This window comes from Streptomyces sp. NPDC046303, assembly GCF_055588085.1.
On sequence record NZ_JBVJFA010000004.1, the window covers coordinates 268,437 to 318,005 of the forward strand.

Sequence of the window (49,569 nt, forward strand, 5' to 3'; positions counted from 1 at the left end):
CTTGATGGCGCCGGCCGAGGTGAGGTTGGCGTCCTGGGGCAGCATCGGCACGGCGTCCTTGTAGATCACCTTGCCGGTGGGGTCGGTCACCGAGATGACCGGTGCGTATCCGTGGCCGAGCAGGTAGACCTTGGAGCCGTCGATCTCGAGGGGCTTGTTGACCTCGATCTCGGCCTTCTTCGGCGTGCCGTGCGCGCCCTCGCTGTAGGTGACGTACGCCTTGAAGTCGCGCGGTGTGCCCTTCTGCGGGCCGCTCTCCTCGAACGTGGCGTCGAACTGGTCGAGGGTGAAGCTGAAGGGCGGCAGGTCGTCGGGGTGGAACATGCTGCCCGACTTGAAGTCGTCGTACTGGGTGAGCGTGTTCGAGAAGCCGCCGCCGCGCAGGACGAGCTTGCCGCCCTCGGACATGAAGAGCTTGCCCCAGGCGAAGGCCACGAGCATCACGATCAGCGCGATGTGGAAGATCAGGTTCCCGGCCTCGCGGAGGTAGCCCTTCTCCGCCGCGACGTGGCCCCGGCCGGCCTCCGTGCGGAAGCGGCGCGCGCCGAGCAGCATCTTCGCGTACGCGAGGACCTCCTCGGGGGACTTCTCGGTGCGCCAGGTGGTGTGCGCGGGGAGCCGGTCGAGCCGGCGGGGGGCGGCCGGCGGCCGGCCCCGGAGCTGGCCGACGAACTGCCAGGAGCGGGGCAGGATGCAGCCGATGAGCGAGACGAACAGCAGGATGTAGATCGCGGAGAACCAGAACGACGTGTAGACGTCGAAGAGCTGGAGCTTCTCGGCGACGGTCACCCAGGACGCGTGGGTCCGCTTCCACTCGGCGACCTTCATCAGGTCGACGGCGTTCTGCGGGATGAGCGAGCCGGGGATCGCGGCGAGGGACAGCAGGAAGAGCAGGATCAGCGCCACGCGCATGGAGGTGAGCTGGCGCCAGACCCAGCGGGCCCAGCCGATCACGCCGATGCCGACGGGACCGGCGTCCTCGACGGGGGCGGTGGAGAGCTGGGAGCCGGCCGCGGCCTCGGCGGGGTCCGCCGCGGCGGGGTCGTGCGACGCCTCGGTGGACGCGTTGTCTGTCGTACTCATGTCCGTGTAGTCCTCAGATCCCCACCGTGAAGCTTTGGGTCCAGCTCTGCATGTCGCTGACGATGCTGTCCCACAAACCTGTGACGAGCAGCAGACCGGTGAGGACCAGCATGCCTCCGCCTGTGCGCATCACCCACGCATAGTGCTTCTTCACCCAGCCGAATGCGCCGAGCGCCTTGCGGAAGGCGATCGCGGCGAGGACGAAGGGCAGCCCGAGGCCCACGCAGTAGGCGACGGTCAGCAGCGCGCCGCGGCCGGCGCTGGCCTGGTCGAGGGAGAGCGTGGTGACGGCCGCGAGGGTCGGGCCCATGCAGGGGGTCCAGCCGACGCCGAAGAGCACCCCGAGCAGCGGGGCGCCGACGAGGCCCGCCGCCGGCTTCTTGTGGAAGCGGAACTCGCGCATCGTCAGACCCGGGATCGCGCCCATGAAGAAGAGGCCGAGGACGATCACGAGGCCGCCGAGGACCCGGGAGATGATCTCGTTGTTCTCCCGGAGGGTCTCCCCGAAGTAGCCGAAGAGCGCGCCGGTGGAGACGAACACGGCGGTGAAGCCGGCGATGAACAGCAGCGCGCCCGCCAGCATCCGCCCGCGCCGGGCCTCGGCGAGGTCGGCGCCGCTGACGCCGGTCACGTAGGAGAGGTAGCCGGGGACCAGCGGGAGCACGCACGGCGAGAAGAAGGAGACCAGCCCGGCGAGGACCGAGATGGGCAGCGCGAGCAGCAGGGCCCCGCTCAGGACGGTGGTGTTCACGCCGGTCGCCTCGGCGGCGAGTACGTACTCGACCACGAGGTCACTGCTCCGCGAGGATCGGGTCGATCATCGAGCGCAAGTGCTCCTCGCCGACCGGGGCCAGGGTGCGGGCGGCGATCCTGCCCTCCTTGTCGATGATGATCGTGGAGGGGATCGCGTTGGGGTTGAGGGTGCCCTTGGGGAAGCGCAGCATCAGCTTCCCGGCGGGGTCGTACAGGCTCGGGTAGGTGATCCCGTACGTCTCCTCGAAGGCCTTCGCGTTCTGCGTGCTGGTGTCGCGCGTGTTGATGCCGACGAAGGCGACGTCCTTGCCGGCGTCGGCCAGCTCCTTGGAGACCTTCGCGAAGCTGGGGGCCTCGGCGCGGCACGGCGGGCACCAGGAGCCCCAGACGTTGAGGACGACGACCTTGCCCTTGAGCGTGGTGGTGTCGAGGGTCTTGCCGTCGACGGTCTCGCCGTCGAGCTTCGGGGCCTCGTCCCGCTCCCCCTTGGCCACCTTGGCGATGCCGCTCGGGCCCGTGACGTAGTTGCCGCCGGAGCCGGCGGACTTGCTGCCGCCGCCCGAATCGCCGCAGGACGTCAGGGTCATGACGCCCGCGACGGTCGCCGCAGTCAGCAGGAGGGCGCGGCCGCTGCTCGAGCGGCGACGGGGGGCGCGGCTAAGGCTCATGTGAAAAGTTTCGCATGGGCGGTATGCGGATCTACCGCACCCCCCGCACGGGTGTCAATGCCCTGGTCAGGCGATGGGTCGGCCCGGTCAGCACGGTCAGGCGGCGGTCAGGCGGCGGTCAGGCTGCCGCGAGGTACGCGGCCCAGCCCACGCCGGGTGACTGGCCGGGCCCGAGCGCACGGAGCTTGGCGAGCACCTTGGGGTCCTGGACGTCGAGCCAGTCGGTGAACTGCCGGAAGGATACGAGCCGTACATCCCTTTTGTCCGCCATACCCTTGAGGGCTTCCTCGACGGCGTCCATGTAGATGCCGCCGTTCCACTCCTCGAAGTGGTTGCCGATGAAGAGCGGCGCGCGGTTGGTCTCGTAGGCGCGGCGGAAGCCGCCGAGGTAGGTGGCGGTGGCCTGGGTGCGCCACGCCGGGTAGTGGGCGGGGACGCCCCTGGTGGTGTTCTTCGACTGATTGGCGAGGATGTTGTAGTCCATCGACAGCACCTCGAAGGAGTGCCCGGGGAAGGGCAGGGACTGCAGCGGCAGGTCCCAGACGCCCGCCTTCTTCACCGGCCAGACCTGGAGGCCGCCGGGCGAGCTGGAGTCGTAGCGCCAGCCGAGCCTGCGGGCGGTCGGCAGCAGGTTGTCCTGGCCGAGCAGGCAGGGGGTGCGGGCGCCGGCCAGTTCCTTGCGGTAGTCGAAGGGCAGGGGTTCGAGGTCGGTGAAGCCGGTGTTGGTGCGCCAGTTGGTGACGAAGGACACGGCCTGGTCGATCTCGCTCTGCCAGTCGTCGGCGGTCCACTTGGCGACCGAGCCGGAGCCGCCGCAGAAGTGGCCGTTGAAGTGGGTGCCTATCTCGTGCCCGTCGAGCCAGGCCTCGCGCACGTACCTGAGGGTGGCACGGACGTTCTCGTCCTTGAGGTAGCCGATGTCCGAGGCCCCCACGGGGTTGTTCGGCGGCTGGTAGAGGCCCTTCTTCGACTCGGGCAGGAGGTAGATGCCGGAGAGGAAGAAGGTCATGGCCGCGCCGTGGTCCCTGGCGAGCTTGAGGAAGCGCGGGAAGAGGCCGTTGCCGATCTCCCCCGCGCCGTCCCAGCTGAACACGACGAACTGCGGCGGGGTCTCGCCCGGCTGGAGGGGCACGGGCTTGTCGGGCTGGCGGGGCTGCGGGCCGGTGTCGGCGGTGGAGCCGTCGCCGATCGGCTTGGCGGGGGTCGGACCGGGGGTCCCGGGGCCCAGCGGGCCGGGTTTGCCCGGGCCGGATCCGCTGCCGCCGCACCCCGCGATGCCCGCGGCGGCGGCGCCCAGTCCGAGCCCGAGCACTCCCCTTCGGCTGAAGTCGCGCATGTCACCGTCCCGTCGTCAGACCCAAAGGCTTATGTTCCGTCATATAAACGGACAATTAGCCTGAGTGTGTGCGCTGACACGGTCATTCCCGCGCGTCTTGTATTTATTTAGGCAGAGCTGTAACAGATCGTCACAGAATGTGGATCAACGCGCTCGCGCGTCCACAGGCTGTGGATCCCCGGCCCGCGGATGCGGATCAGGCGCCGAAGGCCTTGGACTTCCCCTTCACCGGCTTCGCCCCCGCCAGCAGGTGCGCCGGCACCAGGTCCCGGGCCGGCTCGCTGTAGCCCACCGACACCAGCTGGTCCCCCTGGTACGTGAACGACGTCATGGAGGCGAGCGTGCACTGGCGGCGGCGCGGGTCGTGCCACAGCCGGCGCTTCTCCGCGAAGCTGCGCACGATCCAGATCGGCAGCTGATGGCTGACCGCCACCGCCTCGTGGCCGCGGGCCGCATCGCGGGCGGCCTCCAGCGCGCTCGTCATCCGGACCACCTGCTCGACGTACGGCTCGCCCCAGGAGGGCTTGAACGGGTTCGTCAGGTGCTTCCAGTTGCCGGGCCTGCGCAGCGCGCCGTCGCCGACGCCGAAGGTCTTGCCCTCGAAGACGTTCTCCGCCTCCAGCAGGCGCCGGTCCGTGGCCAGCTCCAGGCCGTGGCGCTTGGCGATCGGCGCCGCCGTCTCCTGCGCCCGCTCCAGCGGCGAGGACACCACGTAGGTGATGTCCCGGCCCTCCAGGTGCTCGGCGACCCGGTCGGCCATCTGCCGGCCCAGCTCGGACAGGTGGTAGCCGTCCCGGCGCCCGTACAGCACCCCGTCCGGGTTGTGCACCTCGCCGTGGCGCACCAGGTGGACGACGGTGATCTCGCTGCTGCTCATGCGGTGGCCTCCGCGGCGGCCCGGGCGGCGGCCGGCAGGGCGGCGGCGATCCGCTCGACCGCCCGCTCGTCGTGGGCGGTGGACACGAACCAGGACTCGAACGCGGACGGCGGCAGGTAGACGCCCTGCGCCAGCATCGAGTGGAAGAACCCGTTGAAGCGGAAGCTCTCCTGCTTCTTCGCGTCGTCGTAATTCCTGACCTCGTCCTCGGTGAAGAACACGGAGAACATGTTGGACGCCGTCTGCAGCCGGTGCGCCACGCCCTCCTTGCTCAGCGCGGCGCTGACCAGGCCCTGGATCTCGGCCGACACCGCGTCGACCTTGTCGTAGGCGGCCGCGTCCAGCAGGCGCAGCTGGGCCAGGCCCGCGGCGGTGGCGATCGGATTGCCGGAGAGCGTGCCGGCCTGGTAGACGGGTCCGGCCGGGGCCAGGTGGCCCATCACGTCCGCCCGGCCGCCGAAGGCCGCGGCCGGGAAGCCGCCGCCCATGACCTTGCCGAAGGTCATCAGGTCCGGCTTGACCCCGTCCACGCCGTACCAGCCGGCGCGGGAGGTCCGGAAGCCGGTCATGACCTCGTCGGAGATGTACAGGGCGCCGTTTTCGCGGCAGAGGTCGGCGAGCCCCTGGTTGAAGCCCTCGGCCGGGGTCACGACGCCCATGTTGCCGGGCGCGGCCTCGGTGATCACGCAGGCGATCTCGCCGGGGTGCGCGGCGAAGGCCGCACGGACCGCGTCGAGGTCGTTGTAGGGCAGCACGATCGTGTCGCCCGCCTGCGCGCCCGTCACGCCGGGGGTGTCCGGCAGCGCGAAGGTCGCGAGCCCGGAACCGGCGGCGGCCAGCAGCGCGTCCACGTGGCCGTGGTAGCAACCGGCGAACTTCACGACCTTGGCCCGGCCCGTGAAACCGCGCGCCAAGCGGATCGCGGACATGGTCGCCTCGGTCCCCGACGACACCAGCCGGACCTGCTCGACGGGTTCGATCCGGGCCACGATCTCCTCGGCGAGCGCGACCTCGCCCTCACCGGGCGTGCCGAAGGAGGTTCCTCGGGCGACGGCCGCCTGGACGGCCTCGATCACCTCGGGGTGGGAGTGGCCGAGGATCATCGGCCCCCACGAGCACACGAGGTCGACGTACTCGCGACCGTCGGCGTCGGTGAGGTACGGACCGGTGCCGGACACCATGAACCGGGGCGTACCGCCCACGGCGCGGAAGGCGCGCACCGGAGAGTTCACGCCGCCGGGGGTCACGAGGGAGGCGCGCTCGAAGAGCGTCTGCGAAACTGGGGCTTCATACGGGTACGGGTAGCTCACACCAGCCATGGTCTCAGAGGCCGCGACAGACTTGCGGACGGGCGTTTCACCGCGCCGCCGCGGGGGAGGTCACTGCCATGATGATCAGGCTGCGTGGCGGGGGCCGCGGGGCCGGGGCAAGCAAGACCAGTCGGGTGGAGATATGCAACGCGGTGGTGGACCGGGCGAGGGTACGGACGGCCTCGACCCCCAGCGCGCCCGCGAAGCCCGCGAATCCCGCCGCCGGGGCAAGCACCGCCGCCGCTCCACCGAGGCGGCCGACGCGGTCCAGGGTCCGACCCAGGCGCCGGACGGCCTCCCCAGAGGCCGCGGCATGGGGGTGACCTACAAGTACTTCGGCGCCCCCGACGGCGCGACGGCCGCCCGCGTCCCGGTCACCATGCGCCCCGAGGAGCTCGGCGGCGACGAGCTCGGCATGGGCGGCCTCTTCACCAAGATCAAGCCGGAGACGGTGGCCGCGATGGTCCTGACCGGCATCGAGGGCATACCCCTCCACCAGGTGCCGCCGCTGGAGCTGGTCGTCCTGCACCCCGACTACGCGGTGGTCAAGCTCCCCATGACGGTGGTCGACCCGCTGCGCGGCATCGGCGAGGAATCGGTGGGCGCGGCCGCGTTCATCTGGTCCACGGTCCCGGACCGCGGCGGCCCGCGCGACGCGTTCAACGTCTACCAGCTGCTCCACGAATGGCAGGACTTCTCCCACCGCCTCCACGAGGCCGGCCACCAGCCCTACTGCCTGGTCTGGCCCTGACCGAGCGGGTCAGCCCTGCGCGGCCGGACGGTAGAACTCCAGCGCGATGTTGTCCGGATCCCTGAAGTTGAGATGGAGCCCGGACGGGTCCTCCACGATCCCGGAGTGCGCGATGCCCTGCTCGTCCAGCCGGGACTCCCAGGCCTCCAGCGCGGCGCGGTCCGTGACGTGGAACGCGCAGTGGTCCAGTCCGACCCGTGCCGGGTCGAAGGCGTCCGCGCGGTTCGTCGCCGGGTGGGTGCGGAAGCCGAGGACGAAAGCCGGGCCGGCGACGGCCGTGAACGGGCCGATGTCGTCCTCCACATCGAGAACCGTCTGCGTATCCAGCAGCTGGTTGTAGAACTCGGCGCTGCGTTTCACGTCGCTCACCGACAGCGTGAGGTGCCCGATGCCCAGGGTTTCAGGCATGGACGCCACCTCCTCGGGGTGGTGCGTCGTCCCCCTTCCGATGCTACGCCGCACCCCTCGCCCCGGCAGTCGGCGTCGGGCAGCCTTGGCGCATGGAATCCGTCGTGCTGACTCCCTGGGGCCCCGGGGACTTCTGGCTGTTGGAACGCAAGAACGAACCCGCCATGACCCGCTACCTGGGCGGGCCCGAGCCGGCGGAGAAACTCGCCGCCCGGCAGCGGAGGTACGAGGCCCTGAGTGCGCGGGAGCCCGCCGCCGGGCGGATGTTCCGGGTGTCTTTGGAGGCCACCGGGGAGAGCGTCGGGAGCGTCGGCTTCTGGGAGCGGGAGTGGCGGGGCGAGCCGGTCTACGAGACCGGCTGGGGTGTCTTGCCCGAGTTCCAGGGGCGGGGACTGGCCGTGGCCGCGGTGAGGGAACTCCTGGCCCACGCCCGGATCCACGGCTCCCGCGACACCGTCCACGCCTTCCCCGGCACCGACCACGCGGCCTCCAACGCGGTCTGCCGCCGGGCGGGTTTCGCATGCCTGGGCGAGGTCGCCTTCGAGTACCCGCCCGGGGTCCCCCACCCCAGCTTCGACTGGTGCTACCGGCTGAGGGGGCCGGGCACCGTCACGGGGTCAGGATGATCCGGCCGCGCGTGCCCGGGGTCGCCAGGAGGGCGTGCGCCTTCGGGGCGTCCGCCAGCGGGAAGGCATCCGCGACCCGCAGGGCGAGGGCGCCCGCGTCGACCAGGGCGACCAGGCGGGCCAGGTGCTCCCCGTCCGCGGCGACCTCCTGCTCCTCGACCCGGATCCCGCGCTCCGCCGCCGGGGCGGCGCCCGGTATCAGGCCGACGTAGACCCCGCCGTCGCGGACGAAGCCCAGCGCGGCCTCCCCCAGCACGGCCGCGTCCAGGACCCCGTCCACCGGCCCGGCCGGAGCCTCGCCGCGGGGAACGAAGGCGGCCGCGCCCAGCGACCGTACGAGCTCCTCGTCCTGCGCACCCGCCAGCGCCGTCACCACGAGGCCGGCCCGCGCCGCGAGCTGGACCGCGAGGCCGCCGACCACCCCCGCCGCGCCGGTGACCAGCACGGTGGCTCCGGGGGCGAGGCCCAGCAGGTCCACCGCGCGTGCGGCGGTCAGCCCGCTCAGCGGGAGCACCGCCGCGGCCACGGCGTCCACGGTGGCCGGCGCGGCCGCCACGGCGGAGGCGTCGAGCACCGCGTACCGCGCGTGCGTGCCCAGCGGCTTCACCGGCCCGTAGTGCAGCCCCACGACCCGGTCACCGACGCCCCAGCCCGTGACACCGGCACCGACCTCGGCTATCTCCCCCGCCAGGTCCCAGCCGAGCCCGAGCCGCTGCCCGGCCCCGCCGAAGACCCCGGCGCGGACGGCGCCGTCCACCGGGTTCAGCCCGGCGGCCCGCACCCGGACCCGTATCTGCCCCTCCGCCGGGCGCGGCACCGCAACCTCGGCCAGCTCGACCCGCTCCGGGCCGCCGAACTCGTTCACCACTACCGCCGGCATCGTCTGCTCGCCGCTCATGTCGTCCGCTCCATCCGCTCGGTTCGCTTGGTTCGGTTCGTTCGCTTGGTTCGCTTCTTTCCTGCGAGCACTAACGTAAGGAGAGGTACTCTCTTTTCGTAAGTACGCACTTCGGGGTGCGTACCCGACCCGGAAGTGGGTATCCATGGCCACCCGCACCGCCGCCGCCCGCCGCGAAGAGGCCCGTTCCGCCTACGACGCCTTCCTCAGGGAGTGCCCCACCAGCCAGCTCCTGGCGCGCATCAGCGACAAGTGGGTCGGACTCATCGTCAGCGCCCTCGGCGAGGCCGAGGACCGCTCCATGCGCTACAGCGACCTCGGCCGCAAGATCCCCGGCGTCAGCCAGAAGATGCTCACCCAGACCCTTCGCTCCCTCGAACGCGACGGACTGGTCACCCGCACCGTCACGCCCACGGTCCCCGTCCGCGTCGACTACCGCCTGACCGACCTCGGCAGCAGCCTCGGCTGCCTCCTCTCCTCCGTGAAACTCTGGGCCGAACACCACTTCGACGAGGTCAACGCCCACCGCGAGAGCTACGACCAGGCCGCCGCGACCTCGTAATTCCGCCGCATCCACCACCCCGGCAGTGGCATGCTGACAGGGTGAACGGACCCGGCATTCAGCTCACCCTCGCCCCCGAACTGCGCCTGTTCGCCGCGCCCAGCCGGCGCGCCGAACGCGTACCGACCGCGACCGACGGCTCCTCCAGCCTCGGCCACGTCGTCGAATCGGCCGGCGTCCCGCTCACCGAAGTCGGCCGCATCCTCGTCGACGGCCGCGAGGTACCCGTCTCCTACGTGCCCCAAGACGGCCAGTCCGTCGAGGTGTTCGGCGTCGAACGCCCCCAACAGATCCCGGGCGCACCGCTGCGCTTCCTCCTCGACGTCCACCTCGGCACCCTCGCGCGCCGCCTGCGCCTGCTCGGCGTCGACGCCGCCTACGAGAACGAGGACATCGGCGACCCGGCCCTCGCCACCCGCTCCGCCGCCGAACAGCGCGTCCTGCTCTCCCGCGACCGCGGACTGCTGCGCCGCCGCGAGATCTTCGCCGGCGCGTACGTCTACAGCGACAACCCCGACGACCAACTCCGCGATGTCCTCGGCCGGTTCGCACCCGTCCTCGCGCCGTGGACCCGCTGCACCGCCTGCAACGGCCCGCTCCAGGAGGCCGACAAGGACAGCGTGGGCGACCGCCTGGAGCGCGGCACGCACCGCTCCTACGACGTCTTCGCCCAGTGCACCGACTGCGAGCGCGTCTACTGGCGCGGCGCCCACCACGCCCGCCTGGAGCGGATCGTCGACGAGGCGCTCCTCGAGTTCGGCACCGCCGACTCCGGCACCGTCTGAGAGCCGCGGGGCACCACGCCCCGGCGGCCCGCGGCTGGCAGACTGCCGAGGCATGACCGCCGCACCCGACGCAGAGGACACGGAGCACACCGAGGACACGATCGACGTCGTCGTGGTCGGCGCCGGACCCACCGGACTGCTCCTCGCCGGTGACCTGGCCGCCGCCGGACTGTCCGTCACCCTCGTGGAGCGCCGCCCCCGCACCGCCGCAAACCTCACCCGCGCCTTCGCCGTGCACGCCCGCACGCTCGAACTCCTCGACGCGCGCGGACTCGCCGACGCACTCCTCTCCACCGGCCAACGGATCGACCGCGTACGCCCCTTCGGAGGCATGGCTCTCTCCCTTCAACGGCTGGGCACCCGCACCCGCTACCCGTTCGTGCTCATCACCCCTCAATATGAGACAGAGAAACTGCTGGAGCGCCGCGCTCTGTCCACAGGCACGGACATCCGATATGACAGTGAGCTCATCGGACTGAGCCAGGACCGGGACACCGTCACCCTCGACCTGCGACGCACCACGGACGGCACCCGCACCACACTCCACGCCCGCCACGCCGTCGGCGCCGACGGCGTCCGCTCCACCGTCCGCGCCGCCCTCGGCCTGCCCTTCCCCGGCCGGGCCGCCGTCCGCTCCATGATCCTCGCCGACGTCCGGCTGACCGATCCGCCCCACGACCTCCTGGCCGTCAACGGCAAGGCGGGCGCCTTCGGCTTCCTCGTCCCCTTCGGCGACGGCTGGTACCGCGCCATCGGCTGGCACCGCGACGGCCGCGCCCAGGACACCGACCCCGTCGGCCTCGACGAGCTGCGCACCATCCTGCGCACCGCCCTCGGCACCGATCACGGCATGCACGACGCCCGCTGGATCTCCCGCTTCCACAGCGACGAACGCCAGGTCCCCCACTACCGATCCGGCCGCGTCTTCCTCGCCGGCGACGCCGCGCACGTCCACTCCCCCGCCGGCGGCCTCGGCATGAACACCGGCCTCCAGGACGCCGCCAACCTCTCCTGGAAACTCGCCGCCGTCCTCCACGGCCACGCACCCGACCCCGAGGCCCTCCTCGACGGCTACCACCGCGAACGCCACCCGGTCGGCCGCCTCGTCCTGCGCATCAGCGGCGCCCTGATCCGCTCCGCCACGGCCACCGGCCCCGTCCGCCGCACCGCCCGCGGCCTCGGCGCGGCCGTCCTCCCCCGCATCGGCCCCGCCCGGGACCGCGCCCTCGCCCTGGCCTCCGGCATCGGAATCTCCTACCCGCCACCGCCCGGCACCCGCCGCCCCGCCGGACGGCGCGCCCCCGACCTCGCCCTCGCGCCCGGCCCGCACGGGCAGCGGCTCTACGAGGCCCTGCGCGCCGGCGGCTTCGTCCTCGTCACCCCGCCCGGCCGGACCGCCCCGCCCGGAGCCCCGCTCGCCCACGTCCACTGGCGCACGGGCCGGCGCGGCGCCGCCCGTACCGCCTGCGTCCTCGTACGCCCCGACGGGTACGTCGCGTGGAGCGCGCCCGAGCCCACCGACGCCGAACTCGCGGCAGCCGTCGCGGCCTGGCTGCTGCCCACCGCCGGCCGCCCCCGTACGGCCGGTCCCGCTCAGAAGGCGTAGGCGTCCCCGGTGTCCAGCGCCAGCACCACGTGCTCGTCGTTGGTGTGGTTCCGGTCCGTCGCCCCGCCGTTCCACCACGTGTCGACCCGCACCACCACCTCCGGCGCCTGCCCCTTCAGGTCCAGCACCAGCCCGATGTGCCGCCCCCGCCCGTGCAGCGGCAGCGGCCCGGTCTCGCACACCACCTCGCGCGCCCCGACCCGCGCACAGCCCTCCGACAGCGACTGCCGGTCCGCGAGATCGGCCGACAGCCGCACCCGCAGCGTCGCGTTGGGCAGCGCCGACGGCCCCTCGTTCTGCGGCACCAGCCAGATCCGCAGCCGGCCCTGGGCCAGGGACACCCGCCCGTGGTACGCCAGATCGGCCTCCGACCGGGCCCACCCGGGATCCGCCCCGGCAGGCACCGCCCCGGCGGGCACCGCCCCGCCGAACGCCATCAGCCCGGCCAGCACCACACTCCGTACGGCAACACGGCGCATCGCCACCACCTCCACGCGCGGACGCTAGCCACCACCCACCCCGGCCGGTCGGACCATCACACGAATGAGGGCGGGCCGTCCCGCCATTCGCCCGCGCCCCCGCACCGCCCCACACCGCCCCGTACCGCCCCCATACCGCCCCCGTACGTCCCGCGGAGCCGTTGAGCTGGACCTATGCTGGCGGGTAATCGCCCGTACGAACGAACGAGGAGCCCCGCACATGAGCACGGCCACCAAAACCGCCGTCGTCACCGGAGCGAGCAGCGGCATCGGCGCCGCCACCGCCCGGCAGCTCGCCGCGGCCGGCTACCACGTCGTCCTCACCGCCCGCCGCAAGGACCGCATCGAAACCCTCGCCGCCGAGCTCACCGCGGCCGGCCACGAGGCCACCGCGCACGCCCTCGACGTCACCGACCGCCCCGCCGTCGACGCCTTCGCGGCCTCCCTGGAGCGCTACCCGTCGGTCGACGTACTGGTCAACAACGCGGGCGGCGCCATCGGCGCCGAGCCCGTCGCCACCGGCGACCCCGCCGACTGGCGCACGATGTACGAGGTCAACGTCATCGGCACGCTCAACGTCACCCAGGCCCTGCTGCCGGCGCTCACCGCCTCCGGCGACGGCACGGTGGTCGTCCTGTCCTCCACCGCCGGCCACTCCACGTACGAGGGCGGCGCCGGTTACGTCGCCGCGAAGAACGGCGCCCGCGTCCTCGCCGAGACCCTCCGCCTGGAGATCGTCGGCCAGCCCGTGCGCGTCATCGAGATCGCCCCGGGCATGGTCAAGACCGAGGAGTTCGCGACCACCCGCTTCCGCGGCGACACGGAAAAGGCCGCCAAGGTGTACGCGGGCGTCGCGGAGCCCCTGTCCGCCGACGACGTGGCCGACACCATCACCTGGGCGGTGACCCGTCCCAGCCACGTCAACATCGACCTCCTGGTGGTCCGCCCCCGCGCCCAGGCCTCGAACACGAAGGTCCACCGCGAGCTCTGACCCCTGCGGCACGAGCCCGGCGGGAGTCAGGCGTCCACGAGGTCCTTCGATCCGAGTCTGCCGAGCTTGCGCCGCGCGAACTGCAGGTTCCGGCCCACCCGTTCCCGCTCGCCCTCCGGCAGCTTGCCGCCCTCGAGGAGGCGCTGCGCGCACTGCGCCGACTCCTCGTACTCCCCCACCCAGTACGCGGCCACCGCCAGCTCGTCGAGCGCGCGCCACTCGTACCAGTCGAACTCCACGAACAGCACGTCGCTCGGGTACGGGATCCGCACCGCCTGCCGCGCGAACAGGTACGCGAGCGGCCAGCGCTGCCCGACCACGCGGCACAGCCGGGCCAGGTCGCCCAGTGCCTCCGTACGCGAGGGACGGCTCTCGTGCGCGCGCAGGAAGCGGTCCATCACCTCGGCCGGCGGCCGCCCCAGGTTCACCGCGAGCCGTGCGGCGTACAGCCTGGCGCAGAAGACCTCCTCGGCGAAGCCCCCCATGTCCGCCCGCCGGTCGTACGCCTCGAGGGACTTCTCCGGCTCCCCGGCGTCCCGCCAGCTCTGCGCGAGGTAGAAGACGTAACGGGCGTTGTCGGGCTCCTTCGCCAGACCCTGCTGGAGCAGCTCGGCATCGCGCAGGTACTTCGTCCGCTGGCCGTCCTCCCGCAGGCGGGCCCCGCCCCCCACCGAGAGGATGTGGGCGCCGGCCAGCGTCCCGAGGCTGTACGGCTGACCGCACTCGATGTACTCGTGCAGGATGCCGACGTAGCGCCACGGCAGCCGCGTGGAGACCAGCGCCGGACGCCAGTGGATGAGCGGCCCGTCGTGCAGCGCCACCCGGTAGGCGTCGTGGGTCAGCGGCTGCATGCGGAAGCCCGGCTCCACCTCCATCAGGTCGTCCGCGTCGATGAACAGCAGGTAGTCCGCGTCGCCGCGGGCCATCGCGAGGTCGATCGCCTCGCTGCGGCTCGCGTCGAACCCCTTGAAGGGGCTCTCGTGCAGGGCGCCCGGCAGGTCCCCGAGCACCTCGCGGATGACGTCCTGGGTGCCGTCCGTCGACCCCGTGTCCAGGATGACCCAGCTGTCGATCAGCGGGCGTACGGATTCCAGGCAGCGCCGGATGACCGGGGCCTCGTCCTTGACGATCATGTTCAGGCAGACCGTTGATGTCACAGCCCATCCCTCTCTGTGGTGTTGCGCTGCAGCAGCGTGACGGTGAGACCGCTGAGCCGTTCCGCCCCGTAGGTGGTGTACTGCGCACGCAGCGCCCGGGCCTGCTGCGCGGGCACCGCGTCCAGGGAATCCGGGCCGTTGCCCGGTACCACCACCCAGATCCGGCTCTCGCCCTTCAAGCACGCGGCGGGCCGCGCGCAATGGACGGGATACAGCTCGTCGTTCGCGGCCGCCGTCTTGGCGAGGAACACCTCCGGCAGCTTCAGATCGCGCCGCAGGTAGTAGCGGACCCCCTGGTCGAGCATCCACGGAGCACCCCGGACGTAGACCACGGCGTCCCCGGGCCGGTGGTACTTCTCGATCGTCCGGGCCGCGCCCGCGTAGTCCGCCGCGTGCGGGACGTCGTGCTGGAACGTGCCCCGCATCGTGCGCTGGTCGGGGAGCACCAGCAGCGCCAGTACGGCCAGGCCCGCGACGACCGGCCGCCACGACGGCCTGCTCACGCGAGCCAGCCCGGCACCCGCGAGCACCGCCCAGGCCGGCACGGTGAACAGCACGTACTGGAACCGGAAGTAGGAGACGGCCCCGTGAGACGCCGCCCACAGCACCAGTGGGGGCAGCACCGCCACGGCGAGGCACAGCACGAGGCCGTCGCGGCCGCCGCCGCCCTCGCCGCCGCCGCCGCGTCCCTCCCGCCACGCCAGCGCGGCCAGCGTGACCACCACTCCTGCACACAGCGCGGAGGCGAACACCTGGGGCCAGATCTCGGCGAGCCCCCACACCTCCGGCGCCGCCAGCCAGAACAACTGGCGCGACGCCTGCGACCTGCCCAGCACGACCACGGGCACCACACAGGCGGCACCGGCGGCGACCGCGAGGCCGAAGCCCCACAGGCCGCCGCGCTCACGGCGGACGAACCGGAAGACCAGCAGGGCCAGGTGCCCCAGCACCACGGTGAGCGCGACCAGGTGCAGCAGCCCCACGACCGCCACGCACAGGCCGTACGCCGCCCAGCGCCACCCGCTCCGAGGCCGGTCCAGCGCCCGGAGCAGCAGGTACGTCGCCAAGGTCGCGGCCAGGACCACCAGTGCGTAGCTCCGGGCCTCCTGCGCGAACCGGCTCACCGCGGGGATCAGGGCGAACAGCAGCCCGGCGCACAGCCCGGCGCGCCGGCCGAAGAGCCGGGCCCCGGTCAGCGCCACGCAGGCCGCCGCGCCGCTCATGGCCAGCGCCGAGGGCATGCGCAGGGCGAGGTGGGAGTCGCCGAAGACCGCCATCCACCCGTGCATCAGCAGGTAGTACGTGCCGTGCACCGCGTCGACGTGGTGCAGCAGGGCCAGGATCCGGTCCGTGTCGCGCGTGCCCACGTTCCAGGTGACCAGCTCGTCGGTGCCCAGCTGAGGTCCGGTGATCCCGGCCAGAGCGAGGGACAGGGTGGCCAGCACCGGCCACAGCCACCACCACAGCCACGGGCCGGACGGTGCTCCGAGAAGAAGTGGCCTCCTTTCCCCTCCGGGCCGGGCCTCCGCGTTCTGAGCAGCACGGGTGAGAGTCGTCACGGAACAGTCATATCGCCGCGGCGCCGCCACCCCCGGCTGGCCACGGACGGTGACGGCAGCATTCGCCTGATCGGCTCCGTACATAGCCCGATCTGATGATCGGACCCTGCGCCTCCCACCGTTTCGCGCCGAATGCCCGAAAGATGCCGGACGAGGCTCACCGCTTCAGGGTCAAATCCAACCGGTTCCACGAGGAGCAGAAACAGATGAGTCCTGACAAGAGGACACCGTCCCGTATGGGCCCGCTTCCCCGACAGGGCAAGCTGGTCGCCGGCGGGGCACTGGCATCGCTGGCGATCGTGATGCTCGGCTTCGCCAATCCCGCACTGGCAGTCGCCGAGAGACAGCTGCCGGCGAGCGTGGCGAGCGACCCCTGCCGCGACGACGAGGACTACGAGGACGGCGAGGACGTCCGGGGCGGCGGCCACGAAGACGAGTGCAAGGTCGGCCCGACGGGCCCGCCCGGTCCGCCCGGAGCGACCGGCGCCACGGGAGCCACCGGCGCCACGGGTGCGACCGGCGCCACCGGAGCCACCGGCCCCTGCGTCGACATCTCCACCTCGTGGGACGAGGCGGAAGTCAAGTACAAGGCGGTCCTGACCCCCGACGGCACCGCGTGGGCGGGCGTCTACGACTTCAACGCGGACAACCTCCCCGCCCCGGGCATCCAGCCGGCCTTCACCTGGTACAACCTCAGCACGCCGTCGACGACCTACCCGGCGAACCCCTGCGGCATCACGATCGCGGAGACCGCCAACGAAGTCATCGTCGAAGTGGTCACCACGGAGGGCCAGGTCTACGAGACCACCTGCGACGTGGACCGCGGCGAGCCGGACCTGCTGGACTGCCCCACCCCCCGGGTCTGGACCCCGGTCGTCCCGCAGGTACCGGGAACGACCCTCGTCGCCAACGGCGCCCCCAACAAGGGGCTTTCGAAGCTCACCATGCGCCCCTGACCCCGTCAGGGCCCCGCTGAAAGCCCCATGACGCGTGCCGTGCCCGGACCCCTCCGGGCACGGCACACGTGCGTACCGCCCCGCTGAGGCCGCTCCGGCCCGCTCCGGCCCGTACGGGTGAACTCGCGCGGATCACCGGCAGCCCCGGCTACGCTCCGAAAGCGTGGGTCACGAAAAGGAGGAAGGTATGGCCGTGATACAGCACGAGACCACGATCGCGGAGGCCGCCGATCGACTCTCCAGGGAGCTTCCAGGGCACCGAGTGGAGATTCTCCAGGGGAGGCTCACCGTGACACCACCTGCCGACGGGCGACACGCCCGGACCCTGACCCGGCTCACCGTGGCCTTCCACGAGGCGGGAGCCGAAAAGGCGGGCCTGGAATTCCTCCAGGGCATCGGCATCTGGCTGCCCACCGGCGAGGACGACTACGCCGTCCCGGACTTCTCGCTCGTCGAGGCGGACTTCCTGGACCACAAGGTGGCCAAGAACTGCTACCGCCCTGACGTCTTCCGCATGATCCTGGAGGTCACCTCCTCGAACTGGGCGGACGACCTCGGCACCAAGGTGGAGAGCTACGCCAGGGCCGACGTCCCCGTCTACGTCGTCGCCGACCGGCACCACGACGAAGTCGTGGTCCACACGGATCCGCGCGGCACGTCCTACCGCTCACGCCGAACCTTCAAGCGCGGCACATCGTTCAAGCTTCCCGATCACCTGGCGGTGTCCCTCGAGCTGTCCGTGGACATGCTGCTCGACTGAGGCCCGCACGCGGAGGAGCCCGGACCGTTCCCGGTCCGGGCTCCTCCACTCCCCCGGCACCTGCGCTCGGGCATCAGCCCTTGACGCAGATGACCTGCTTCAGCTTGGCCACGACCTGCACCAGGTCGGTCTGCTGGTCGATGACCTGCTCGATCGACTTGTACGCGCCCGGGATCTCGTCCACGACGCCCGAGTCCTTGCGGCACTCGACGCCCTTGGTCTGCTCCGCCAGGTCCCGCGCCGAGAACTTCTTCTTCGCCGCCGTCCGGCTCATCTTCCGGCCCGCCCCGTGCGAGGCCGAGTTGAAGGACTTCTCGTTGCCGAGGCCCTTCACGATGTACGAGCCCGTGCCCATGGAGCCCGGGATGATCCCGTAGTCACCGCTGCCGGCGCGGATCGCGCCCTTGCGGGTGACCAGCAGGTCCATGCCGTCGTACCGCTCTTCCGCCACGTAGTTGTGGTGGCAGCTGATCTCGCGTTCGAAGGAGACCTTCGCCTTGCGGAACTCCCTGCGGATGACCTCCTTGAACAGGCTCATCATCGCCGCGCGGTTGTACTTCGCGTACTCCTGAGCCCAGAAGAGGTCGTTCCGGTAGGCCTCCATCTCGGGGGTCGCCGCCAGGAACACCGCCAGGTCGCGGTCGACCAGGCCCTGGTTGTGTTCCAGGCCGCGCGCCACGTTGATGTGGAAGTCGGCGAGCTCGTTGCCGATGTTCCGGGAGCCGGAGTGCAGCATCAGCCAGACCGAACCCGACTCGTCGAGACAGAACTCGATGAAGTGGTTCCCGCCTCCGAGCGTTCCGATCTGCTTCGTGGCACGTTCCTGACGGAACTTGACCGCGTCGGTGATGTAGTCGAACCGCTTCCAGAGGTCCTCGTATCCGGCCTCCGAGAAGCCGTACAGGCGGGAGGGATCCACGGCCTCCTTGTGCAGCCCCGTGCCCACCGGAATCGCCTGCTCGATCCGCGACCGCAGCTTCGACAGGTCCCCCGGGAGGTCGTTCGCCGTCAGGGAGGTCTTGACCGCCGACATGCCGCAGCCGATGTCCACGCCGACCGCCGCCGGGCAGACGGCGTCCTTCATCGCGATCACCGAGCCGACCGTGGCGCCCTTGCCGTAGTGGACGTCCGGCATGACGGCCAGACCCTTGATCCACGGAAGCGTGGCCACGTTGCGCAGCTGCTGCATCGCGTGGTCCTCGACCGACGCCGGATCGGTCCACATCCGGATCGGGACGTTCGCCCCAGGTACCTCTACATACGACATACGGAATCAATCCCCCGAAAACGATGAAAAATGCTCAAAGCGCAAAAAGCCTCGCTCTTGATCCCAAATGCGACAGAGGACCGGCGCCGGCACCAGCGTGTGCGATAGACATTGTGTCCATCCGCGCCCGAGCCGCGGCAACGCATTTTCCTGACCGTCGGGGGCCCGCCGGTCGAAGGGAGCCATTGGACGTGCAGCGCAAGGCGGTACGGCGAGCCCTGCCGGGCATCGCGATGCTCACGGCACTCGTGGCCGGCGCGGCCGGTCTGACCGGGTGCACCGGCGGGAGCGGGACCGACAGCACCAGCGACGCGAAGGCCGGCGGCAGCCAGGCCGCGCCCGCCCAGCCCGGGAAGTACCGCATCCTGCCCGCCCCCTGCAAGGCCGGGGCCGACAGCAAGCGGCTCAAGGCCATGCTCCCGGTCGCGGAGTCGCTCACCCCCGAGCAGCGCGACCAGGTCTACGCGGGCGCCGCGGACGCCTCGTACGACGGTGACCGGCGCGTCGGCTGCCGCTGGAGCGCGCAGACGCCCGAGGAGACGAGGCTGCTGTCGGTGGGCTTCGAGCGTGTGGTCTCCTACGACCGGGCCGCCGCCAGCGACGACGACAAGGCGCGCCAGGTGTACGTGCGCCAGCTCACCGACGCCAAGCTGCCCTTCCCCGGACCGACCGCGAGCCCGACGCCGGCGCCCTCCGCCACGGCCGGCCCCTCCGCCCCGGCCGCACCGCTGCCCGGCGGCGCCGGCTCGCCCTCGCCCTCCGGCAGCCCGTCCACCCCGGTCGAGCTCGGCTCGCGCGTCCTGGACGGGCTGGGGAACGAGGCCTTCATCGAGGACAAGCTGACTCCCGCAGGCGCCGCCGCGGCGCAGTCGCGCACCGTGCGGATTGTGTTCCGCACCTCGAATGTGATCGTCACACTGGAGTACAGCGTGCAGCCCGCGGTGCCGGGCACCGTCCCCTCCAGCTCCGAAACCCAGGACAGGGCACGGCAGTTGGCGCAGGCTCTGGTGGAGCGCCTCAACGAGTGAGCGGGGTCCGCCGCGGCCCGGGGTGACGGCGCGCACAGCACGCCGCCACCCGATCGGGCTACCGTTGCGGGGGTCCCGCGTCCGACCGCGTGTCCGAAGAAGACCCACACGACGTAGTGAAGGAACCATGCACCGATCAGCCTCGCGCCTCACCCGCGTTCTCGCCTGCGCAGCCGTCCCGGTGATCCTCACCGTTGCCGGGTGCTCGTCCGATTCGGGCAAGGGCTCGGGCTCGGACGGCGGCAAGAAGTCCGAATCCTCCTCGTCCGGCAAGCCGAGCGCGAAGCCCTCCCCGACCCTGGAGAAGGCGGCGTACGCCACGCTTCCGGACCCGTGCAAGTCCGTTCAGACGGGGACGATCGACACGCTCGTCCCGGAGGCGAAGGACAAGAACGGCACGGCGGCCAAGTCCAACGACCTGGCGAGCCGCGCCAGCTGCTCCTGGAACGGTCTGGACGAGGACGGCCTGAAGGGCTCCCAGTACCGCTGGCTGTCGATCTCCTACTCCCGCTCCGACTCGCAGGCCGCCCTGGGCAGCGCCAACAAGCGGGCGGAGGAGCAGTACGGCAAGCAGGTCGAGGCCTCGAAGGCGTCCGAGGGTGCGCAGAACCTGAAGGCGGAGCCGGTGGGCGGGATCGGCGACCAGGCCACGTCGGTCGTGTACAGCGTGAAGAAGGACGTGGACTTCTTCAACACGACGGTCGTGGCCCGTGCGCAGAACGTGGTGGTCACGCTCGACTACAACGGTGCCGCGTACGAAGGTGCCGGTGCGCCGGACCACGCGAAGCTGCTCCAGGACGCCATCGTGGCGGTGCGGGAGGCCGTGGCCTCGATCGACGCCGCCAACAAGCAGCCGGAGCAGCCGCAGTCCCCGCAGCCCGCGCAGTAGGTGCGGGCCCGCCTGAGGCGTTGACGTCGGGTCACCCGTACGCTGTGCCTGCCGAAGCTTGGTAAAGGCTCGGTAAGTGTGCTCGACAAGGGGAGGGGATCGCGGGTGGCCGCGATGCAGCTGACTCGTACGCACCGGATACTCATCGGCGTCGTGGTCGCCGGAGCCGTCGTCATCGCGGGCATCGGCTTCGCGGGCTCGTACTCCGCGGTGCGTGCCCTCGCCCTGCAGAAAGGCTTCGGCAGCTTCTCGCTGGTGTTCCCCATCGGCATCGACGCGGGTATCTGCGTGCTGCTCGCGCTGGACCTGCTGCTGACCTGGATCCGGATCCCCTTCCCCCTGCTGCGCCAGACGGCGTGGCTGCTGACCGCGGCGACGATCGCCTTCAACGGGGCCGCGGCCTGGCCGGACCCGCTGGGTGTCGGCATGCACGCCGTGATCCCGATCCTGTTCGTGGTGACGGTGGAGGCGGCCCGGCACGCGGTGGGCCGGATCGCGGACATCACCGCGGACCGGCACATGGAGGGGGTGCGCCTCACCCGCTGGCTCCTCTCCCCGGTGCCCACGTTCAAGCTGTGGCGCCGGATGAAGCTGTGGGAGCTGCGCTCCTACGAGCAGGCGGTCGGCATGGAGCAGGACCGGCTGATCTACCAGGCGCGGCTGCAGGCGCGGTACGGGCGGGCGTGGCGGCGCAAGGCTCCGGTGGAGGCGCTGATGCCGCTGAAGCTGGCCCGGATCGGCGTGCCGCTGTCGCAGACGGCCCCGGAGGGGCTGGCGGCGGCGGGCATCGAGCCGGCGCTGCTGCCCCCGGCGGCGCAGGCTCCGGCCCCCGCCCTGGAGGCGGCCACCCCGGCAGCCACCCCGGCAGCCAACCCGGCAGCCAACCCGGACGCCTCCGCCGCGGCCGCCGAGCCCGCTCCCGGGCAGGAGGCCGTGGCCCAGGGCCAGGCCCAGGCGCCCGTCCCGGTCGTCGCCGCCGCGCACGCCCCGCCGCCGTTCGCGGTGGAGCCCACGGCCATGCCCGCGGCGCACAACAGTGCCTGGTTCGCGGCGCCGCTGGCTCCGCAGGCGGCGTACGAGGGCGGCTACAACCCCCAGTACGTCGAGGGCCTGGAGCCGACGCCGGTCATGCGCCCGACGGGCCCGGAGGAACCGCAGCCGCAGCCGCAGCCGCAGCTCCGGCCGGAGCAGCTGCCGATACCGGCTCCTCGCCACGACGACGCTCCGGAAGCCGCCGACACCCCGGACGAGGCCGAGTTCGCGGAGGTCGCGTACAAGGTGTTCCGTGCGCTGGTCGACGAGCAGAACGACTTCCCGACGGCCGAGGCGCTCGACATACACCTGTCGGACGGGTACGGCGTGACCCATCCGCGCAGCGGTTCGCTGCTGCGCCGGATGATCCCGGCGTTCAAGCAGCGCTACCAGAAGGACCTGGAGAACGAGCACATCGCGTAGGCGCTCGGCGCCACGCATGCGCAAGGGCCCGCTCCCTCGGGTGTCCCCGGGGAAGCGGGCCCTTCCGTATGCCGGTGCGGATCAGACGGCGAGCAGCTTGCGCACCCGGTCCGCGCCCACGGCGAGGAGCAGGGTGGGCAGGCGCGGGCCGGTCTCGCGGGTCACCAGGAGCCGGTACAGCAGCGCGAAGAACGTGCGCTGCGCGATCTTGAGCTCCGGCGTCGGCTTGGCGTCCGGCTCGAGGCCGGCCATCACCTTCGGCACGCCGTAGACGAGCGTGGTCAGCCCGTCCAGGGACCAGTGCGAGTCGAGTCCCTCGAGCAGCAGGCGCAGCGATTCGCGGCCCTCGTCGTCCAGGGACGACAGCAGCTCGGTGTCGGGCTCCTCGCGTACGAGGGTCCGCTGGTCGGCGGGGACCTGGGTGGTGATCCAGTTCTCCGCGCGGTCCAGGCGCGGCCGTACCTCGTCGAGGGAGGTGAGCGGCTTCTCCGGCTCCAGGTCGCTGAGGATGCGCAGCGTCTGCTCGTCGTGGCCGGCGGTGATGTCGACGACCGAGGCGAGCGTCCGGTACGGCATCGGGCGCGGGGTGCGGGGCAGCTCGTGGGAGGCGACCCGTACGGCGCGGCTGTGCGCGGCCGCGTCGGCGGGCAGCACGGAGCCGTCCGCGACCTTGGCCTCCAGCTTGTCCCACTCGTCGTAGAGCCGCTGGATCTCCTGGTCGAAGGCGATCTTGAAGGACTGGTTCGGGCGGCGGCGGGCGTACAGCCAGCGCAGCAGCTGCGGCTCCATGATCTTCAGCGCGTCGGCGGGGGTCGGGACCCCGCCCTTGCTGGAGGACATCTTCGCCATGCCGCTGATGCCGACGAACGCGTACATCGGGCCGATCGGCTGCTCGCCGCCGAAGATGTGCACGATCTGGCCGCCGACCTGGAAGGACGAGCCGGGCGAGGAGTGGTCGACGCCGGAGGGCTCGAAGACCACGCCCTCGAAGGCCCAGCGCATCGGCCAGTCGACCTTCCAGACGAGCTTGCCGCGGTTGAACTCGCTGAGCTTGACCGTCTCGGTGAACTCGTCCTCGGTGCAGACGTAGGTCATCTCGGTCGTCTCGTCGTCGTACGAGGTGACCTTGGTGAAGTCCTTGCCGCAGGCGCCGCAGTACGGCTTGTACGGGAAGTACCCGCCCTCGCCGGCGCTGCCGTCGTCCTCGGCGGCCGCGCCGGAGCCCTCGGCGGCCTCGAGCTCGGCCTCGTCGACCTGCTTCTGCTGGGGCTTCTTGCCGCCCGGCTTCTGCTTGGTGCGGTACTGGTCGAGCACGGCGTCGATGTCGCCGCGGTGCTTCATCGCGTGCAGCACCTGCTCGCGGTAGGCGCCCGACGTGTACTGCTCGGTCTGGCTGATCGGGTCGTACTCGACGCCCAGCTCGGCCAGCGCCTCGACCATGGCGGCCTTGAAGTGCTCGGCCCAGCTGCCGTACTCCGACCCGGCCGGGGCGGGGACGGCGGTCAGCGGGCGGCCGATGTACTGGCCGTACGTCTCCTCGTCCACGCCGGGGATGCCCTTGGGCACCTTGCGGTAGCGGTCGTAGTCGTCCCACGAGATGAGGTGGCGGACCTCGAAGCCGCGGCGGCGGATCTCATCGGCGACCAGGTGCGGGGTCATGACCTCGCGGAGGTTGCCCAGGTGGATCGGGCCGGAGGGGGAGAGTCCGGACGCGACGACGACAGGTTTGCCGGGTGCTCGGCGCTCCGCCTCGGCGATGACCTCGTCCGCGAAACGGGAGACCCAGTCGGTCTCGGTGCTGCTCTGAGCCACGACACGTCCTTCTATCTCGAATGCTGGCTTCAGCCATTCTCCCAGACGGAACAGGACGCTCCGAGGTTGCTCAGCGCTCGGGATTCGCCCGAGAAACGAAGGGCCCCTCCGTGGGATACTCGGCCCTTGTCGGAACAACCAACTGCAACCTCACAGGAACGGCAGCTCATGGCCTCGGTCCCTTCCCTCGCTTCTTCCGTCAATCAGCGCGTCGCGGACGCCCTTGCCTCCGCCCTGCCGGAGGCCGGTGCCGCCGACCCGCTGCTGCGACGAAGCGACCGGGCGGACTTCCAGGCCAACGGCATCCTGGCGCTCGCCAAGAAGGCGAAGGCCAACCCGCGCGAGCTGGCGACGACCGTGGTCGAGGGCATCCCGACCGGTGACCTGATCCAGGAGATCGAGGTCTCGGGCCCGGGCTTCCTCAACATCACCATCACCGACAAGGCGATCATCGAGACCCTCGCGGCGCGGGCGCTCGACGACCGGCTCGGCGTGCCGCTGGCGGAGAACCCGGGCACCACGGTGATCGACTACGCGCAGCCGAACGTGGCCAAGGAGATGCACGTCGGCCACCTGCGGTCCGCGGTGATCGGCGCGGCGATGGTGGAGATCCTGGAGTTCACGGGCGAGAAGGTGGTCCGGCGCCACCACATCGGCGACTGGGGCACCCAGTTCGGCATGCTCATCCAGTACCTGCTGGAGCACCCGCACGAGCTGGACCACAAGTCGGAGGAGGAGGTCTCCGGCGAGGAGGCCATGTCCAACCTCAACCGGCTGTACAAGGCCTCGCGCACGGTCTTCGACTCGGACGAGGAGTTCAAGACGCGCGCCCGGGCACGGGTCGTGGAGCTCCAGGCCGGCGAGCCGGAGACCCTGGCGATGTGGCAGCGGTTCGTGGACGAGTCGAAGATCTACTTCTACTCCGTCTTCAACAAGCTGGACATGGACATCCGGGACCCCGACGTGATCGGCGAGTCCGGCTACAACGACATGCTGGTCGAGACCTGCAAGCTGCTGGAGGAGTCGGGCGTCGCCGTCCGTTCCAACGGCGCGCTGTGCGTGTTCTTCGACGACGTCAAGGGCCCGGACGGCAACCCGACCCCGCTGATCGTCCAGAAGTCGGACGGCGGCTTCGGCTACGCGGCCACCGACCTCTCGGCGATCCGCAACCGCGTCGCCGAGCTGGACGCGACCACCCTGATCTACGTGGTCGACGCGCGGCAGTCCCTGCACTTCAAGATGGTCTTCGAGACCGCCCGCCGGGCGGGCTGGCTGAACGACGGCGTCAAGGCCGTCCAGCTGGCCTTCGGCACGGTCCTCGGCAAGGACGGCAAGCCGTTCAAGACCCGCGAGGGCGAGACGGTCCGGCTGGTGGACCTGCTGGACGAGGCCGTCGAACGGGCCACGGCCGTCGTCCGCGAGAAGGCCGAGAAGGTGGGCCTGACCGAGGAGGAGATCGTCGAGAACGGCCAGTACGTCGGCATCGGCGCGGTGAAGTACGCCGACCTCTCGACCTCCGCCTCGCGCGACTACAAGTTCGACCTGGACCAGATGGTCTCGCTGAACGGCGACACGTCCGTGTACCTCCAGTACGCGTACGCCCGGATCAAGTCCATCCTGCGCCGGGCGGGCGACCGCAAGCCGGTGGCCCACCCCGAGCTGGAGCTGGCCCCGGCCGAGCGCGCGCTGGGCCTGCACCTGGACCACTTCGGCGAGCTCATCGCGGAGGCGGCCGCGGAGTACGCCCCGCACAAGGTGGCCGCGTACCTCTACCAGCTGTCCTCGCTGTTCACGACCTTCTACGACCAGTGCCCGGTCGTGAAGCCCGAGCCGGAGCTCGTCGTGGGCGAGAACCGCCTGTTCCTGTGCGACCTGACGGCCCGCACGCTCACCAAGGGCATGTCGCTCCTCGGCATCCGCACCCCCGAGAAGCTCTGACGTTCCACCCGACTGCCCCCGGCGCACCCGCCCCGGGGGCAGTCGCGTTTCCCGGACCGGGCCCGCACAGGACGGCTAAGGTGGAGGACGTCCGATCCGAGGAGGAACCGGAAATGACGACCGCGTCGCCTGCGCCTGGCGGATCCGTGCCGCCGATGCCGGAGTACACGCCGAAGGCCTTGCGCGCCGCCATAGCCGCCCATGCCCCGGCTCTCCTGCCGGACTTCGACGCCGCCTGGCGACGGCAGATCGCCGACACGTACGACATCGCGCCCGTCCCCGCGTTCATGGCCCGCTGGTGGGGCGAATATGCCCTCGCACGCGACCCCGAGCTCGATCGACACGTCCGCGATCTGGAGGCTCGTGCAGCCGAAACCACGGACGACGAAGCGGCGCGCAAGCTCCTCAACGAGGCTTCTCGCATCCGCCACAGCCTGCGTGGCCTGGAGCCCGGCGAGTGAGCGAGGAGTTCACAGGGCCGCCGTGGGCCGTGGACTACACGCAGGACGCCGAGAAGTACCGACTCGGCCTTGCCGATGGTCCCCGGGATGCGCTCTGGGAAGCCCTTTTCGAGCTACGGACCGCACGCAACCCCTACCGCGTGGACCACGTGGAGCCCGCACGATCCACCGTCCCCCGAGGCCCGCACATCGCGTATTTCGACAGCAACCGCGGTTGGATCCTGTTCACGTTCCTTCCGCGGGTGGCCGAGCCGCAGATCGTCGTGGAGGAGATCTTCTGGCAGTAGAGGGGCGCTCATCGAACCGTGCGTCACCCGTACGGCCCGATTCGGGCCAAGTGCGCCGGGTAGGGGACGGCCCGTCCATCCCGCCATCCGCCATCGGAGGCCCCCGTGCCCGACATGAACGGCCCCTACAAGCCCGGCACCCCGTGCTGGATCGACCTGATGGTTCCCGACCAGCAGGCGGCCCTCGACTTCTACTGCGGCCTCTTCGGCTGGCAGGGCGAGATCGGCCCGCCGGAGCAGGGCGGGTACTCCGTCTGCACGCTCAAGGGCAAGCCGGTGGCCGGGATCATGAAGGCGATGAACCCGGACGGCAGCGTCCCCGACCCGATGCCGCCGACCGTGTGGACGACGTACCTGTCCACCGACAGCCTCGATGCCACCCTGAAGTCCCTCACCGACGCGCGCGGCCAGGTCCTCATGGGTCCGGTGGACGTCATGGACCTCGGCAGGATGGCCGTCGCCACCGACCCGACCGGGGCCGCGTTCGGGCTGTGGGAGCCGGGCAGCTTCGACGGCGCGGGCATCGTCAACGAGCACGGCGCGCTGATCTGGAACGAGCTCAGCACCGGCGACACCGATGCGGCCGCCGCGTTCTACTCCGCCATCCTGCCGGTCACCACCACCGAGGCCAAGACGGAAGGCAGCCTGGAGTACTGGGAGTTCCTGGTCGCCGGCCGCGCGGTGGCCGGGATGATGGGCCTCGGCAACCTGCCGCCCGGCACGCCCCCGAACTGGCTGCCGTACTTCCACGCCGACAGCGTGGACGGCATCGTGGCGGAGGCCACCGAGGCCGGGGCCCAGGTCCTCACGCCCGCGTTCGACATGGTGGCGGGGCGGATGGCCGTCCTGGCCGACCCGCAGGGCGCGCCGTTCGCGGTGATCACGGCAAAGGCCCCCGAGCAGCCCGTCTGACCGCTGCGCGGCTCAGCGGAACTCGCACCACACCACCTTGCCCGGCGCCCGGGGCAGCACGCCCCAGGCGTCGGCGAGGGCCGCCACGATCGTGAGCCCCCGCCCCGGCGGGCGCTCCGCCATCCGCGACAGCCCGGGCCCGCTGTCGTGCACCTCGACCCGGACGGTCGCGTCCTCGAAGACGAGCAGCCGCAGCCGGTAGCCGCGGCCGGGCGGAACCCCGTGCCGCAGGGCGTTCGTCGCCAGCTCGCTCACGCAGAGCAACATGTCGTCCCGACGGGATGTCACACCCCACACGGCAACGGTCTCAGCCGTGAACTGCCTGGCGGAGGCCACCGATTGGTGCGTGCGGGGGTAGAGGCGGTCCCGCATCAAGGCGGGTTGAGTATTTACGTTCACGGGACGATCGTCGCGTTACGTGACTAGCGTGAAGCAGTACATCAACCCGTACCCGCTATCAGTACGGGTTGGTACGGGTACTTTGCGGGCGCAGGTGGGGAGTTCACGTTCATGCCACCAAGGAAGCGGGCACGGCCCAACTCGACAGCGATGAGGATGGTCGGCGAGCAGGTAGCCGTCTGCCGCGTCGCCAAAGGACTGACCCAGAAGGAGCTCGGCAAGCGGGTGGGCCTCCAGGAGGAGAGCGTCGCCTCCATCGAGCAAGGCAGGCGGCCCCTGATGCCGGACGTGGCAGAGCTGATGGACCAGATCCTGGGCCTGCCCGGGGTGCTCACCGTTGCCGCGCACAAGATGCCTCAGATCGACGTGATCCCGGCCTGGGCGGAGCCGCTGATCAACCTGGAGCAGAAGGCCGCAGCCCTCTCCTCGTACGAAAACCAGGTCGTCCCGGGCCTGCTGCAGACGAAGGCCTACGCCGAGGCCGTCTTCCACAGCCGCGTGCCGCTGTACACCGACAGCGAAGTCGCGGACCAGACGGCCGCGCGCATCGACCGCCAGTCGACGCTGCGGCGCGAGAAACCGATGCTCGCCAGCTTCGTCATCTGGGAGCCCGTACTCACCTGCCCGCTCGGCGGCAGGGCGGTCCTCCACGAGCAGCTCCGCCACCTGTTGGCCTGCTCCGAACTGACGGGCGTGTCGATCCAAGTTCTGCCGTTGGACCGCGTCCGCCATCCGGCCTTGGATGGCCCGTTCGTCCTGCTGGAGACCCCGGATCACCAACACATCGCGTACCTCGAAACGCACCGCGGCAGCCTGGTCGTCTCCGACCTCGACGAGGTCAGCATCCTCTCGCAGAAGTATGCGATGCTGCGGACACAGGCCCTCAACCCCGAGGAAACGAGGGACCTGTTGAAACGGCTGCTAGGAGATCCATGAGCACCGAACTCACGTGGTTCAAGTCCAGCTACAGCGGCAGCGAGGGCGGCAACTGCCTGGAGGTCGCCACGTCCGCGACCCAGGTCCATATCCGTGACTCCAAGGTCACCGACGGCCCGGTCCTGACCCTGACACCCTCCGCCTGGGCCGACCTCACGGCGTGGACCGGCTCCGCGAGCTGATCAGGTCCGCCAGGCCGTCCAGCACGCGGTCCAGGCCGTAGCGGAACTGGAAATCCGGCTCGCCGGACCCGGCGAACGCGTCGGAGTCCAGCAGCCGCCTCACCGCCGGGTGCGTGTCCGGGCCGGTCATGAGCCTCAGCGTGCGCAGGTACTGGGCCATCGCCACGTCCGGTGAGACGCCGGACTTCATCATGGCGTCCATCATGTCGGCGGCCATGGTGGCCTCGTTCCGTACGAGCCCGCCGATCAGGATGATCGTCGAGAGCTTCTCGCCCTCCTGCAGGCCGGTGCCGGCCAGCGCGGCGAGCCCGCGTTCCATCCAGGCGAGCTGGTTCGGGCTGACCGGCGCCGCGGTGATCGGGATGCGCAGGATCCAGGTGTTGGCCATCAGGACGGCCCGCTGCGCGTACGCCCACTCCGACAGCAGCTCCCGCCAGCCCGCGCCCGTGCCCGCCCCCTCGCCCCCGGAGGGAACCGGCGGGAGGCCGACGCCCGCGTCCGCCATCAGGATGTACAGCTCTTCCTTCGCCGTGACGTACCGGTAGAGGGACATCGTCGAGACGCCCAGTTCCCTGGCCACCCGGACCATGGAGACCGCGTCCATCCCCTCCGCCGCGGCGAGCGCGACCGCCGTGTCCACGATCCGCGTGAGGGTGAGCGTGGGGCGCGGGCCCTTGCCGGGGCGTTCGCGCAGGCCCCAGGCCATTTCCAGGCTCGCCGGAAGACCGGTGTCACCCGCCGTGCCGTCCGCCGGTTCCTTCGCCATCGCCGCCCCCTCCCTCGTAAGCCGTTGACCCACATCCTAGTTCTGTGTATTACTTACACAGAAGCGCGTAACCCTTACACAGAAGGGAGCGTGGTCCCCGATGACCACCACGAACGACCTCGGTATCCACGCCACCGGCCTGACCAAGTCCTACGGGGACCTGCGCGTCCTCCAGGGCATCGACCTGGCCGTCCCCCGCGGCAGCGTCCTGGCACTGCTCGGCCCCAACGGCGCCGGCAAGACCACCGCCGTACGCCTCCTCGCCACCCTCACCGCCCCCGACTCCGGCACCGCCCGCGTGGCCGGGTACGACGTGACCGCCGAACGCGCGCGGGTCCGTGAACGCATCAGCCTCACCGGCCAGTTCGCGGCCGTCGACGACCTGCAGACCGGGGCCGAGATGCTCCGCATGATGGGCCGCCTGTCCGGGCTGTCCGCGCGCGACTCCCGTGCCCGCGCCGACGAGCTGCTGGACCGCTTCGGGCTCACCGAGGCCGCCGGACGCACGGCGAAGACGTACTCGGGCGGCATGCGCCGCCGCCTCGACCTCGCCGCGGGCCTCGTCTCCCGGCCCGAGGTGATGTTCCTGGACGAGCCGACGACCGGGCTCGACCCGCGCAGCCGCCAGGACCTGTGGGACCTCGTACGGGAGCTGCGCGGCGACGGCACGACCGTCCTGCTGACCACCCAGTACCTGGAGGAGGCCGACCGGCTCGCCGACCGCGTCGCCGTCCTGGCCGACGGGCGGATCGCCGCCGAAGGCACGCCCGCCGCGCTCAAGTCCCGCGTCGCGGGCCACCGCCTCGACCTGACCCTGACCACGCTCGACGCCTACGAGGCACTCGCCGGGCGGGCCGTCCACCACGCCCCGGACGAGCTCACCCTCGGCCTGCCCACCGACGGCAGCGCCGCCCACGTCCGGGCCCTGCTCGACGAACTCGACCCCGACCGCACGACCGTGGACCGCTTCGCCGTCCGCACCGCCACCCTCGACGACGTGTTCCTCACCCTGACGGGAGCCGCGACATGAGCACCTCCGCCCTCGCCCTCGCCGGCCGCAGCCTGCGCATCAGCCGCCGTCAGCCGGACGCGCTGATCACCGCCCTGATGCTCCCGGTCATGCTGATGCTGATCTTCGTCTACTTCTTCGGCGGGGCCATCGACACCGGGACGCAGTACGTGACGTACGTGGTCCCGGGAGCCATGCTGCTCTGCGCGGGCTTCGGAGCGGCGAGCACCGCCGTCAGCGTCGCCGACGACATGAAGAACGGCGTCATCGACCGGCTGCGCTCCCGGGACGTCGGCGGCATCGCGATCCTGGCCGGGCACGTGGCGGCCTCGGTCCTGCGCAACCTCGTGTCCACCACCCTGGTGCTGGCCGTCGCGCTCGCCATCGGATTCCGCCCGCAGGCCTCCGCGCCCGCCTTCCTGGCCGCGGCGGGACTGCTCGTCACGTACATCACGGCGATCTCCTGGCTGGCCGCGACGCTCGGGCTGCTCGCCAAGTCCCCTGAAGCGGCGGGCGGGTTCACCTTCCTGATGATGTTCCTGCCCTACCCGTCCAGCGCGTTCGTGCCCATCGACACCATGCCCGGCTGGCTGCACGGCTTCGCCGACCACCAGCCGCTGACCCCGGTGATCGAATCCCTGCGCGCCCTGCTCCTGGACCAGCCCGCGGGCAACGCCCCCTGGATCGCCCTGAGCTGGTGCGCGGCGATCGCGGCCGTGTCCCTGACCCTGGCGGCCGGCCTCTTCAACCGACGAACCCGCTGACGGTTCCGGACGGAACGCGCCGGCGGGTTCGCACGCCGCTCAGCCATTGATCGGATAGGAATGCCGGCCCGTGACCTCGTCGATCTCGGAGTGGGCCTTCTCCAGCATCTGCTGCGCGAGGTCCATGAGCGCGCGAGCGCCCGCGATCTCTTCCCCGACCCTCAGCTGCTCCGGGTCGGAGGGGTGGCGCATGGCGTAGCCGTGCGCCCTGAGCTCGGAGCCGTCCCCGAGTCTGACCAGGGCCGCCGCACTGGTGCGGTGGCCCTCCTCGCTGAATTCCAGCTCCACGTGCCACCCGACGAGCGTGGACATGGTGCATCACCTCCAAGGGCTCACCCTTCCCTCCAGGGTGCGCCCCCGGCGGACGGAGCGCGAGCGCTCAGCGGGCCTCGCGCAGCCAGCCCGCGACCTCCGTCGCCCAGTACGTCAGGATCGTGTCCGCGCCGGCCCGCTTGATGCCGAGCAGGGTCTCCAGGACGGCCCGCTCGCGCTCGATCCAGCCCTTCTCCGCGGCCGCCTCGATCATCGCGAACTCGCCGCTGATCTGGTACGCCGCCACCGGGACGTCCACCGCCTGCGCCACCCGGTACAGGATGTCCAGGTAGGGCCCGGCAGGCTTCACCATCACCATGTCGGCGCCCTCCTCCAGGTCCAGCGCCAGCTCGCGCAGGGACTCCCGCGCGTTCGCCGGGTCCTGCTGGTACGTCTTGCGGTCGCCCTGGAGCGAGGAGGCGACGGCCTCACGGAAGGGGCCGTAGAAGGCGGAGGTGTACTTCGCCGTGTACGCGAGGATCGACACGTCCTCGTGGCCGGTCTCGTCCAGCGCGTCGCGGATGACGCCGACCTGCCCGTCCATCATCCCGCTCGGGCCCACCACGTGGACGCCCGCGTCGGCCTGGACCTGCGCCATCTCGGCGTACCGCTCCAGCGTCGCGTCGTTGTCGACGCGGCCGTTCTCGTCGAGGACCCCGCAGTGCCCGTGGTCGGTGTACTCGTCCAGGCACAGGTCGGACATGATCACCAGGTCGTCGCCGACCTCCGCCTTCACATCGCGGATGGCGACCTGCAGGATTCCGTCCGGCTCGGTGCCGGCCGTGCCCAGCGCGTCCTTGTTCTCGTCCGCCGGTACCCCGAAGAGCATGATCCCCGCGACGCCCGCCTCGACCGCCTCCACGGCCGCCTTGCGCAGCGTGTCACGGGTGTGCTGGACCACGCCCGGCATCGCCGAGATGGGGAGGGGCTCGCTGATGCCCTCGCGCACGAACGCCGGGAGGATCAGGTCCGAGGGGTGCAGCCGGTTCTCCGCGACCATCCGCCGCATCGCCGGGGTGGTGCGCAGCCGCCGGGGCCGCGAGCCGGGGAAGGATCCGTACGTGCTCATTTTCCAGTCGCCTCTTCGAGCATCGACAGCAGTCCAGACAAGGGTAGGGCCCGGGCGCTCAGCGCCCGGGCCCCACTCCACTCACTTCAGGTCACGTCTCACGTCGTACGACGCCTGCGCGCCCCCGGGCGGCGTTCGCTCGGCCGGAACACCGTCTCGCCGGCCTCCTTGGCCGCCTCGCGGCGCGCCGCGCCGTACTCGGCCAGCGCCTCCGCCAGCTTGCCCACGCTCGGCTCCGGCGACAGCACGTCCACGCGCAGCCCGTGCTCCTCCGCCGTCTTGGCCGTCGCCGGCCCGATACAGGCGATGACGGTCACGTTGTGCGGCTTCCCGGCGATGCCCACCAGGTTCCGCACGGTGCTCGACGAGGTGAACAGCACGGCGTCGAAACCGCCGCCCTTGATCGCCTCGCGGGTGTCCGCCGGCGGCGGCGACGCGCGCACCGTCCGGTAGGCGGTGACGTCGTCGACCTCCCACCCGAGCTCGATCAGCCCGGCGACCAGCGTCTCGGTCGCGATGTCGGCCCGCGGCAGGAACACGCGGTCGATCGGGTCGAAGACCGGGTCGTACGGCGGCCAGTCCTCCAGCAGCCCGGCCGCGGACTGCTCCCCGCTCGGCACCAGGTCGGGCTTCACACCGAACTCCACCAGCGCGGCGGCGGTCTGCTCGCCCACCGCGGCGACCTTGATGCCCGCGAAGGCCCGCGCGTCGAGCCCGTACTCCTCGAACTTCTCGCGCACCGCCTTCACGGCATTGACCGAGGTGAAGGCGATCCACTCGTAGCGGCCCGTCACCAGGCCCTTCACGGCCCGCTCCATCTGCTGCGGGGTCCGCGGCGGCTCCACGGCGATGGTCGGCACCTCGTGCGGCACCGCGCCGTACGAACGCAGCTGGTCGGAGAGCGAGGCGGCCTGCTCCTTCGTGCGCGGTACGAGCACCCGCCAGCCGAACAGCGGCTTCGACTCGAACCAGGCCAGCTCCTCGCGCCGCGCGGCGGCGCTGTGCTCACCGACCACGGCTATGACCGGCCGGGCGCCCTCGGGCGAGGGGAGCACCTTGCCCTGCTTGAACACCTGGGCGATCGTGCCCAGCGTCGCGGACCAGGTCCGCTGGCGCGTGGTGGTGCCGGCGACGGTCACCGTCAGCGGGGTGTCGGGCTTGCGCCCGGCGCCCACCAGCTCGGCGGCCGCGCTCGACACGGTCTCCAGCGTCGCGGAGACCACGAGGATCCCGTCGCTCGCCCCCACCTCGCTCCAGCAGCGCGCCGACGCGTGCTTCGCGTCCACGAACCGCACGTCCGCGCCCTGCTTGTCGCTGAGCGGCACACCGGCGTACGCGGGCACGCCGACGGCGGTCGCGACACCCGGCACCACCTCGAAGGGGATGCCGGCGGTGGCGCAGACGAGCATCTCCTCGGCCGCGTTCCCGTCGAGACCGGGGTCGCCGGTGACGGCACGCACGACCCGCCTGCCGGACCGTGCGGCCTCCATGACAAGATTGGAGGCGTCGCGGATCACGGGCACCCCGGCGGCTGCTGACACTTCGTCAGCGACCGTCAGCTGTGGCGTGTCGACACCCGCGCGCGCATGCGTCCGTACGACGTCGAGCACCTCGGGCTCCGCGATCAGTACGTCCGCGGCGGCGAGTGCCTCGACGGCGCGCAGCGTCAGCAGACCCGGGTCGCCGGGGCCGGCACCGAGGAAGGTGACGTGTCCGTGGGCGGCGAGTGCCGGGAAAGCGGAGGTGGTCGGACTTGAGGGGTTCAAAGCGATCGCTCCCCCATCAGACCGGCCGCGCCCTTGGCCAGCATCTCGTCCGCGAGTTCGCGGCCGAGAGACATGGCCTCGTCGTACGACTGGGGCACGGGACCGGTGGTGGACAGCTGCACCAGCGTCGAGCCGTCGAGGGTTCCGACGACGCCGCGCAGGCGCATTTCATTGACAATCCGTCCGTCGGCCAGAAGATCGGCGAACGCGCCCACGGGTGCGCTGCAGCCGGCCTCGAGGGCGGCGAGCAGGGAACGCTCGGCGGTCACGGCGGCCCGGGTGTGCGGGTCGTCGAGTTCGCCGAGCGCGGCGATGAGGTCCGTGTCGGACGCGAGGCACTCCACGGCCAGGGCCCCCTGGCCGGGAGCGGGCAGCACGTGGTCGACCGACAGCAGGTCGGTGGCCTCGTCGCTGCGCCCGATCCGGTTCAGGCCGGCGGCGGCGAGCACGACGGCGTCGAGCTCCCCGTTCCGTACGAACCCGATGCGGGTGTCGACGTTCCCGCGGATCGGTACGGTCTCGATCCGCTTGCCGAGCGAGCGGGCGTAGTGGTTCAGCTGGGCCATCCGCCGCGGCGAACCGGTACCGATCCGGGCGCCGTCGGGCAGCTGCTCGAAGGTCAGGCCGTCCCGGGCGACGAGCGCGTCCCGCGCGTCCTCGCGGCGCGGCATGGCCGCGATCACGAGGTCGTCGGGCTGCCCCGTCGGCAGGTCCTTCAGCGAGTGCACGGCGAAGTCGACCTCGTGACGCAGCAGGGCGTCGCGCAGGGCCGTGACGAACACGCCCGTGCCGCCGATCTGCGCGAGGTGCTCGCGCGACACGTCGCCGTACGTCGTGATCTCCACGAGCTCGACGGGCCGGCCGGTGATCGCCCGTACCGCCTCGGCGACGTGGCCCGACTGGGACATGGCCAGCTTGCTCCGCCGCGTACCGAGCCGCAGCGGCTGGTCGGGACGTGTGTTCATGATGCCCGTCCTGGGTCGTCGTCGTTCATCGGTTCGGCCGCGTCTGCCCGGCTGACGGAAGCCACCGTCTGGGGGTCGAGGTCGAAGAGTTCGCGCAGCGCCTCGGCGTACCCGGCGCCGCCGGGCTCGCTCGCGAGCTGCTTCACGCGCACGGTCGGCGCGTGCAGGAGCTTGTCGACGACGCGGCGCACGGTCTGGGTGACCTCGGCCCGCTGCCGCTCGTCGAGATCGGGCACGCGCCCGTCGAGCCGCGCCACTTCCATGGCCACGACCTCGGCCGCCATGGCGCGCAGGGCGACGACGGTGGGCGTGATGTGCGCGGCCCGCTGGGCCGCGCCGAAGGCCGCCACTTCCCCGGCGACTATCGCCCGCACGGCGTCGACGTCGGCAGCCATCGGGGCGTCCGCGGACGCCTCGGCGAGGCTTTCGATGTCGACCAGCCGCACTCCGGGAATCCGGTGCACGGCGGCGTCGATGTCCCGGGGCATGGCCAGGTCCAGCAGCGCGAGCCGCGCGGTGGACCCGTCGGCGGGCGTACGGGTGCTGCGCCGGGGCTGCCGCTGCGCTGCGGCCTCGCCCTGGTCGGCCCAGGTCCCGTGCAGCTCGAGGGAGTTGGCGTCGACCCCGGTCAGCGCGGCCCGCCCGTCGGGCCCGACGGGACACCCGTCGGCCTCGGCCGGCGCGGCAATGGTCCGCGCGGCCCCGGCATCGGCGAGCCGGCCTCCGGCCTGCGCAGCAGCCACGAGCCTGGCGACCACCGCGGGGTCCAGCCCTGCGGCAGCAGCCGAACCTCCGGCAGAGGCCACATCCAGCCCCGCACCGGCAGCCACATCCCCGGCGGGAGCCGAATCCAGCCCCTCCGGCGTTTGAGGAGCGGGGTCCGGGGCAGCGCCCCGGGACACGGCGGCGAACACGTCATCGGCGGTCAGCACGAGCCCGGTCGCACCCGTGCACGAGACGACCACGTCGACTCGTGTCAGCTCATCCGCCACCGAAGCCATCGGCAGCGCGGAAGCCTTCACCCCGGTGCCCGAGGCAACCAGAATCTCCACCAGCCGCTCCGCCCGCTCGGCGGTCCGGTTCGCCACCACGACCTCGGCGACCCCGACCCGCGCCAGCGTCGCCGCGGCCAGCGAGGACATCGACCCGGCGCCGATGACCAGCGCCCGCTTCCCGGCAGCCCACTCCCCCACCGGCAGGTGCACCGCGAGCTGCTCCAGCCCGAAGGTGACCAGCGACTGCCCGGCCCGGTCGATCCCGGTCTCCGAGTGCGCCCGCTTGCCGACCCGCAGCGCCTGCTGGAAGAGGTCGTTGATCAGCCGCCCGGCGGTGTGCAGCTCCTGCCCCAGCGCTAGCGCGTCCTTGATCTGGCCGAGGATCTGCCCCTCGCCCACGACCATCGAGTCCAGTCCGCACGCCACCGAGAACAGGTGGTGCACCGCCCGGTCCTCGTAGTGCACGTACAGATACGGCGTGAGCTCCTCCAGAGCCACCCCGCTGTGCTGGGCCAGCAGCGTGGACAGCTCGGCGACACCGGCGTGGAACTTGTCCACGTCCGCGTACAGCTCGATCCGGTTGCACGTGGCGAGCACCGCCGCCTCCGTCGCCGGCTCGGCGGCGAGGGTGTCGTGCAGCAGCTTGACCTTGGCGTCCGCGGACAGCGAGGCACGCTCCAGCACGCTCACGGGCGCACTGCGGTGGCTCAGCCCTACGACGAGCAGACTCATGCCGGCATCACCGCCGGCACGTCACCTTCGGGTCCGCCCTTGCGCGCCTCGGCGGCGGCCCGCCCGGCCGGCGGCACCACGGCAGCGGCGGGGGCCGCGCCGCCCACGGAGGAGGTGGTCTCGGCGGCCGCGGCGGCGGCTTCCTCGCCGGCCTTGCGCTGCTCGTGGAACGCGAGGATCTGGAGCTCGATGGAGAGGTCGACCTTGCGCACGTCCACGCCGTCGGGCACGGAGAGCACGGTCGGGGCGAAGTTCAGGATCGAGGTGACACCGGCGGCGATCAGCCGCTCGCTGACCTGCTGCGCGGCACCCGCCGGCGTCGCGATGACGCCGATGGAGACCCCGTTCTCCTCGATGATCTTCTCCAGCTCATCGGTGTGCTGCACGGGGATCCCGGCCACCGGCTTGCCGGCCATCGCCGGGTCGGCGTCGATCAGCGCGGCGACGCGGAACCCGCGCGAGGCGAAACCGCCGTAGTTGGCGAGGGCCGCGCCGAGGTTGCCGATGCCGACGATGACGACCGGCCAGTCCTGGGTCAGCCCGAGTTCGCGGGAGATCTGGTAGACGAGGTACTCCACGTCGTAGCCGACGCCGCGGGTGCCGTAGGAGCCCAGGTAGGAGAAGTCCTTGCGCAGCTTGGCGGAGTTGACTCCGGCCGCGGCCGCGAGCTCCTCGGAGGACACCGTGGGCACCGATCGCTCGGAGAGCGCGGTGAGGGCGCGCAAGTACAGCGGAAGCCGGGCGACAGTGGCCTCGGGAATACCTCGGCTGCGGGTCGCCGGTCGGTGAGTTCGGCCAGTTGCCACGATGCTCCTGCGGGATGAGCGGGGCTGCAGGCGGCCAGTTGTCCCAGGACCGCCCCGTCGACAGCAGGCTATGCCTTTGTGAACGCGTGCACAAAGATTGTGTCCAATTTGTCCGACCAAAGTGACCGGGGTCACGCAACCTCGGTACGGGAGGGCGGAACGAACGGCACGCCGAACCCGTTCAAATCCAGAAGGGGGCAAAACCGTACACACTCCTCACAGATACGCCCCCAGACCCCACAAATCGCCCACGATGGTAACCGGGATGCGGGTCAGCCCTCCAACGCCCGCCGCAGCCGGTCCGGGTTCACCCTCCAGAAGGTGTGCTGTTCGCCATCCACCAGCACCACCGGAATCTGCTCCCAGTACAGCCGGTAGAGCTCCTCGTCCTGCGAGATGTCCTTCTTCTCCCACTGGGCGCCGGTCTCCGCGCAGACCTTCTCGATGACCTCCTGCGCGTCATCGCACAGATGGCACCCCGGCTTCCCGACGAGCGTCACCATCCGGTCGGCGGGACGCTTCTTTTCCTTGCGTCGCAACAAAGGGCTCATGGCCCCATTCTCCCGAAGTGTTAACGCCTCCGTTTCCCACCGGTTCGAGAACTCCCGAACACAGTGGCTATGCTCGCCGCATGGCCGCTCCCGGATGGCTCACCCCCCGTAGACGCTCCGCAAGCGCGCGGAGCGTGCTGGCAGGCGAGGCCTCGGCCGAGGCCGCCCGGAAGACCGCGCTGGCCGGAGCCCCGCACCCCGCCGAACCCGACCTCGACACCGACCTCGAAGCCCTCGTCGAGCACGGGGCGGAGGCGGAGTTCCCCGTCGCGGGCGACGACCTCGCCGCCGCCTTCTTCGACCTCGACAACACCGTGATGCAGGGCGCCGCGATCTTCCACTTCGGCCGCGGCCTCTACAAGCGCGAGTTCTTCCGCCGCCGCGAGCTGGCCCGCTTCGCCTGGCAGCAGGCCTGGTTCCGGCTCGCCGGCGTCGAGGACCCGACCCACATGCAGGACGCCCGCGACAGCGCCCTGTCCATCGTCAAGGGCCACAAGGTCTCCGAGCTGATGGCCATCGGCGAGGAGATCTACGACGAGTACATGGCCGAGCGGATCTGGCCGGGCACCCGCGCCCTGGCCCAGGCCCACCTCGACGCCGGACAGAAGGTGTGGCTCGTCACCGCCGCCCCCGTCGAGACGGCCACGATCATCGCCCGCAGGCTCGGCCTGACCGGCGCGCTGGGCACCGTCGCCGAGTCGGTCGACGGGATCTACACCGGCCGCCTGGTCGGCGAACCGCTGCACGGGCCCGCCAAGGCGGAGGCCGTCCGCGCCCTGGCCGCCGCCGAGGGCCTGGACCTCGAACGCTGCGCCGCGTACAGCGATTCGCACAACGACATCCCGATGCTGTCGCTGGTCGGGCATCCGTACGCGATCAATCCCGACACAAAACTGCGCAAGCATGCCCGTACCAACGACTGGCGGCTGCGCGACTATCGGACCGGCCGCAAGGCCGTGAAGGTCGGCGTCCCGGCGGCCGCCGGAGTCGGCGCGATCGCGGGCGGCGCGGCCGCCGCCATCGCCCTGCACCGCCGCCGCCGCTAGCAGCGCCGGGCCCGGCGACGGGCCGTCGCCAGCAGCGGAGCCCCCGCACGCCCGGCGGGCTGCGCCCGGCCGGTCCCCGCGGCCCGCACGCCCGCGGTCATTCCCCCAGCCCTACCCCCGGATGGGGCACGGCACTCCGGCCTGCCCGACTCGGTCGCGAGCCCCCATGGAAGCGTCCATTCCGCGCACCCAAGTGATCACCAAGCGATCACCAACTGCGACTGAATATGCCCTCGACACGCAACGGAAGTGTCGGAACCGGTGATTTGTGCAACTGGGTGTAGCGCTGCCTGTACGAAGCGTTATTCTCCTCAAACGCATGCCACCGGCCATCTGTCGCCACGACGGGTGAACGGTCCCGCACTGCACGTGATGGAAGCTCTGCCTCTGGGAGTCCCGTGTACCCACCTGTCGGGGTTGACGCCTCGGGCCTGGCTACGCTGCGCGCAACGGTCCTCGACCACCTGCGCGGCTTCGTCCCCACCGCGTACGCCGTCCCCGCCTTCGCCGCCGCGGTCCCTGCCGGGCTCGGCCCGGCCGGCCCTTGCTATGCCCTGACCGACGGCGGAGCGACGGTGGGCAGACGAGGTCGCACGGCCGGGGGCTCGAACGGCGCCGCCGGCACGAGCACCCAGGCCGCCCCCCGCCGCCCCACCGCGGACAGCGACCAGGCCCGCATGATGGACCTGGTCGAACGCGCCCAGGCCGGCGAGGCCGAGGCCTTCGGCCGCCTCTACGACCAGTACAGCGACACGGTCTACCGCTACATCTACTACCGCGTCGGCGGCAAGGCGACGGCGGAGGATCTCACCAGCGAGACCTTCCTGCGCGCGCTGCGCCGCATCTCCACCTTCACCTGGCAGGGCCGCGACTTCGGCGCCTGGCTCGTGACGATCGCCCGCAACCTGGTGGCCGACCACTTCAAGTCCAGCCGCTTCCGGCTGGAGGTCACCACCGGCGAGATGCTCGACGCCAACGAGGTCGAGCGCAGCCCCGAGGACTCCGTCCTGGAGTCCCTCTCCAACGCGGCCCTGCTGGAAGCCGTACGGAAACTCAATCCGCAGCAGCAGGAGTGCGTGACCCTGCGCTTCCTGCAAGGCCTCTCGGTCGCCGAGACGGCCCGGGTCATGGGGAAGAACGAAGGAGCGATCAAAACGCTCCAGTACCGGGCGGTCCGCACACTGGCCCGTCTCCTCCCGGACGACGCCCGCTGACCCCCTTCACAGATCAACACAAACTCACATACATCCGGTGACCCCTCGATGACGCTGTGGTCCGATCATCCTTCGTCCGTAACCCAAGTGCCGCGACGCTCGTTGTGCGGAATGCAGACCCCCTGTGGACACGCCCTGCCCGAAGCCGCTCACTCGAAAGTGTGGATGTGCTCAAGGAAGGCAACCTTCCGGACACGCTGGGGAGTCGATCGTCATGACGAGAGGAGGTGCCGCCAGTGATCGCGAACGTGACTCCGCACCGGCGGGCGAACGCCTTCGCCCAGGCCCTGGAGGATCGGACCCCGTCCGACCTTTCGGAACCGGACCCGGCGGCCGAGCAGTCCGAGGCACCTGCCGAACCTGCCGACCACGACCGGCTGTTGGCCCTGGCGAGCGTGCTCGGCGAACGAATGCCGCGCCCAGTGCTGGACCCAGACGTCAAAGTGGTGCAGCGAGCACAGCTCGTTGCCGCCATGGAGGCCATGGTGCTGGAGGAGAGGGCCGGGGGCGGAGCCGCCCCGGACCCTCTGGTGCCCGAACAGCGGACCGGCCGCGGCGCCCACCGGGCGACCTCGCTCCGGAAACTGCGGCCCCGCTCCCGCTGGTCCAAGGGCATCGCGGCAGGCGGTCTCACCGTAGGTGTGGCCGCGGGGGCCTTCAGCGGAGTGGCCGCTGCCAGTACCGACGCCCTGCCCGGTGACCACCTCTACCCCGTGAAGCGGGGCATGGAGGACCTGAAGCTGGGGATGGCCGACGACGATTCGGACCGGGGCGAGCTCTATCTCGACCAGGCCTCGAACCGCCTGTCGGAAGCCCGCAGGCTGATGGAGCGAGGCCGGGGCGGCAGCGTGCTGGACCACGAGGTCCTGGGCGAGATCCGCCGAGCGCTGGCGGGGGTGAAGCACGACGCGGGAGAGGGCCACCGGCTCCTGCAGGCCGCCTACGAACGGAACGGCGAACTGGGCCCGATCCAGGCGCTGTCCTCGTTCTCCCGCTCCCACCGCGACGCGTGGGGCAAGCTCCGGGAGAAGCTCCCCGCGCAGCTCACCGACGTGGGCGGCGAAGTGGAGTCGGTCTTCCAGGCCATAGACGAAGACGTGGCGCCGCTGCAGAGCCTGCTCCCCAAGCCACCCGAGCAGACCCGCGGCTCCAGCTCCTCGGTCACCCCGGCCAAGCCGGGCGCCCCGAGCGGCAAGCAGCAGTCCCCACCGGCCTCCGGCACCCCGTCGGGCAGCCCCGCGCCGTCCCCCTCGGGCACCAGCAGCCGGCCCCCGACCCCGGGCGGCCTCCTGGGCGGTACGGGCGACCTGCTGAACCCGCCCGCGGGCGAGTCGGCCCCGCCCTCCCCGGGCACCCCGGACCAGCCCAAGCCCGACATCACCCTCCCGCCGCTCCTCCCCGGCCTCCTCCCGGGCCTGGGCATCAACGCGGAGGACGCGGAGTAGGACGCGAAAAGCGCCGGCGAGGCTGCTCACAGCCCGCCGGCGCTTTTCGCTGCCCTCCCTCAGAAGGCCGCCTCGCTCAAAAGAAGACGGACCGCCGCTGCACCAGCAGCTTGTACAGCGTGTGCTGGATCTGCTCCCGCACCTGGTCCGTCAGGTTGAACATCAGCATCGGATCCTCCGCCGCCTCCGCCGCATAACCCCCGGTGGGAATCGGCTCGCCGAACTGGATCGTCCACTTCGTCGGCAACGGCACCGCCCCGAGCGGCCCCAGCCACGGGAACGTCGGCGTGATCGGGAAGTACGGAATCCCCAGCAGCCGCGCCAGCGTCTTCGCGTTGCCGACCATCGGGTAGATCTCCTCCGCCCCCACGATCGAACACGGCACGATCGGCGTCCCCGCACGCAGCGCCGTCGACACGAACCCGCCCCGCCCGAAGCGCTGCAGCTTGTACCGGTCTCCGAACGGCTTCCCTATCCCCTTGAAGCCCTCCGGCATCACCCCGACCAGCTCCCCGGCCTCCAGCAGCCGCTGCGCGTCCTCCGCGCACGCCAGGGTGTGACCGGCCTTCCGGGCCAGCTCGTTGACCACCGGCAGCATGAACACCAGATCCGCCGCCAGCAGCCGCAGGTGCCGCTGCGCGGGATGGCGGTCGTGCACGGCCACCTGGAGCATCAGCCCGTCCAGCGGCAGGGTCCCCGAGTGGTTCGCCACGATCAGCGCACCACCCTCCTTCGGGATGTTCTCGATGCCCTTGACCTCGACCCGGAAGTACTTGTCGAACAGCGGCCGCATCAGGGACATCAGGACCTGGTCCGTCAGCTCCTTGTCGTAGCCGAACTCGTCGACCTCGTACTCCCCGGTGACCCGCCGCCGCAGGAACGCCAGCCCGCCGGCGATCCTCCGCTCCCAGCCGCCCCCCGCGGGCGTCTGCTCCGGCGCCGCCGAAGGCTCCTCCACCCGCTCCGGGGCCGGCTCGACGGCCGGCTCGGGGGCGGCCACCACCCGGACCTTGCGCGGCACCCGTCGGCGCGGCCGGTCCTCGTCGAACGGGATGACCTTGGCGTCCGCCACTATCTCTGCGCTCCTTCAACCGCGTCCACGTCGGCCTCCAGGCCGTCCACCTTCAGCACGGCCGCCACCCGGTCCACGGCCCGCACCGCCCGCTCCGGCGGCAGCAGCCCGCCCCCACGGCTCCGGGCGAAGTCCGCGAAGGTCTCGGCGGTCGTGTACATCGGCTCGAAGCCGAGCACGTCGCGCATCTGCGAGGTCTCCACGACCCGGCCGTGCGTGAGGAGCCTTATCTGCTCCGGCGAGAAGTCGGTGATCCCGACCGCCCGCAGCGCCGACCCCACCCACGTCACGGCGGGCAGCAGGAGCGGCAGCGTGGGCCGCCCCAGCCGCCGCGAGCACTGCGACAGCAGCAGCACGCCGTCCCCCGCGATGTTGAACGTCCCACTGTTCAGCGTCCCCCGCCGCGGCTCCCTCGCCGCCAGGCGCAGCACGTCGAGCACGTCGTCCTCGTGGACGAACTGCAGCCGCGGGTCGTAGCCCAGCACCGTCGGCATCACGGGGATCGAGAAGTACTCGGCGAGCGCCGAATCCGCGAAGGGGCCCAGGATGTTCGCGAACCGCAGCACGCACACCGCGACGTCCGGCCGCCTGCGCGCGAAGCCCCGTACATAGCCCTCGACCTCGGCGGCGTCCTTGGCGAACCCGCCCGCCGGCAGCGACTTCGGCTGCGTGGTCTCGGTGAAGACGGCCGGATCCCGCGCCGTGCCCCCGTACACGCTGGTACTGGACTTCACGACGAGCCGCCGGATCGTCGGGGACTTCTGACAGGCTCCCAGGAGCTGCATCGTCCCGATGACGTTGGTTTCCTTGACGGTGCTGTGCGCCCCGCCGGTCCCCACGCTGCCTCCGGTGACCGCCAGATGGACCACCGTGTCCACGGCGTGCTCGGCCAGCACGCGGGCGATCGCCGACTGCCTGATGTCCGTACGGACGAACTCGGCCGATCCGAGCCGGTGCGGCGGAGTCACCGCGTCGACCGCGATCACCCGCTCGACATCCGGGTCGCGCTGGATGCGGCGCACGAAGCGGCCTCCCAGCTGCCGGGCAGCCCCGGTGACGAGTACGACCTTCCCCACGAGCTCAGCGCCTCCCTAGAAGAAGTCCCCCGGCTGCACCGCAGCCCCTCCACCAAAGTCTGGTGGAGGGGCTGCGGAGAACACGTACAGCTGCCGTTTACTTCTTGTTACGGCGCTGGACGCGGGTGCGCTTGAGCAGCTTGCGGTGCTTCTTCTTAGCCATCCGCTTGCGCCGCTTCTTGATAACAGAGCCCACGACTACCCTCGCTCACTTCTCTTTATTCGGTGCGGGGCGTCGGGGCCCACACGACCTACGTCGGCCTAGCCTACCGTCCCGAGCTCCGAGCTTGTAATCCGAGGGCATGCCGAGGTCAGTCTCAGGCCGACTCCACCCCCACATAGGACTCTCGGAGGTACTCGTGGACCGCGTTCTCGGGGACCCGGAAGGACCGGCCCACCCGGATTGCGGGCAGATGACCGTTGTGCACCAGCCGGTACACGGTCATCTTCGACACTCGCATCACCGAGGCAACCTCCGCCACGGTCAGGAACTGAACCTCACTGAGAGGCCTCTCGCCAGCAGCCATGACACACCTTGACCTTCCGCGCATGACGGGCACCGGCTTCCCCTCCGGTTACTCCTCGTCGTCGCACGCTCACTCCCCAGAGTAGGGGCGCGTGATACGAGTGGGGAAGAGGAGCTACGGCCACTCCTGCCGCCCCGTCAGACTCGCCCGATTGAGCACATAGCGCGTCAGCGGCCGGTAGTAGTCCGCACGCACCGCATCGTCGATCGGAACGGCCACCGAGACCCGCCCCTCGGCCTCCCCCACGAACAGCGCCGGATCGTCCGTATCCGCCAGCCCGATCGCCTCCACACCCAGCTGACCAGCACCGCAGACCCACCCGTGATCCCCCACCACCAACTCCGGCAACGGCCCGCCGGCCTCCGCCAGAGCCCCCAGCGCGAGCCGCACCGGCAGCGGCGAATGGGAGTGCGCGCCGGTCGCATTCCCCGGTGACCGCGCGCCGGGCTCCCGCACCAGTGCGACCCCCCGTACGTAATCGATGCGGTACGTGCGTACGCCTAACCGGGTCGCCATGTCGACACTCGTACCCTGCGCCGGGGTGAGGACGACACAGCCCGCCGCCGACATCGCCTCGGCCAATCCGGCGTAGAAACCCAGGAGCCGATGCGGATGCCCCGTCCCGAACAGCACCGGCGACCGCGCCCCGGCCGCCGCCCGCAGCCGCCCCGCGAAGGCCTCCAGCGCGGCCATCGTCCGCTCCGGATCGATCACGTCCGGCCCGCTGACGTGCGCCGGGTCCGCCGAGACCCCGCACTTGTCCGCCATCAGCCTCAGCAGGTCACCCTCGCCCCACGCCCACTCCGGATCCAGCCCGAGCAGCACCCGGGGATCGCGGGCCGCGAACAGCCGGTAGCTGCGCAGGCTCTCCTCCCGGGACGTCGCGACGGGCCCGGCCAACCGGGCGGCCAGCAGATGCGCACGCAGCGCGCCGGAGCTCAACACCCTCCGATGCTGCCCCACCGCACCTGGCGGTTCATCAATTCCGGAGAACCGCCGCACAGTTGGCGTAACGATGCATCATCAGGTCAGCAGGCCGCGCAGCGGGAACACCGCGCGCCGCGCGGCGAGGACGGCTTGATCCGTACGGTCCGCCGGATCGTAGCCCGCGTCCCATTCCCGCCACGCCACCTCACGCCCGTCCGTCATCCGGGCCGGCGCCAGCTGCCGCGTCCGCGCGTACACCGCTTCCCGCCACGAAGCCGGGACGGCCGTCGCCGGGTCGATCGGCCGGTGCGCGGCGATCGCCACCAGGTGCGTCCAGGACCGCGGTACGACGTCCACGACCGCGTACCCGCCGCCGCCGAGCGCCAGCCACCGCCCGTCCGCGTAGTCGTGCGCCAGCCGGTGACAGGCCTCCTGTACGGCCCGCTGGGCGTCCAGGGACACCGCCAGATGGGCCAGCGGGTCCTCGAAGTGCGTGTCGGCGCCGTGCTGGGTCACCAGCACCTGCGGCCGGAAGTCCGCCAGCAGCTCCGGCACCGTGGCGTGGAAGGCCCGCAGCCAGCCCTCGTCCCCGGTCCCCGCCGGCAGCGCGACGTTCACCGCCGAACCCTCGGCCGCCGCACCGCCCGTCTCCTCCGGCCAGCCCGTCTGCGGGAACAGCGTCCGCGGATGCTCGTGCAGGGAGATCGTCAGCACCCGCGGGTCGTCCCAGAACGCCGCCTGTACGCCGTCCCCGTGATGCACGTCCACATCCACGTACGCGACCCGCTCGGCCCCCAGCTCCAGCAGCCGGGCCACCGCCAGCGCCGCGTCGTTGTACACACAGAAACCGGCCGCCCCGCCCGGCATCGCGTGGTGCAGCCCGCCCGCGAAGTTCACGGCGTGCTCGGCCTCGCCCCGCCACAGCGCCTCCGCCCCCGCCACCGACTGCCCGGCGATCAGCGCGGACGCCTCGTGCATGCCGTGGAACGCCGGATCGTCCATGGTCCCCAGCCCGTACGAGCCGTCCGCGAGACCGGGATCGGCGGACACCTCCTGCACCGCGGCGACGTAGTCCTCCCGGTGCACGAGCCTCAGCGTCGAGTCCCCGGCCGCGCGGGCCGCCCGTACCTCCATGGCCCGGTCCAGCCCGAAGGCCCGCACCAGGCCCATGGTCAGCTCCAGACGCACCGGATCCATCGGATGGCTCGGCCCGAAGTCATACTTCGTCACCGCCTCGTCCCACATCAACAACCCGCGGCCGCTCATGCCCGACACCGTATCGGGCCTCCCGCGGTCCGAACGAGCGGGCGTAGAACAGTGTGACCAGCACGAGGACCATCGGCACGAGCATCGCGCCCCGGTAGCTCCACGCGTCCCCGATCCCGCCGACGAGCGGCGACCCGATCAGGAATCCCACGTAGTTGAAGATGTTCAGCCGGGCGATCGCCGTGTCCGAACGTCCCGGGAACAGCCGCCCGGCGGCCGCGAAGGTCTGCGGCACGATCACGCACAGCCCGATCCCCAGCAGCGTGAAACCGAGCATCCCCACCCACGCCCCGGGCGCCGCCGCCACGATGGCGAACCCGGCGGCGGCGACCACCGTCCCGCCCCGCACCACGGCCGCGGCCCCGAAGCGCCGCACCCCCAGGTCCCCGACGGCCCGCCCGATCAGGGTGGTGACCATGTACACGTTGTACGGGACGGTGGCCAGCTGCTCGGAGCTCCCCAGCACGTCCTGGAGGTACTTGGCACTCCAGTTCGCCACCGTCGAGTCCCCGATGTACGCGCACGCCATCACCAGGCACAGCGGCAGCAGCAGCTTGCCACCGCCGGCGCCCAGCCCCTTCTCCCCGGCCGCCTCGAAGGGCGCGTCGACGTAGCTGCGGCTGCCCCACAGGACCAGCGGCACCAGCACCGCCACAGCCGGCAGATAGCTCGGCAGCAGGTCCAGATGCCAATGCGCCCCGGCCCAGGCGGCCGAGGCCCCGGCGATCCCCCCAAGGCTGTACGCGGCGTGGAAACCGAGCATGATGCTGCGCCCGTACTCCCGCTGGAGGCTGACGCCGAGCATGTTCATCGAGGCGTCCAGCGCACCCACCGACAGCCCGAACACCCCCAGGGCCACCGCCACGTGCCACATCTCGCTGCCCGCTCCGACGCCGAGCAGCGCGAGCAGCACCACGGGCTGCGCCCACCTCAGCACCGCACTGGGCGCCACCCGCTTCACCAGGTGCTCGGTGGCGACGCTGGCGATCCCGGCGAGGACCGGCACGGCGGCGAGGAAGGCGGGCAGCAGCCCGTCGGATATCCCGTACCGGTCCTGGATGGCCGGGATCCGCGTCACGAGCAGCGCGAAGGCCACACCCTGCGCGAAGAAGCTCAACCCCAGGGCGCTGCGCCCGCGCCGCAGCCGCACGTCAACCGTCATGGCGGGTCAGCGTAGGCCCCGGGACTACCCGTGGGTAGAGAGATCACACGGGCAGTTGCAGGAGCCCCGGGAGCTGCTTCATGTCCCCGAAGTACGCGGTGGCCCCGGGGAGCCGGTCGGCGGGCAGCATCGCCGTGAACGCGAGCACGTCCATTCCCGCGGCCGCGGCGGCCTCGATGCCCGGCGGGCTGTCCTCGACGACGACGCACCGCGAGGGCTCCACGCCCATCGACCGGGCCGCGTGCAGGAACAGGTCGGGCGCCGGCTTGCCGTGGGGCACGTCCTCGGAGCTGAAGATCCACTCCTCCTCGAACCACCCGTCGAGTCCGGCCGCCCGGTGTCCGACGCGGATTCGCTCGTGGTTCCCGGAGGAGACCAGGCAGTACCCGATGCCGTGCGCGGTCAGCGCCCCGAGCACCTCCTCCACTCCGGGCACGGGCCGCAGCTCCCGCTCGAAGGCCGCCAGGGTCCGCGCGGACAGCGTCTCGTCGAACTCCTCCGGCAGCCGCTTCCCGGACCGCTCGAGGACGAGGTCGCGCACCTGGTGCACGGGGGCCCCCATGTAGTTGCGGAGCGAGTCCTCGTACGAGGTCGGGTACCCGATCTCGGTCAGGTACTCCGCGAGGACGCTGTTGGCGAGCGGCTCACTGTCCACCAGCACGCCGTCGTTGTTGAAGATGACGAGGTCGTAGCCCATCCCCCAACCCTACGAGCCGTCAGTTCAAGTTCACGGCAGCCTCGTGCTGGTGATCGGCTGAACATCGGAAGATCCTCAGCTCGCCGGCCCGGTCGGTGGAGGAGGCCGCCGGCGCATCCGCGCCCCGGCCTCGTCGTTCTGGTGGTGAACGCAGAAAAGCCCCGCACCGGGCCCGAAAGGGCTGGTGCGGGGCTTCCCGCAATGATTGTTCGGCGGCGTCCTACTCTCCCACAGGGTCCCCCCTGCAGTACCATCGGCGCTGAAAGGCTTA

At 71.3% G+C, this 49,569-nt stretch carries 52 protein-coding genes and 1 rRNA gene (1 of these 53 cut by a window edge); 22 read left to right on the forward strand and 31 right to left on the reverse strand.

Features of this window, described 5'->3' with window-relative positions; genetic code table 11:
* The 6 genes from resB to hemL form a co-directional block, all read right to left on the reverse strand.
* Window positions 1-1,083 carry the 5' portion of a cytochrome c biogenesis protein ResB gene (gene resB, locus ACZ6I1_RS06340; RefSeq protein ID WP_469283694.1) on the reverse strand. It extends 648 nt beyond the left edge of the window, so 1,083 of the gene's 1,731 nt are visible here — the first part of the coding sequence; the start codon lies at window positions 1,081-1,083; the stop codon falls past the left edge of the window.
* A 13-nt stretch (window positions 1,084-1,096) separates the two neighbouring features.
* A complete protein-coding gene (locus ACZ6I1_RS06345; RefSeq protein WP_469283696.1) occupies window positions 1,097-1,870 on the reverse strand; it encodes a cytochrome c biogenesis CcdA family protein in 774 nt (257 codons plus the stop codon).
* Between the two features lie 4 nt (window positions 1,871-1,874).
* Window positions 1,875-2,504, reverse strand: a complete 630-nt coding sequence (locus tag ACZ6I1_RS06350; RefSeq protein ID WP_469283699.1) for a TlpA family protein disulfide reductase — start codon at window positions 2,502-2,504, stop codon at window positions 1,875-1,877.
* A 118-nt stretch (window positions 2,505-2,622) separates the two neighbouring features.
* On the reverse strand, window positions 2,623-3,840 hold the full coding sequence (locus ACZ6I1_RS06355) for a polysaccharide deacetylase family protein (RefSeq protein WP_469283701.1): 1,218 nt from the start codon (window positions 3,838-3,840) through the stop codon (window positions 2,623-2,625).
* 196 nt (window positions 3,841-4,036) lie between these two features.
* Window positions 4,037-4,717, reverse strand: a complete 681-nt coding sequence (locus tag ACZ6I1_RS06360; protein ID WP_469283703.1) for a histidine phosphatase family protein — start codon at window positions 4,715-4,717, stop codon at window positions 4,037-4,039.
* Window positions 4,714-6,036: a glutamate-1-semialdehyde 2,1-aminomutase gene (hemL, locus tag ACZ6I1_RS06365; RefSeq protein WP_469283706.1), complete on the reverse strand. Its 1,323-nt coding sequence runs from the start codon at window positions 6,034-6,036 to the stop codon at window positions 4,714-4,716. The genes ACZ6I1_RS06360 and hemL overlap by 4 nt, the downstream gene beginning before the upstream one ends.
* A gap of 304 nt (window positions 6,037-6,340) precedes the next feature.
* On the opposite strand from hemL, the gene ACZ6I1_RS06370 reads away from it, so the two are divergent.
* Window positions 6,341-6,778 (forward strand): hypothetical protein, encoded by a 438-nt coding sequence (locus ACZ6I1_RS06370; RefSeq protein WP_469283846.1) that lies wholly within the window; start codon window positions 6,341-6,343, stop codon window positions 6,776-6,778.
* Between the two features lie 9 nt (window positions 6,779-6,787).
* On the opposite strand, the gene ACZ6I1_RS06375 is transcribed toward ACZ6I1_RS06370, so the two are convergent.
* Window positions 6,788-7,186, reverse strand: a complete 399-nt coding sequence (locus tag ACZ6I1_RS06375) for a VOC family protein (RefSeq protein WP_469283708.1) — start codon at window positions 7,184-7,186, stop codon at window positions 6,788-6,790.
* Between the two features lie 92 nt (window positions 7,187-7,278).
* On the opposite strand from ACZ6I1_RS06375, the gene ACZ6I1_RS06380 reads away from it, so the two are divergent.
* The gene (locus tag ACZ6I1_RS06380) at window positions 7,279-7,812 is read left to right on the forward strand and encodes a GNAT family N-acetyltransferase (protein ID WP_469283710.1); all 534 of its coding nucleotides are present in this window, start codon (window positions 7,279-7,281) and stop codon (window positions 7,810-7,812) included.
* Here ACZ6I1_RS06380 and ACZ6I1_RS06385 read toward each other — a convergent pair.
* A complete protein-coding gene (locus tag ACZ6I1_RS06385) occupies window positions 7,796-8,692 on the reverse strand; it encodes an NADP-dependent oxidoreductase (protein WP_469283848.1) in 897 nt (298 codons plus the stop codon). The genes ACZ6I1_RS06380 and ACZ6I1_RS06385 overlap by 17 nt on opposite strands.
* Before the next feature lie 163 nt (window positions 8,693-8,855).
* Here ACZ6I1_RS06385 and ACZ6I1_RS06390 point away from each other — a divergent pair, with 163 nt between their 5' ends.
* Genes ACZ6I1_RS06390 through ACZ6I1_RS06400 form a run of 3 tightly spaced genes read left to right on the forward strand, consistent with a single transcriptional unit; the run spans window position 8,856 to window position 11,663 of the window.
* Window positions 8,856-9,272: a winged helix-turn-helix transcriptional regulator gene (locus ACZ6I1_RS06390; protein ID WP_469283712.1), complete on the forward strand. Its 417-nt coding sequence runs from the start codon at window positions 8,856-8,858 to the stop codon at window positions 9,270-9,272.
* Between the two features lie 41 nt (window positions 9,273-9,313).
* Complete coding sequence (locus tag ACZ6I1_RS06395; RefSeq protein WP_469283714.1) at window positions 9,314-10,057, forward strand: Mut7-C RNAse domain-containing protein; 744 nt, start codon at window positions 9,314-9,316, stop codon at window positions 10,055-10,057.
* Between the two features lie 52 nt (window positions 10,058-10,109).
* The gene (locus tag ACZ6I1_RS06400) at window positions 10,110-11,663 is read left to right on the forward strand and encodes an FAD-dependent oxidoreductase (RefSeq protein ID WP_469283717.1); all 1,554 of its coding nucleotides are present in this window, start codon (window positions 10,110-10,112) and stop codon (window positions 11,661-11,663) included.
* Here ACZ6I1_RS06400 and ACZ6I1_RS06405 read toward each other — a convergent pair.
* A complete protein-coding gene (locus ACZ6I1_RS06405; protein ID WP_469283719.1) occupies window positions 11,651-12,142 on the reverse strand; it encodes a hypothetical protein in 492 nt (163 codons plus the stop codon). The two genes, ACZ6I1_RS06400 and ACZ6I1_RS06405, sit on opposite strands and share 13 nt — an antisense overlap.
* 220 nt (window positions 12,143-12,362) lie before the next feature.
* On the opposite strand from ACZ6I1_RS06405, the gene ACZ6I1_RS06410 reads away from it, so the two are divergent.
* Window positions 12,363-13,133, forward strand: coding sequence for an SDR family NAD(P)-dependent oxidoreductase (locus tag ACZ6I1_RS06410; protein ID WP_469283721.1), 771 nt, complete (start codon window positions 12,363-12,365; stop codon window positions 13,131-13,133).
* Between the two features lie 26 nt (window positions 13,134-13,159).
* On the opposite strand, the gene ACZ6I1_RS06415 is transcribed toward ACZ6I1_RS06410, so the two are convergent.
* The gene (locus ACZ6I1_RS06415; protein WP_469283723.1) at window positions 13,160-14,290 is read right to left on the reverse strand and encodes a tetratricopeptide repeat-containing glycosyltransferase; all 1,131 of its coding nucleotides are present in this window, start codon (window positions 14,288-14,290) and stop codon (window positions 13,160-13,162) included.
* A complete protein-coding gene (locus ACZ6I1_RS06420; RefSeq protein ID WP_469283725.1) occupies window positions 14,287-15,735 on the reverse strand; it encodes a glycosyltransferase family 39 protein in 1,449 nt (482 codons plus the stop codon). Before ACZ6I1_RS06420 ends, ACZ6I1_RS06415 begins: the two co-directional genes overlap by 4 nt.
* Window positions 15,736-16,055: 320 nt before the next feature.
* On the opposite strand from ACZ6I1_RS06420, the gene ACZ6I1_RS06425 reads away from it, so the two are divergent.
* Both ACZ6I1_RS06425 and ACZ6I1_RS06430 read left to right on the forward strand, forming a co-directional pair.
* Window positions 16,056-16,805, forward strand: coding sequence for a hypothetical protein (locus tag ACZ6I1_RS06425; protein WP_469283727.1), 750 nt, complete (start codon window positions 16,056-16,058; stop codon window positions 16,803-16,805).
* Between the two features lie 187 nt (window positions 16,806-16,992).
* Window positions 16,993-17,565, forward strand: coding sequence for a Uma2 family endonuclease (locus tag ACZ6I1_RS06430; RefSeq protein ID WP_469283729.1), 573 nt, complete (start codon window positions 16,993-16,995; stop codon window positions 17,563-17,565).
* 73 nt (window positions 17,566-17,638) lie between these two features.
* Here the strand turns inward: ACZ6I1_RS06430 and ACZ6I1_RS06435 are convergent, their stop codons facing one another.
* On the reverse strand, window positions 17,639-18,832 hold the full coding sequence (locus ACZ6I1_RS06435; RefSeq protein ID WP_469283731.1) for an RtcB family protein: 1,194 nt from the start codon (window positions 18,830-18,832) through the stop codon (window positions 17,639-17,641).
* A 191-nt stretch (window positions 18,833-19,023) separates the two neighbouring features.
* Between ACZ6I1_RS06435 and ACZ6I1_RS06440 the strand changes: the two genes are divergently transcribed.
* The 3 genes from ACZ6I1_RS06440 (at window position 19,024) to ACZ6I1_RS06450 (ending at window position 22,204) form a co-directional block, all read left to right on the forward strand.
* A complete protein-coding gene (locus ACZ6I1_RS06440) occupies window positions 19,024-19,860 on the forward strand; it encodes a DUF3558 domain-containing protein (protein WP_469283733.1) in 837 nt (278 codons plus the stop codon).
* A 127-nt stretch (window positions 19,861-19,987) separates the two neighbouring features.
* Window positions 19,988-20,749, forward strand: coding sequence for a DUF3558 family protein (locus ACZ6I1_RS06445; RefSeq protein ID WP_469283735.1), 762 nt, complete (start codon window positions 19,988-19,990; stop codon window positions 20,747-20,749).
* A gap of 114 nt (window positions 20,750-20,863) precedes the next feature.
* Window positions 20,864-22,204 (forward strand): DUF2637 domain-containing protein, encoded by a 1,341-nt coding sequence (locus ACZ6I1_RS06450; protein ID WP_469283738.1) that lies wholly within the window; start codon window positions 20,864-20,866, stop codon window positions 22,202-22,204.
* Between the two features lie 81 nt (window positions 22,205-22,285).
* Here the strand turns inward: ACZ6I1_RS06450 and lysS are convergent, their stop codons facing one another.
* A complete protein-coding gene (gene lysS / locus ACZ6I1_RS06455; RefSeq protein WP_469283741.1) occupies window positions 22,286-24,016 on the reverse strand; it encodes a lysine--tRNA ligase in 1,731 nt (576 codons plus the stop codon).
* A gap of 168 nt (window positions 24,017-24,184) precedes the next feature.
* On the opposite strand from lysS, the gene argS reads away from it, so the two are divergent.
* The 4 genes from argS (at window position 24,185) to ACZ6I1_RS06475 (ending at window position 27,614) form a co-directional block, all read left to right on the forward strand.
* A complete protein-coding gene (argS, locus tag ACZ6I1_RS06460) occupies window positions 24,185-25,954 on the forward strand; it encodes an arginine--tRNA ligase (RefSeq protein ID WP_469283743.1) in 1,770 nt (589 codons plus the stop codon).
* Window positions 25,955-26,067: 113 nt separating this feature from the next.
* Entirely contained in the window at window positions 26,068-26,415 is a 348-nt protein-coding gene (locus ACZ6I1_RS06465) for a DUF6247 family protein (protein ID WP_469283745.1), read from the forward strand.
* Complete coding sequence (locus ACZ6I1_RS06470) at window positions 26,412-26,702, forward strand: hypothetical protein (protein ID WP_469283747.1); 291 nt, start codon at window positions 26,412-26,414, stop codon at window positions 26,700-26,702. Before ACZ6I1_RS06465 ends, ACZ6I1_RS06470 begins: the two co-directional genes overlap by 4 nt.
* A gap of 114 nt (window positions 26,703-26,816) precedes the next feature.
* Window positions 26,817-27,614 (forward strand): VOC family protein, encoded by a 798-nt coding sequence (locus tag ACZ6I1_RS06475; RefSeq protein ID WP_469283850.1) that lies wholly within the window; start codon window positions 26,817-26,819, stop codon window positions 27,612-27,614.
* 12 nt (window positions 27,615-27,626) lie between these two features.
* On the opposite strand, the gene ACZ6I1_RS06480 is transcribed toward ACZ6I1_RS06475, so the two are convergent.
* Complete coding sequence (locus ACZ6I1_RS06480; RefSeq protein WP_469283852.1) at window positions 27,627-27,986, reverse strand: ATP-binding protein; 360 nt, start codon at window positions 27,984-27,986, stop codon at window positions 27,627-27,629.
* A 177-nt stretch (window positions 27,987-28,163) separates the two neighbouring features.
* Here ACZ6I1_RS06480 and ACZ6I1_RS06485 point away from each other — a divergent pair, with 177 nt between their 5' ends.
* Together ACZ6I1_RS06485 and ACZ6I1_RS06490 are read left to right on the forward strand one after the other, a co-directional pair.
* A complete protein-coding gene (locus tag ACZ6I1_RS06485; protein WP_469283749.1) occupies window positions 28,164-28,949 on the forward strand; it encodes a helix-turn-helix domain-containing protein in 786 nt (261 codons plus the stop codon).
* Window positions 28,946-29,131 carry a DUF397 domain-containing protein gene (locus ACZ6I1_RS06490; RefSeq protein WP_469283751.1) on the forward strand — a complete coding sequence of 62 codons (186 nt, stop codon included), beginning with the start codon at window positions 28,946-28,948 and terminating at the stop codon, window positions 29,129-29,131. The genes ACZ6I1_RS06485 and ACZ6I1_RS06490 overlap by 4 nt, the downstream gene beginning before the upstream one ends.
* Here the strand turns inward: ACZ6I1_RS06490 and ACZ6I1_RS06495 are convergent.
* Window positions 29,103-29,897, reverse strand: coding sequence for a TetR/AcrR family transcriptional regulator (locus ACZ6I1_RS06495; RefSeq protein ID WP_469283753.1), 795 nt, complete (start codon window positions 29,895-29,897; stop codon window positions 29,103-29,105). The two genes, ACZ6I1_RS06490 and ACZ6I1_RS06495, sit on opposite strands and share 29 nt — an antisense overlap.
* Window positions 29,898-29,997: 100 nt before the next feature.
* Here ACZ6I1_RS06495 and ACZ6I1_RS06500 point away from each other — a divergent pair, with 100 nt between their 5' ends.
* Window positions 29,998-30,927: an ATP-binding cassette domain-containing protein gene (locus ACZ6I1_RS06500; protein WP_469283755.1), complete on the forward strand. Its 930-nt coding sequence runs from the start codon at window positions 29,998-30,000 to the stop codon at window positions 30,925-30,927.
* Window positions 30,924-31,670: an ABC transporter permease gene (locus ACZ6I1_RS06505; RefSeq protein ID WP_469283757.1), complete on the forward strand. Its 747-nt coding sequence runs from the start codon at window positions 30,924-30,926 to the stop codon at window positions 31,668-31,670. The genes ACZ6I1_RS06500 and ACZ6I1_RS06505 overlap by 4 nt, the downstream gene beginning before the upstream one ends.
* A gap of 39 nt (window positions 31,671-31,709) precedes the next feature.
* Here the strand turns inward: ACZ6I1_RS06505 and ACZ6I1_RS06510 are convergent, their stop codons facing one another.
* From ACZ6I1_RS06510 to ACZ6I1_RS06540, 7 genes are all read right to left on the reverse strand, one after another.
* Window positions 31,710-31,982 (reverse strand): DUF1876 domain-containing protein, encoded by a 273-nt coding sequence (locus tag ACZ6I1_RS06510; protein ID WP_469283759.1) that lies wholly within the window; start codon window positions 31,980-31,982, stop codon window positions 31,710-31,712.
* A gap of 67 nt (window positions 31,983-32,049) precedes the next feature.
* Window positions 32,050-33,051, reverse strand: coding sequence for a porphobilinogen synthase (gene hemB / locus ACZ6I1_RS06515; RefSeq protein ID WP_469283761.1), 1,002 nt, complete (start codon window positions 33,049-33,051; stop codon window positions 32,050-32,052).
* Window positions 33,052-33,149: 98 nt separating this feature from the next.
* Window positions 33,150-34,817, reverse strand: a complete 1,668-nt coding sequence (locus ACZ6I1_RS06520) for a bifunctional uroporphyrinogen-III C-methyltransferase/uroporphyrinogen-III synthase (RefSeq protein ID WP_469283763.1) — start codon at window positions 34,815-34,817, stop codon at window positions 33,150-33,152.
* On the reverse strand, window positions 34,814-35,782 hold the full coding sequence (gene hemC / locus ACZ6I1_RS06525) for a hydroxymethylbilane synthase (protein WP_469283765.1): 969 nt from the start codon (window positions 35,780-35,782) through the stop codon (window positions 34,814-34,816). The genes ACZ6I1_RS06520 and hemC overlap by 4 nt, the downstream gene beginning before the upstream one ends.
* Entirely contained in the window at window positions 35,779-37,509 is a 1,731-nt protein-coding gene (locus ACZ6I1_RS06530) for a glutamyl-tRNA reductase (RefSeq protein WP_469283767.1), read from the reverse strand. The genes hemC and ACZ6I1_RS06530 overlap by 4 nt, the downstream gene beginning before the upstream one ends.
* Window positions 37,506-38,315 (reverse strand): redox-sensing transcriptional repressor Rex, encoded by an 810-nt coding sequence (locus ACZ6I1_RS06535; protein ID WP_469283769.1) that lies wholly within the window; start codon window positions 38,313-38,315, stop codon window positions 37,506-37,508. The genes ACZ6I1_RS06530 and ACZ6I1_RS06535 overlap by 4 nt, the downstream gene beginning before the upstream one ends.
* A 272-nt stretch (window positions 38,316-38,587) precedes the next feature.
* Window positions 38,588-38,866 (reverse strand): glutaredoxin family protein, encoded by a 279-nt coding sequence (locus ACZ6I1_RS06540; RefSeq protein WP_469283771.1) that lies wholly within the window; start codon window positions 38,864-38,866, stop codon window positions 38,588-38,590.
* Window positions 38,867-38,946: 80 nt separating this feature from the next.
* On the opposite strand from ACZ6I1_RS06540, the gene ACZ6I1_RS06545 reads away from it, so the two are divergent.
* From ACZ6I1_RS06545 to ACZ6I1_RS06555, 3 genes are all read left to right on the forward strand, one after another.
* Entirely contained in the window at window positions 38,947-39,912 is a 966-nt protein-coding gene (locus tag ACZ6I1_RS06545) for an HAD family hydrolase (protein ID WP_469283773.1), read from the forward strand.
* A 398-nt stretch (window positions 39,913-40,310) separates the two neighbouring features.
* A complete protein-coding gene (locus ACZ6I1_RS06550; protein WP_469283775.1) occupies window positions 40,311-41,126 on the forward strand; it encodes an ECF subfamily RNA polymerase sigma factor, BldN family in 816 nt (271 codons plus the stop codon).
* Window positions 41,127-41,362: 236 nt separating this feature from the next.
* Entirely contained in the window at window positions 41,363-42,571 is a 1,209-nt protein-coding gene (locus ACZ6I1_RS06555; RefSeq protein ID WP_469283777.1) for a DUF5667 domain-containing protein, read from the forward strand.
* 76 nt (window positions 42,572-42,647) lie between these two features.
* Here the strand turns inward: ACZ6I1_RS06555 and ACZ6I1_RS06560 are convergent, their stop codons facing one another.
* From ACZ6I1_RS06560 to rrf, 9 genes are all read right to left on the reverse strand, one after another.
* Window positions 42,648-43,643 (reverse strand): lysophospholipid acyltransferase family protein, encoded by a 996-nt coding sequence (locus tag ACZ6I1_RS06560; protein ID WP_469283780.1) that lies wholly within the window; start codon window positions 43,641-43,643, stop codon window positions 42,648-42,650.
* Window positions 43,643-44,719 (reverse strand): NAD-dependent epimerase/dehydratase family protein, encoded by a 1,077-nt coding sequence (locus ACZ6I1_RS06565; protein WP_469283782.1) that lies wholly within the window; start codon window positions 44,717-44,719, stop codon window positions 43,643-43,645. Before ACZ6I1_RS06565 ends, ACZ6I1_RS06560 begins: the two co-directional genes overlap by 1 nt.
* A 97-nt stretch (window positions 44,720-44,816) precedes the next feature.
* Window positions 44,817-44,915 carry a 30S ribosomal protein bS22 gene (locus tag ACZ6I1_RS06570; protein ID WP_003948845.1) on the reverse strand — a complete coding sequence of 33 codons (99 nt, stop codon included), beginning with the start codon at window positions 44,913-44,915 and terminating at the stop codon, window positions 44,817-44,819.
* Window positions 44,916-45,036: 121 nt separating this feature from the next.
* The gene (locus ACZ6I1_RS06575) at window positions 45,037-45,246 is read right to left on the reverse strand and encodes a helix-turn-helix domain-containing protein (protein ID WP_008738568.1); all 210 of its coding nucleotides are present in this window, start codon (window positions 45,244-45,246) and stop codon (window positions 45,037-45,039) included.
* Between the two features lie 114 nt (window positions 45,247-45,360).
* On the reverse strand, window positions 45,361-46,191 hold the full coding sequence (locus ACZ6I1_RS06580) for a phosphatase (protein ID WP_469283785.1): 831 nt from the start codon (window positions 46,189-46,191) through the stop codon (window positions 45,361-45,363).
* A gap of 78 nt (window positions 46,192-46,269) precedes the next feature.
* Window positions 46,270-47,439 carry an acetoin utilization protein AcuC gene (locus ACZ6I1_RS06585; RefSeq protein WP_469283787.1) on the reverse strand — a complete coding sequence of 390 codons (1,170 nt, stop codon included), beginning with the start codon at window positions 47,437-47,439 and terminating at the stop codon, window positions 46,270-46,272.
* Window positions 47,390-48,601 (reverse strand): MFS transporter, encoded by a 1,212-nt coding sequence (locus ACZ6I1_RS06590; protein WP_469283790.1) that lies wholly within the window; start codon window positions 48,599-48,601, stop codon window positions 47,390-47,392. Before ACZ6I1_RS06590 ends, ACZ6I1_RS06585 begins: the two co-directional genes overlap by 50 nt.
* A 43-nt stretch (window positions 48,602-48,644) precedes the next feature.
* Window positions 48,645-49,298, reverse strand: a complete 654-nt coding sequence (locus ACZ6I1_RS06595; protein ID WP_469283792.1) for an HAD family hydrolase — start codon at window positions 49,296-49,298, stop codon at window positions 48,645-48,647.
* Window positions 49,299-49,505: 207 nt separating this feature from the next.
* Window positions 49,506-49,569: ribosomal RNA gene (rrf, locus tag ACZ6I1_RS06600) — 5S ribosomal RNA — on the reverse strand; the annotation flags it as partial.

Coding starts and splice junctions, on each gene's coding strand:
- ACZ6I1_RS06350 (WP_469283699.1), bottom strand. CDS start 2,504: ATGAGCCTTAGCCGCGCCCCCCGTCGCCGCTCGAGCAGCGGCCGCGCC.
- ACZ6I1_RS06355 (WP_469283701.1), bottom strand. CDS start 3,840: ATGCGCGACTTCAGCCGAAGGGGAGTGCTCGGGCTCGGACTGGGCGCC.
- ACZ6I1_RS06360 (WP_469283703.1), bottom strand. CDS start 4,717: ATGAGCAGCAGCGAGATCACCGTCGTCCACCTGGTGCGCCACGGCGAG.
- hemL (WP_469283706.1), bottom strand. CDS start 6,036: ATGGCTGGTGTGAGCTACCCGTACCCGTATGAAGCCCCAGTTTCGCAG.
- ACZ6I1_RS06370 (WP_469283846.1), top strand. CDS start 6,341: ATGGGGGTGACCTACAAGTACTTCGGCGCCCCCGACGGCGCGACGGCC.
- ACZ6I1_RS06375 (WP_469283708.1), bottom strand. CDS start 7,186: ATGCCTGAAACCCTGGGCATCGGGCACCTCACGCTGTCGGTGAGCGAC.
- ACZ6I1_RS06380 (WP_469283710.1), top strand. CDS start 7,279: ATGGAATCCGTCGTGCTGACTCCCTGGGGCCCCGGGGACTTCTGGCTG.
- ACZ6I1_RS06385 (WP_469283848.1), bottom strand. CDS start 8,692: ATGCCGGCGGTAGTGGTGAACGAGTTCGGCGGCCCGGAGCGGGTCGAG.
- ACZ6I1_RS06390 (WP_469283712.1), top strand. CDS start 8,856: ATGGCCACCCGCACCGCCGCCGCCCGCCGCGAAGAGGCCCGTTCCGCC.
- ACZ6I1_RS06400 (WP_469283717.1), top strand. CDS start 10,110: ATGACCGCCGCACCCGACGCAGAGGACACGGAGCACACCGAGGACACG.
- ACZ6I1_RS06405 (WP_469283719.1), bottom strand. CDS start 12,142: ATGCGCCGTGTTGCCGTACGGAGTGTGGTGCTGGCCGGGCTGATGGCG.
- ACZ6I1_RS06410 (WP_469283721.1), top strand. CDS start 12,363: ATGAGCACGGCCACCAAAACCGCCGTCGTCACCGGAGCGAGCAGCGGC.
- ACZ6I1_RS06425 (WP_469283727.1), top strand. CDS start 16,056: ATGAGTCCTGACAAGAGGACACCGTCCCGTATGGGCCCGCTTCCCCGA.
- ACZ6I1_RS06430 (WP_469283729.1), top strand. CDS start 16,993: ATGGCCGTGATACAGCACGAGACCACGATCGCGGAGGCCGCCGATCGA.
- ACZ6I1_RS06435 (WP_469283731.1), bottom strand. CDS start 18,832: ATGTCGTATGTAGAGGTACCTGGGGCGAACGTCCCGATCCGGATGTGG.
- ACZ6I1_RS06445 (WP_469283735.1), top strand. CDS start 19,988: ATGCACCGATCAGCCTCGCGCCTCACCCGCGTTCTCGCCTGCGCAGCC.
- ACZ6I1_RS06450 (WP_469283738.1), top strand. CDS start 20,864: ATGCAGCTGACTCGTACGCACCGGATACTCATCGGCGTCGTGGTCGCC.
- argS (WP_469283743.1), top strand. CDS start 24,185: ATGGCCTCGGTCCCTTCCCTCGCTTCTTCCGTCAATCAGCGCGTCGCG.
- ACZ6I1_RS06465 (WP_469283745.1), top strand. CDS start 26,068: ATGACGACCGCGTCGCCTGCGCCTGGCGGATCCGTGCCGCCGATGCCG.
- ACZ6I1_RS06475 (WP_469283850.1), top strand. CDS start 26,817: ATGAACGGCCCCTACAAGCCCGGCACCCCGTGCTGGATCGACCTGATG.
- ACZ6I1_RS06480 (WP_469283852.1), bottom strand. CDS start 27,986: ATGCGGGACCGCCTCTACCCCCGCACGCACCAATCGGTGGCCTCCGCC.
- ACZ6I1_RS06485 (WP_469283749.1), top strand. CDS start 28,164: ATGAGGATGGTCGGCGAGCAGGTAGCCGTCTGCCGCGTCGCCAAAGGA.
- ACZ6I1_RS06490 (WP_469283751.1), top strand. CDS start 28,946: ATGAGCACCGAACTCACGTGGTTCAAGTCCAGCTACAGCGGCAGCGAG.
- ACZ6I1_RS06495 (WP_469283753.1), bottom strand. CDS start 29,897: ATGGCGAAGGAACCGGCGGACGGCACGGCGGGTGACACCGGTCTTCCG.
- ACZ6I1_RS06500 (WP_469283755.1), top strand. CDS start 29,998: ATGACCACCACGAACGACCTCGGTATCCACGCCACCGGCCTGACCAAG.
- ACZ6I1_RS06505 (WP_469283757.1), top strand. CDS start 30,924: ATGAGCACCTCCGCCCTCGCCCTCGCCGGCCGCAGCCTGCGCATCAGC.
- ACZ6I1_RS06510 (WP_469283759.1), bottom strand. CDS start 31,982: ATGTCCACGCTCGTCGGGTGGCACGTGGAGCTGGAATTCAGCGAGGAG.
- hemB (WP_469283761.1), bottom strand. CDS start 33,051: ATGAGCACGTACGGATCCTTCCCCGGCTCGCGGCCCCGGCGGCTGCGC.
- hemC (WP_469283765.1), bottom strand. CDS start 35,782: ATGAACACACGTCCCGACCAGCCGCTGCGGCTCGGTACGCGGCGGAGC.
- ACZ6I1_RS06530 (WP_469283767.1), bottom strand. CDS start 37,509: ATGAGTCTGCTCGTCGTAGGGCTGAGCCACCGCAGTGCGCCCGTGAGC.
- ACZ6I1_RS06540 (WP_469283771.1), bottom strand. CDS start 38,866: ATGAGCCCTTTGTTGCGACGCAAGGAAAAGAAGCGTCCCGCCGACCGG.
- ACZ6I1_RS06545 (WP_469283773.1), top strand. CDS start 38,947: ATGGCCGCTCCCGGATGGCTCACCCCCCGTAGACGCTCCGCAAGCGCG.
- ACZ6I1_RS06575 (WP_008738568.1), bottom strand. CDS start 45,246: ATGGCTGCTGGCGAGAGGCCTCTCAGTGAGGTTCAGTTCCTGACCGTG.
- ACZ6I1_RS06585 (WP_469283787.1), bottom strand. CDS start 47,439: ATGAGCGGCCGCGGGTTGTTGATGTGGGACGAGGCGGTGACGAAGTAT.
- ACZ6I1_RS06590 (WP_469283790.1), bottom strand. CDS start 48,601: ATGACGGTTGACGTGCGGCTGCGGCGCGGGCGCAGCGCCCTGGGGTTG.
- ACZ6I1_RS06595 (WP_469283792.1), bottom strand. CDS start 49,298: ATGGGCTACGACCTCGTCATCTTCAACAACGACGGCGTGCTGGTGGAC.